Annotated in this window: 52 protein-coding genes and 2 tRNA genes (1 of these 54 running past the window's edge); 19 read left to right on the top strand and 35 right to left on the bottom strand. The window is 51.2% G+C overall.

All coding sequences use genetic code 11. The features are described 5' to 3' along the window. Both HRU10_04325 and HRU10_04320 read left to right on the top strand, forming a co-directional pair. Window positions 1–748: the 3' portion of an alanine:cation symporter family protein gene (locus tag HRU10_04325; protein NRA26458.1), read on the top strand. Its footprint begins 677 nt before the window's first position; 748 of the gene's 1,425 nt are visible here — the last part of the coding sequence; its start codon lies off the left edge, out of view; its stop codon occupies window positions 746–748. Window positions 749–800: 52 nt separating this feature from the next. Continuing rightward, a complete protein-coding gene (locus HRU10_04320) occupies window positions 801–1,670 on the top strand; it encodes an MYG1 family protein (GenBank protein ID NRA26457.1) in 870 nt (289 codons plus the stop codon). Between the two features lie 530 nt (window positions 1,671–2,200). Here HRU10_04320 and menB read toward each other — a convergent pair. The 4 genes from menB to HRU10_04300 all read right to left on the bottom strand — a co-directional run bounded on the left by menB (window position 2,201) and on the right by HRU10_04300 (window position 7,516). Continuing rightward, on the bottom strand, window positions 2,201–3,043 hold the full coding sequence (gene menB / locus HRU10_04315) for a 1,4-dihydroxy-2-naphthoyl-CoA synthase (protein NRA26456.1): 843 nt from the start codon (window positions 3,041–3,043) through the stop codon (window positions 2,201–2,203). A gap of 15 nt (window positions 3,044–3,058) precedes the next feature. Continuing rightward, window positions 3,059–4,816 carry a 2-succinyl-5-enolpyruvyl-6-hydroxy-3-cyclohexene-1-carboxylic-acid synthase gene (menD, locus tag HRU10_04310; GenBank protein NRA26455.1) on the bottom strand — a complete coding sequence of 586 codons (1,758 nt, stop codon included), beginning with the start codon at window positions 4,814–4,816 and terminating at the stop codon, window positions 3,059–3,061. Window positions 4,817–4,870: 54 nt separating this feature from the next. Then, window positions 4,871–6,145, bottom strand: a complete 1,275-nt coding sequence (locus HRU10_04305; protein ID NRA26454.1) for an efflux transporter outer membrane subunit — start codon at window positions 6,143–6,145, stop codon at window positions 4,871–4,873. A 447-nt stretch (window positions 6,146–6,592) separates the two neighbouring features. After that, window positions 6,593–7,516 carry an SRPBCC family protein gene (locus tag HRU10_04300; GenBank protein ID NRA26453.1) on the bottom strand — a complete coding sequence of 308 codons (924 nt, stop codon included), beginning with the start codon at window positions 7,514–7,516 and terminating at the stop codon, window positions 6,593–6,595. A gap of 115 nt (window positions 7,517–7,631) precedes the next feature. Between HRU10_04300 and HRU10_04295 the strand changes: the two genes are divergently transcribed. After that, window positions 7,632–9,503 (top strand): type IIA DNA topoisomerase subunit B, encoded by a 1,872-nt coding sequence (locus HRU10_04295; GenBank protein NRA26452.1) that lies wholly within the window; start codon window positions 7,632–7,634, stop codon window positions 9,501–9,503. Window positions 9,504–9,505: 2 nt separating this feature from the next. On the opposite strand, the gene HRU10_04290 is transcribed toward HRU10_04295, so the two are convergent. The 4 genes from HRU10_04290 to HRU10_04275 all read right to left on the bottom strand — a co-directional run bounded on the left by HRU10_04290 (window position 9,506) and on the right by HRU10_04275 (window position 12,483). Next, window positions 9,506–10,882, bottom strand: a complete 1,377-nt coding sequence (locus HRU10_04290) for an OFA family MFS transporter (GenBank protein ID NRA26451.1) — start codon at window positions 10,880–10,882, stop codon at window positions 9,506–9,508. A 67-nt stretch (window positions 10,883–10,949) separates the two neighbouring features. Next, window positions 10,950–11,399, bottom strand: coding sequence for a cupin domain-containing protein (locus HRU10_04285; GenBank protein ID NRA26450.1), 450 nt, complete (start codon window positions 11,397–11,399; stop codon window positions 10,950–10,952). An 11-nt stretch (window positions 11,400–11,410) separates the two neighbouring features. Continuing rightward, on the bottom strand, window positions 11,411–12,079 hold the full coding sequence (locus tag HRU10_04280; GenBank protein ID NRA26449.1) for a thiamine diphosphokinase: 669 nt from the start codon (window positions 12,077–12,079) through the stop codon (window positions 11,411–11,413). Beyond that, entirely contained in the window at window positions 12,076–12,483 is a 408-nt protein-coding gene (locus HRU10_04275) for a hypothetical protein (GenBank protein NRA26448.1), read from the bottom strand. Before HRU10_04275 ends, HRU10_04280 begins: the two co-directional genes overlap by 4 nt. Window positions 12,484–12,654: 171 nt before the next feature. Between HRU10_04275 and HRU10_04270 the strand changes: the two genes are divergently transcribed. After that, a complete protein-coding gene (locus HRU10_04270; GenBank protein ID NRA26447.1) occupies window positions 12,655–13,818 on the top strand; it encodes a methionine adenosyltransferase in 1,164 nt (387 codons plus the stop codon). A 42-nt stretch (window positions 13,819–13,860) separates the two neighbouring features. Further along, window positions 13,861–15,288, top strand: coding sequence for an adenosylhomocysteinase (locus HRU10_04265; GenBank protein ID NRA26446.1), 1,428 nt, complete (start codon window positions 13,861–13,863; stop codon window positions 15,286–15,288). Window positions 15,289–15,465: 177 nt separating this feature from the next. Here the strand turns inward: HRU10_04265 and rlmB are convergent, their stop codons facing one another. Together rlmB and HRU10_04255 are read right to left on the bottom strand one after the other, a co-directional pair. Next, complete coding sequence (gene rlmB / locus HRU10_04260) at window positions 15,466–16,038, bottom strand: 23S rRNA (guanosine(2251)-2'-O)-methyltransferase RlmB (GenBank protein ID NRA26445.1); 573 nt, start codon at window positions 16,036–16,038, stop codon at window positions 15,466–15,468. Between the two features lie 15 nt (window positions 16,039–16,053). After that, window positions 16,054–17,097 (bottom strand): tRNA-dihydrouridine synthase family protein, encoded by a 1,044-nt coding sequence (locus HRU10_04255; protein NRA26444.1) that lies wholly within the window; start codon window positions 17,095–17,097, stop codon window positions 16,054–16,056. A 216-nt stretch (window positions 17,098–17,313) separates the two neighbouring features. On the opposite strand from HRU10_04255, the gene HRU10_04250 reads away from it, so the two are divergent. From HRU10_04250 to HRU10_04240, 3 genes are all read left to right on the top strand, one after another. Further along, window positions 17,314–17,400 (top strand) — tRNA-Leu (locus HRU10_04250). A gap of 559 nt (window positions 17,401–17,959) precedes the next feature. Further along, window positions 17,960–19,153: a TIGR03790 family protein gene (locus tag HRU10_04245; protein NRA26443.1), complete on the top strand. Its 1,194-nt coding sequence runs from the start codon at window positions 17,960–17,962 to the stop codon at window positions 19,151–19,153. A gap of 85 nt (window positions 19,154–19,238) precedes the next feature. Beyond that, window positions 19,239–19,724: a hypothetical protein gene (locus HRU10_04240; GenBank protein ID NRA26442.1), complete on the top strand. Its 486-nt coding sequence runs from the start codon at window positions 19,239–19,241 to the stop codon at window positions 19,722–19,724. Window positions 19,725–19,738: 14 nt separating this feature from the next. Here the strand turns inward: HRU10_04240 and smc are convergent, their stop codons facing one another. Continuing rightward, the gene (smc, locus tag HRU10_04235; GenBank protein ID NRA26441.1) at window positions 19,739–23,479 is read right to left on the bottom strand and encodes a chromosome segregation protein SMC; all 3,741 of its coding nucleotides are present in this window, start codon (window positions 23,477–23,479) and stop codon (window positions 19,739–19,741) included. 161 nt (window positions 23,480–23,640) lie between these two features. Between smc and HRU10_04230 the strand changes: the two genes are divergently transcribed. The 3 genes from HRU10_04230 to aroQ all read left to right on the top strand — a co-directional run bounded on the left by HRU10_04230 (window position 23,641) and on the right by aroQ (window position 25,785). After that, window positions 23,641–24,081, top strand: coding sequence for a flavodoxin domain-containing protein (locus HRU10_04230; GenBank protein NRA26440.1), 441 nt, complete (start codon window positions 23,641–23,643; stop codon window positions 24,079–24,081). Between the two features lie 112 nt (window positions 24,082–24,193). Continuing rightward, window positions 24,194–25,201 carry a DUF481 domain-containing protein gene (locus HRU10_04225; protein ID NRA26439.1) on the top strand — a complete coding sequence of 336 codons (1,008 nt, stop codon included), beginning with the start codon at window positions 24,194–24,196 and terminating at the stop codon, window positions 25,199–25,201. 140 nt (window positions 25,202–25,341) lie between these two features. Continuing rightward, complete coding sequence (gene aroQ, locus HRU10_04220) at window positions 25,342–25,785, top strand: type II 3-dehydroquinate dehydratase (protein ID NRA26438.1); 444 nt, start codon at window positions 25,342–25,344, stop codon at window positions 25,783–25,785. Between the two features lie 46 nt (window positions 25,786–25,831). Here aroQ and HRU10_04215 read toward each other — a convergent pair whose 3' ends face one another. The 6 genes from HRU10_04215 to HRU10_04190 all read right to left on the bottom strand — a co-directional run bounded on the left by HRU10_04215 (window position 25,832) and on the right by HRU10_04190 (window position 31,124). Beyond that, window positions 25,832–26,704 carry an alpha/beta fold hydrolase gene (locus tag HRU10_04215; GenBank protein ID NRA26437.1) on the bottom strand — a complete coding sequence of 291 codons (873 nt, stop codon included), beginning with the start codon at window positions 26,702–26,704 and terminating at the stop codon, window positions 25,832–25,834. Continuing rightward, window positions 26,701–27,738, bottom strand: coding sequence for a 3-oxoacyl-ACP synthase III (locus HRU10_04210; protein NRA26436.1), 1,038 nt, complete (start codon window positions 27,736–27,738; stop codon window positions 26,701–26,703). The genes HRU10_04215 and HRU10_04210 overlap by 4 nt, the downstream gene beginning before the upstream one ends. Window positions 27,739–27,754: 16 nt before the next feature. Continuing rightward, a complete protein-coding gene (locus tag HRU10_04205) occupies window positions 27,755–28,519 on the bottom strand; it encodes an SDR family oxidoreductase (GenBank protein ID NRA26435.1) in 765 nt (254 codons plus the stop codon). 35 nt (window positions 28,520–28,554) lie between these two features. Then, on the bottom strand, window positions 28,555–29,001 hold the full coding sequence (locus tag HRU10_04200) for a beta-hydroxyacyl-ACP dehydratase (protein ID NRA26434.1): 447 nt from the start codon (window positions 28,999–29,001) through the stop codon (window positions 28,555–28,557). Between the two features lie 8 nt (window positions 29,002–29,009). Beyond that, window positions 29,010–30,497 carry an NAD(P)/FAD-dependent oxidoreductase gene (locus HRU10_04195; protein ID NRA26433.1) on the bottom strand — a complete coding sequence of 496 codons (1,488 nt, stop codon included), beginning with the start codon at window positions 30,495–30,497 and terminating at the stop codon, window positions 29,010–29,012. A 150-nt stretch (window positions 30,498–30,647) separates the two neighbouring features. Beyond that, window positions 30,648–31,124, bottom strand: coding sequence for a hypothetical protein (locus HRU10_04190; protein NRA26432.1), 477 nt, complete (start codon window positions 31,122–31,124; stop codon window positions 30,648–30,650). A gap of 196 nt (window positions 31,125–31,320) precedes the next feature. On the opposite strand from HRU10_04190, the gene HRU10_04185 reads away from it, so the two are divergent. The 3 genes from HRU10_04185 to HRU10_04175 all read left to right on the top strand — a co-directional run bounded on the left by HRU10_04185 (window position 31,321) and on the right by HRU10_04175 (window position 35,003). Next, a complete protein-coding gene (locus HRU10_04185; GenBank protein NRA26431.1) occupies window positions 31,321–32,904 on the top strand; it encodes a deoxyribodipyrimidine photo-lyase/cryptochrome family protein in 1,584 nt (527 codons plus the stop codon). A gap of 356 nt (window positions 32,905–33,260) precedes the next feature. After that, window positions 33,261–34,622: an ammonium transporter gene (gene amt / locus HRU10_04180; GenBank protein ID NRA26430.1), complete on the top strand. Its 1,362-nt coding sequence runs from the start codon at window positions 33,261–33,263 to the stop codon at window positions 34,620–34,622. Between the two features lie 42 nt (window positions 34,623–34,664). Next, window positions 34,665–35,003 carry a P-II family nitrogen regulator gene (locus tag HRU10_04175; GenBank protein NRA26429.1) on the top strand — a complete coding sequence of 113 codons (339 nt, stop codon included), beginning with the start codon at window positions 34,665–34,667 and terminating at the stop codon, window positions 35,001–35,003. 218 nt (window positions 35,004–35,221) lie between these two features. Here the strand turns inward: HRU10_04175 and HRU10_04170 are convergent, their stop codons facing one another. The 11 genes from HRU10_04170 to HRU10_04120 form a co-directional block, all read right to left on the bottom strand. Then, on the bottom strand, window positions 35,222–35,794 hold the full coding sequence (locus HRU10_04170) for a hypothetical protein (protein ID NRA26428.1): 573 nt from the start codon (window positions 35,792–35,794) through the stop codon (window positions 35,222–35,224). A gap of 14 nt (window positions 35,795–35,808) precedes the next feature. Continuing rightward, window positions 35,809–36,909, bottom strand: a complete 1,101-nt coding sequence (gene aroB / locus HRU10_04165) for a 3-dehydroquinate synthase (protein NRA26427.1) — start codon at window positions 36,907–36,909, stop codon at window positions 35,809–35,811. A gap of 33 nt (window positions 36,910–36,942) precedes the next feature. Further along, window positions 36,943–37,872, bottom strand: a complete 930-nt coding sequence (ftsY, locus tag HRU10_04160; protein NRA26426.1) for a signal recognition particle-docking protein FtsY — start codon at window positions 37,870–37,872, stop codon at window positions 36,943–36,945. Between the two features lie 72 nt (window positions 37,873–37,944). Continuing rightward, entirely contained in the window at window positions 37,945–38,412 is a 468-nt protein-coding gene (gene nusB / locus HRU10_04155; GenBank protein NRA26425.1) for a transcription antitermination factor NusB, read from the bottom strand. After that, complete coding sequence (gene ribH / locus HRU10_04150; protein NRA26424.1) at window positions 38,391–38,861, bottom strand: 6,7-dimethyl-8-ribityllumazine synthase; 471 nt, start codon at window positions 38,859–38,861, stop codon at window positions 38,391–38,393. Before ribH ends, nusB begins: the two co-directional genes overlap by 22 nt. Next, the gene (ribB, locus tag HRU10_04145; protein ID NRA26423.1) at window positions 38,858–39,943 is read right to left on the bottom strand and encodes a 3,4-dihydroxy-2-butanone-4-phosphate synthase; all 1,086 of its coding nucleotides are present in this window, start codon (window positions 39,941–39,943) and stop codon (window positions 38,858–38,860) included. Before ribB ends, ribH begins: the two co-directional genes overlap by 4 nt. Window positions 39,944–40,037: 94 nt before the next feature. After that, entirely contained in the window at window positions 40,038–40,331 is a 294-nt protein-coding gene (locus HRU10_04140) for an HPr family phosphocarrier protein (GenBank protein NRA26422.1), read from the bottom strand. A gap of 101 nt (window positions 40,332–40,432) precedes the next feature. Beyond that, window positions 40,433–41,065: a 1-acyl-sn-glycerol-3-phosphate acyltransferase gene (locus HRU10_04135; GenBank protein ID NRA26421.1), complete on the bottom strand. Its 633-nt coding sequence runs from the start codon at window positions 41,063–41,065 to the stop codon at window positions 40,433–40,435. Next, entirely contained in the window at window positions 41,062–41,715 is a 654-nt protein-coding gene (locus HRU10_04130; GenBank protein ID NRA26420.1) for a (d)CMP kinase, read from the bottom strand. The genes HRU10_04135 and HRU10_04130 overlap by 4 nt, the downstream gene beginning before the upstream one ends. Next, window positions 41,712–43,076, bottom strand: coding sequence for a 3-phosphoshikimate 1-carboxyvinyltransferase (aroA, locus tag HRU10_04125; GenBank protein NRA26419.1), 1,365 nt, complete (start codon window positions 43,074–43,076; stop codon window positions 41,712–41,714). Before aroA ends, HRU10_04130 begins: the two co-directional genes overlap by 4 nt. Then, window positions 43,063–43,983 carry a prephenate dehydrogenase/arogenate dehydrogenase family protein gene (locus tag HRU10_04120; protein ID NRA26418.1) on the bottom strand — a complete coding sequence of 307 codons (921 nt, stop codon included), beginning with the start codon at window positions 43,981–43,983 and terminating at the stop codon, window positions 43,063–43,065. The genes aroA and HRU10_04120 overlap by 14 nt, the downstream gene beginning before the upstream one ends. A 159-nt stretch (window positions 43,984–44,142) precedes the next feature. Between HRU10_04120 and dnaB the strand changes: the two genes are divergently transcribed. The 3 genes from dnaB to HRU10_04105 are packed head-to-tail and all read left to right on the top strand — an operon-like array spanning window position 44,143 to window position 48,629. Then, window positions 44,143–45,579 carry a replicative DNA helicase gene (gene dnaB, locus HRU10_04115; protein NRA26417.1) on the top strand — a complete coding sequence of 479 codons (1,437 nt, stop codon included), beginning with the start codon at window positions 44,143–44,145 and terminating at the stop codon, window positions 45,577–45,579. A 26-nt stretch (window positions 45,580–45,605) separates the two neighbouring features. Further along, window positions 45,606–47,972 (top strand): outer membrane protein assembly factor BamA, encoded by a 2,367-nt coding sequence (bamA, locus tag HRU10_04110; GenBank protein ID NRA26416.1) that lies wholly within the window; start codon window positions 45,606–45,608, stop codon window positions 47,970–47,972. Between the two features lie 60 nt (window positions 47,973–48,032). Beyond that, window positions 48,033–48,629 (top strand): OmpH family outer membrane protein, encoded by a 597-nt coding sequence (locus HRU10_04105; GenBank protein NRA26415.1) that lies wholly within the window; start codon window positions 48,033–48,035, stop codon window positions 48,627–48,629. Window positions 48,630–49,521: 892 nt separating this feature from the next. On the opposite strand, the gene HRU10_04100 is transcribed toward HRU10_04105, so the two are convergent. From HRU10_04100 to msrP, 3 genes are all read right to left on the bottom strand, one after another. After that, window positions 49,522–49,608: transfer RNA gene (locus tag HRU10_04100), tRNA-Leu, on the bottom strand. An 84-nt stretch (window positions 49,609–49,692) separates the two neighbouring features. Next, window positions 49,693–50,289, bottom strand: coding sequence for a ferric reductase-like transmembrane domain-containing protein (locus HRU10_04095; protein ID NRA26414.1), 597 nt, complete (start codon window positions 50,287–50,289; stop codon window positions 49,693–49,695). A gap of 155 nt (window positions 50,290–50,444) precedes the next feature. Continuing rightward, window positions 50,445–51,407 carry a protein-methionine-sulfoxide reductase catalytic subunit MsrP gene (gene msrP, locus HRU10_04090; GenBank protein ID NRA26413.1) on the bottom strand — a complete coding sequence of 321 codons (963 nt, stop codon included), beginning with the start codon at window positions 51,405–51,407 and terminating at the stop codon, window positions 50,445–50,447. A gap of 170 nt (window positions 51,408–51,577) precedes the next feature. Between msrP and HRU10_04085 the strand changes: the two genes are divergently transcribed. Beyond that, window positions 51,578–52,789, top strand: coding sequence for a glycosyltransferase family 1 protein (locus HRU10_04085; protein NRA26412.1), 1,212 nt, complete (start codon window positions 51,578–51,580; stop codon window positions 52,787–52,789). A 170-nt stretch (window positions 52,790–52,959) separates the two neighbouring features. Here HRU10_04085 and HRU10_04080 read toward each other — a convergent pair whose 3' ends face one another. Continuing rightward, window positions 52,960–53,424 (bottom strand): SET domain-containing protein-lysine N-methyltransferase, encoded by a 465-nt coding sequence (locus HRU10_04080; GenBank protein NRA26411.1) that lies wholly within the window; start codon window positions 53,422–53,424, stop codon window positions 52,960–52,962. A 39-nt stretch (window positions 53,425–53,463) separates the two neighbouring features. Between HRU10_04080 and HRU10_04075 the strand changes: the two genes are divergently transcribed. Next, on the top strand, window positions 53,464–54,951 hold the full coding sequence (locus HRU10_04075) for a carboxypeptidase M32 (protein NRA26410.1): 1,488 nt from the start codon (window positions 53,464–53,466) through the stop codon (window positions 54,949–54,951). Window positions 54,952–55,028: 77 nt separating this feature from the next. On the opposite strand, the gene HRU10_04070 is transcribed toward HRU10_04075, so the two are convergent. Genes HRU10_04070 through HRU10_04060 form a run of 3 tightly spaced genes read right to left on the bottom strand, consistent with a single transcriptional unit; the run spans window position 55,029 to window position 57,499 of the window. Further along, window positions 55,029–56,210 (bottom strand): hypothetical protein, encoded by a 1,182-nt coding sequence (locus HRU10_04070; GenBank protein ID NRA26409.1) that lies wholly within the window; start codon window positions 56,208–56,210, stop codon window positions 55,029–55,031. After that, window positions 56,207–56,872, bottom strand: coding sequence for a hypothetical protein (locus HRU10_04065; protein NRA26408.1), 666 nt, complete (start codon window positions 56,870–56,872; stop codon window positions 56,207–56,209). The genes HRU10_04070 and HRU10_04065 overlap by 4 nt, the downstream gene beginning before the upstream one ends. A gap of 21 nt (window positions 56,873–56,893) precedes the next feature. Further along, on the bottom strand, window positions 56,894–57,499 hold the full coding sequence (locus HRU10_04060) for a hypothetical protein (GenBank protein ID NRA26407.1): 606 nt from the start codon (window positions 57,497–57,499) through the stop codon (window positions 56,894–56,896). Window positions 57,500–57,671: the final 172 nt, after the last annotated feature.

Below are 57,671 nucleotides of genomic sequence, written 5' to 3'. Positions count from 1 at the left end.
TTTTACGGAAATCCCGGCAGCGTTTGGGCTTATTATCTCAAGTGCTTTTGGCATGGATGCCACCTTTGGCGGCATTCTGGGCAGTGCCATTGCTTGGGGCGTCAAACGCGGCATCTACTCCAACGAGGCTGGGCAGGGCACGGCCCCGATGGCTGCGGCCGCTGCTGAGGTCAAACACCCAGCTTCACAGGGACTGGTTCAGTCCTTTTCCATCTACTTTGACACCTGGCTCGTATGCACTGCCACCGCGCTGATGATCCTCGTCACTGGCTCCTACAACGTCCAGCCCGAGGGCGCTGAAACCGCGATCGTAGAAAATATCCCCGGAGTCGACTACGGGCCAGAGTTCACCCAAGCTGCGGTGGATACCTTGGTGCCCGGAGTGGGTAGTGCCTTTGTCGCCATCTCATTGTTATTCTTCGCCTTCACCACGACCCTCGCCTATTATTATTACACCGAGAATAACGTGGCCTACCTCCTTCCGAAAGGATCGTCCGCGCGCACGCTAGTCTTTCGAATCGTCCAGATCGTCTTTCTGGGCGTCGTGTTCTTTGGAGGTGTTAACGAGGCCGAACTAGCTTGGGGACTCGGCGACCTCGGCGTAGGCTTGATGGCTTGGGTTAACATCATTGCGATCCTCATTTTGACCAAACCTGCCATTCGCTGCCTCAAAGACTACGAGGCTCAGAAAAAGGCGGGTAAAGAGCCTGTTTATTCCGGCGAAGGTGTCTGGAGCAGGGAAGATTGATAAAGCCAAGAGAGGGTTGTCGATCGTGACGCCTTCCTCTAACAATGTCTCGATGCGCGATATAACTGCTATCCTGACCCATCCAGGCGGAGCCCACAAAGACGATTTCCTAGCCTGCTCGATTTTGATCGCACAGTCACCAGTCGAAATTCTGCGGCGCGAGCCCACTCCTGACGCGTTGGACGATCCAAAAATCGCGGTCGTAGACATCGGCCATCGGCATGATCCAGAAACCTTGTGTTTTGATCATCATCAACTAGACCCCAAAGAACACCTCACTTGCGCCCTATCCCTCGTACTCGATTACCTGGGTATCTATAGCTCAGCGCGGCGCTATTGTGATTGGTTAGAGACGGCAGAGTGGTTCGACTGCCGGGGACCCAACAAAACCGCAGACTGGCTCGGCACCGACCGTGACATTCTAGCCAGGCTTAGCTCGCCCATAGACGTTACCCTGCTCCGTCGTTTTGCAGCATCCGAAATCCATCACCGCGGTGAACCCGTTTGGGAGATCATGCGCATGATAGGGACCGACCTCTTGGATTATATTGAAACTATGGATCAAAAGGTCGCTGCCTTGGCGCCGATTATCGAAGCCTGGCCCATGGAGCATCCAGAATATCCAGACCATCAGGTCGTCTTTATCCCCCGCCAACAACCTTCCGTAGATGATCCAGCCCAGGGCATTTCCTTTGTCCTCCAAGATCTCGGCATAGAGAAAAAAGTCGCCGTCATCATCTCCCCAGACAGCCGCGGTGCAGGCTATGGCCTCAAACGTTTTGATGATCACCCCGCCTGCGATTTTCGCCAAATCGAAGATCAAGATGATGTCACCTTCGCGCACAAAGGCGGATTCATAGCCAAGACGACGGCGACTGATGTAGAGCGCCTCAAAAAACTGATAAAAATCGCGAGGACGTAGAGTCCTCAGAACTAGCTGCCTGCCTTGTGGTCGCTTGCGTGGCCAGTTAGATCTCGATCACGAACAAGACAACGAATCAAAACTGACAACCAGAGATCGGGACTTTGCAGAGCAGCTCCTGGGAACGCCGAGCCCCAGCTCGGCATCGATCGCCCTAAAAAACCCGATTCTGGATATCCCTCAGTTACCCTCAAATACCAGTATAAGAAACATTGCAGCCTTACCGATAGAAACCGCAGCTTCCCGGTTCCAGAAATTAGCGTCTATTCCCGTCTATTAGCGGATCAAAACGAACCCCTCGGATTAAACCGAACCGCGGATCGACAACGACCACGATAGCGACAACGAATCAAAAGTGACGACCAAAGATCAGGACTGTACAACCATGAGCCACTACCACCGCCCTAGCGGCGACGGAGCGCCGCTCCGCTGCTATTCGTCTTTACTAGCGTTCATTCGCGGATGCCCCTCACTATTCCACACGAGCCTGTCTGTCCCTGATTGTTCAGCCACGCAAACAACGATCCAAATCAAGGCAGCCAGGGATACTTATTGAACTCGGGCTTTCGCTTCTGGACATAGGCGTTTTTACCCTCATTACCTTCCTCCGTGAGATAGTAGAGCAAGGTGGCATTTCCCGATAGCTCTTGAAGGCCTGCCTGGCCATCGACGTCGGCATTAAAGGCACTCTTGAGACAGCGGATAGCCAAGGGACTTTTCTCGAGGATCTCTCGTGCCCATTGCACCCCCTCTGCTTCAAGCTGCTCGACGGGAACAACGGTATTAACGAGTCCCATATCGAGCGCTTGTTGCGCATCGTATTGGCGACAGAGATACCAGATCTCTCGCGCTTTTTTCTGCCCCACGATACGCGCCAAATAACTCGACCCAAAGCCACCGTCGAACGAGCCTACACGCGGTCCAGTTTGGCCAAAAACCGCGTTATCGGCCGCAATAGTAAGGTCGCAGATTACATGCAGCACATGTCCGCCACCAATGGCATATCCTGCCACGAGAGCGATCACTACTTTCGGCATACTCCGGATGAGGCGCTGCAGATCGAGAACATTGAGTCGCGGCACGCCGTCCTTGCCGATGTAGCCGCCCTTCTTGTCACCACGAATCTTCTGATCGCCGCCCGAGCAGAAGGCGTATTTCCCATCGGTATGTGGGCCAGCACCTGTCAATAAAACAACACCGACCGACGTATCTTCACGGGCATCGGTAAACGCCTGATACATCTCCATGACCGTATCGGGGGTAAAGGCATTGCGCCGGTGGGGACGGTTGATCGTCACCTTGGCAATGCCCTCGGCCTTCTCATAAATAATGTCTTCAAAATCGCCAACGCGCTCCCAAGTGATTGTACTCATCACACATTGATGAACTCAATTACCTGGTTCCGTCAATGCGCGCCGTGCGGCCTGATCACTTTCGGAATCGACCAAAATCTCAACTAAGCACTTCTGCTCCGATGATTCGGCGATGCGCTTGATATCACTCACGTTTTTAACCTGCTTGTAGCCTAGACCCACTCCCTCAGCCAGACCGGCGAAATTCAACTGTGGAGGCGTGTGATAGAAGCGCTCAAAATCAAAAGACACACCAGAGATCGGTAAGAAATCGAAAATCCGGCCTCCGCCATTGTTGATCAGCCAAATCGTGACAGTCCCAGGCAGGGCTGCCAAAGTCGCTAATCCGCCTAAATCATGCTGAGTGGCGACGTCCCCGATAATCAACCAAACGGGCCTCTCCGGGTCTTCCAAGGCCATACCTGCAGCGGTCGAAATCAGCCCATCGATCCCATTCGCACCGCGATTGGAGAATACATCTATGGAAAATTCACCTGATGGAGCAAATGCCTCCCAATCGCGCACCGGCATGCTGCTGGCGATTAAGAAGCGTGTTCCCTCAGGCGCACGCGGCACCAATAGGCGGGGCAATTGCCATTCTCGCAAGCAATCCAAATTCACGCACTCAGCTACAGCATTCTGAATAGCGCCTTGCTGGAACTGCTCTGCTTCCATCCATCGCGATTTAAATTCAGTGTCGCTTACATCTATCCCTTCTATTGCATGCTCCAGGCTCTTGATAGGAGCAACCGTCCATGGCAGATCAATTCCCGCGTGACGCTGATCATCATCCGCCTGAAAACTGACTACTGGAGCATTCCAGTGGGCCACTGCAGCGCGCAAGGGTTTTGAGGTCGGCAGATCACCAATCAACCAGATTCGCTCGGGCCGCAGCGCATCCAGCATATCCTTCTGCCTGAGTACTAAATCGTAGGCGGCTACTGAGGGGATTCCAGAAAATCGAACTGAAGACACACCATCGGATGCAATAACCACACCATCCATTTTCGCCAAACGTTTGAGCGCAGACTGAGCCCGTGAAAAATGGGTCCAGGATAGCTCCTGAGGCCCGATAATTATCAGCAATGATGCGTGATGAGAATCACTCAGTTCCGACACCTGAACTTCAGATGCGACAGTCGGCACTTCACACAGAAATGAGCGTAAATCTAACAAATCCTTGAGTAAAAACGTATCACTTCCATCCGGAACACCCGGAGTCAACGGATCGCGGAAGGGTTGGTTAATATGGACTGAAGCCAATGCCCTATCCCCACTCCAAAACTGAGCCGCTGAATCGAGAAGGGTTTGCATCGCATCCCAATTCGAAAAATCCGGCAACGGCGCAGCATAAAACCCTCCGACATAGTGTCCAAAAATCTCCGCTTGGTCTACGGTCTGTCCGGCATGACACTCCTGTAGCTCGGGAGGACGGTCAGCTGAAATGACTACTAGCGGTGTATGCGAATAACGGGCTTCGATCAAAGCAGGCAAATAGTGGCCCAAAGCTGAGCCCGAAGTGCACACGAGCGCCACCGGTGCCTTTCCCGATGCCTTCGACCAACCTAGAGCAACGAACCCCGCAGAACGCTCATCCACCACCACTTGGACCGCATGACCTGGCAACTCGGCCAGCGCAAAAACAAGCGGTGTGTTCCGCGAGCCAGGAGATACCACAAAACGCGTCACGCCCAGACGTTGCAATCGCAACACGAAGGCCGCCCCCCACAGAGAATTGGTATTTGCAAGGAACTCGGCACGATCGAGAAGCTGGGAAATGTCTTTGTCGTTCACGAAAAGTCGGGTAGCGCACCTAGTCAGACGAGCTAACCTAACATTGAAAGCACACTATTCGAAATCTCCACCCAAAGCGGTGTGTAGATCGATCCGGTTTTGCAGTTTTTGGGCGCGTAGCGAGATCACATCGCGACGCGCGTTGTCTGCGCGACGCTGAGAATCGAGGACAGTCACGATATCTACCAACCCACTCCGGTAGCGCTCCCAAGAAATGCGCTCGGCCTCCACCGCTGCCTGCTCAGCCGCAATCGCTGCAGTGAGACGCTCATCAAGATAGACCTCACCTGCCAAAAAGCCCTCTACTTCATTGAAAGCGCGCAAGGCTGTACTCACATAACCCAAAGCAGCTTGGCGGTATTGAGCCTGACCACGAATCTGTTCCGCCTCGAGATGACCAAAATTAAAAATCGGTGCAGCTAGCCCACCAAAAATACTCCAAACCCCGAAATCGGGATCACCTAAATTATCGATATCACTCCCACTCCGCCCAATCGATCCGGACAGCGACAACGTGGGCAAACGGTTCTTATTAGCTGCAAGCGCACGCTGCCCTTGGGCATCCATGCGCGCCTCCGCTGCCAACAAATCTGGGCGACGTTCTAACAACGCAGCAGGCAGTCCTACGGGAATCTGCTCTACGACATCAGGGAACATAGCATCAATCGCCAGCTCACCTGAAGGATAACGCCCTAGACTCAGTTCCAGGCTCCTTCGCGCTGACGCGAACTGTTCTTTTCGAACCGAAACGGTGCCGCGTGCTCCCTCAGTCGTTGTCCGTATGAGCTGTAAATCCAACGCATTGCTCAGTCCCCGTTCGAAACGCCCCTCGATGACAGCCTCATTCTCCTCAAATGCTTCCAGCGTGCGCTCAGCCAAAGCCAGCTGCTCGCGGGCTGCGACATTCTCGACCCAGAGCCGCGCAACTGTAGCCACTAATGAAAGGCGTGCCCCTATAAAATCTGCTTCCGAGGCCTGGTAATCATATGTGCTTGCGTCGCGATTGTTTTTTACGCGCCCCCACAAATCAATTTCCCAACTCACTCCTGCTGACAGTCCAGTATTAGTTGAGTAAATGTTACTTCCTGCCGAGGTGTTATTCAGGCTACGGCGGCCATTAAAATCAGCAGAAATCGCAGGAAAGAGTCGAGCGCCTGCAATTTTGGCGGATGCTAAAGCAGCATCTAAACTGGCTGCGGTAGCGCCCAGTGATGGACTGTTTTCTAGGGCTTCAGTCACCAAAGCATCCAAGCCCTCAGCTCCTAAACTCACTAACCAGCCATCGGCCACCTCCAACTCATTGAATTCCCCTGGAGCAGCAAAGTTCACAGCTGGAGCCAATTCCGGCTCTGGCAGATCAGAGGCAGTCCAAGTTTGACACCCTGAAAAAAAAGCGAAGACCCCCGTGGAGATAACAATTCCAAAGGAGCGCACATGAGGTAGTCTGTTCAGCATATGACGAAAATAATTCACTACAGGGTCGCAATTGTTCCAAATTAGCAAGTCCCATGCTTAGCAAAAGTGCGTTATTCTTTCGTCTGTGCGATCCCAAAAAAGTGTTCAGCCTGGCGATAGCCTAGAAGCTCAGTCTCCGCAGCTCACTGATATGATCGAAATGTGTGTCATTTGAAAAAACAGGGATATCCCTTTCGATCGCAACCGCAGAGATCCAAACGTCATTCCCGGGAATAGGCGTTCCTTGTCGCTTCAAACGTGTCCGCAACGCAGCCTGGGCTTCTCTCTGTCGCCGTCATCCGACGTAGATCCGCTCACGCCCTACTTCAAAGGAAAATGCACGACTGTCTCCACCCGCTCCTCAGGTGTATTCACGGGATCGTTCGTGTAGATTTCAAAGGGCGGGAAGCTCTTGTCTTTTTTGAAGACTTTGTTGCGGTCGCGGAGCATTCCAGCTGACCACGCATTGCCCAAGTGACGATAAGGTCCAGTGTGACGTATTTGAAAAGTGCTCAATGCCGGAATCTCACCTGAAACCATGCCCTCCACCAGTGGCACATCTCCGTCCGGTGCGGGGATGCCCGTGGTGAATGTCGTCTCTCCACGCTTCATGTCGAATGCGTGATAAATTGAAAATGCCTGTTCTGCGGTTGGGATTCCTGAAGATGTGACCCATGCATCGATAGCCTTCATTTCCTCTGCCATCGCAGCAGCTATGTCGGCCATTTTACATGTGGTTTTCCGTCCAACAAAGGGAGTCCCTGAAAAGGATTTCTCTCCGACTATTTCCAGCACCGAGGGCACGGCGCCCAGCTCAATCCGATCCTTCAGCATCCCCAGACCACGGTTATAGTCCATTGAGATAAACGTGGTCATCATCCCTTTCATCCAAAACAGAAACCACGGCAACTGACTCTCCATTGTCCAACGAACCCGCGTCTGATCGCCCTCTTCTTCAAAATAAAACGCTATGTCAGCCCGCGACTTCCAAGGCTTGATAAACTCCAAACCAAAATGAATCGAGCTGAAGGGCTTCTCCTTCTGAAGTGTCATCCCGCCCTCGCCCACAAGCTTTCCGGCCCAAGTATAGCTGTCTCCATCGGGTGCCACGCTCATCTCGGCAGCCTCCTCCATAATCAACCACGGCGACCAACCACGCCACTCCTTGAAGTCCCTTACAATCGGGTAAGCTTGCTCCGGCGAGCCGGACACGAGGATAGAACAATCGACAGAAAATTTAGGCATAGGTCCTTGCGAAGCATAAGCCATACAAGCTTTTTGAAGTCTGTTCTGAAAATTCATTGCGATTCTCCGGCCTCCCTGCACCTCTATTTACTGAACACACGATCACACGAGATTTATGGCCGACGCAGTCACTTACACCGAAGATAATATCCGTTCCCTCAAGTGGAATGAACACATCCAGCTCCGCCCCGGCATGTATATCGGAAAGCTGGGCAACGGATCTCAGCCTGACGATGGTGTATATGTGCTGCTCAAGGAGATCATCGATAACTCAATCGATGAGCACATGATGGGACACGGTAAACGGATCGATGTGGACGTCGCGTCAGATGGAACCGTGACGGTGCGCGACTATGGCCGCGGCATTCCTCTCGGAAAGGTCGTCGACTGCGTCAGTCAGATCAACACCGGGGGTAAATACGACTCTAAAGCCTTTAAAAAGTCAGTCGGCATGAATGGCGTAGGCACCAAAGCCGTCAATGCCCTCTCCTCGTGGTTCAAGGTCGAGTCTTTCCGCGATGGCAAATCGCGCTCTGCGGCCTTCGCCGGGGGTGAGATCACCGAAGAGGATAAACAAGACCAACAATCTGCGGAGAAAAATGGTACGCGCTTCAGCTACCGTGCCTCGGATGACATTTTTAGGGACTACAAATACGAGCTCAGCTTCATTGAGGAACGTCTGCGGCACTACGCCTGCCTCAATACAGGTCTAAAGCTGTTCCTTAACGGTAAGGAGTTCTCGTCGAAAAATGGCCTGCTCGATTTGCTCTCAGAAAAGCTGGGGTCGGAAGAACCTGCCATTTACGCCCCAATCCACCTTAAAGGAGAAGATATCGAACTCGCCATCACCCATGCGGGGCATTACGGCGAGGATTACTACTCTTTCGTCAACGGACAATACACCTCGCAAGGCGGTACCCATGAAGCCGCATTTCGCCAGGCCTATGTGAAGACCATCCGTGAATTTTTCAAAAAAGACTTCGACGCCAAGGATATCCGCACATCTATCACTGCCGCTATCGCGATAAAAGTCTCCGAGCCTGTCTTCGAATCTCAGACAAAGACCAAGCTAGGCAGTACCGAAATGGAGCCAGACGGCCAAAGCTTGAATGCATTCATCTCCGGATTCATCTCCAAAGAGCTCGACAACTACCTCCACCGTAACCCTGCGGTCGCCGAGGAGCTTCAGAAGAAAATCGTCCAAAACGAAAAAGAGCGTACCGCACTTAAAGGAATCCAAAAGCTCGCCCGTGAACGCGCGAAAAAGGCAAAAATCAACAACCGCAAGCTTCGCGATTGCACCATTCACTACACCGACACCAAGGACGCGCGTGCTGAAGACACGACTCTCTTTATTACTGAGGGGGATTCAGCTTCGGGATCCATCACCGCGTCGCGCGATGTCCACACCCAGGCTGTTTTTGGACTCAAGGGAAAACCACTCAACGCCTTCGGACTAACCAAAAAGGTGGTCTATGAAAACGAAGAGTTCAACCTCCTTCAACACGCCCTAGATATCGAAGACTCACTCGACAGCTTGCGTTACAACCGGGTCGTCATCGCCACAGATGCCGACGTCGATGGTTTCCACATCCGCATGTTATTAATCACATTTTTCCTGCAGTTTTTTCCAGACCTGGTCCGCCGTGGGCATCTGTATATTTTGCAAACGCCTCTGTTTCGGGTCCGCAACAAAAAGGAAACCATCTACTGCTATTCGGATGCCGAGCGCAAAGTCGCTGTCGACAAACTGGGAGCAAACCCCGAGATCACACGATTTAAGGGCCTCGGTGAAATTGACCCCAGTGAATTCAAAAACTTTATCGGCTGGGACATGCGGCTCGACCTCGTCCACATTGGCCACGATTCCAAAATCAAGGAAACCGTAGCATTCTTCATGGGTAAGAATACAGAAGACCGCAAGCGCTACACTATGGATCACCTGCGTATCGAAAAGAACGGCGTGGACGACGAAGCCGTTGCGTGAGGCTAGCGATTGGTTGTTTGAATGCGTGTAGACTCTCGCTTCAGGAGAACAGCAATCCCCAAGGCCACCAAAAACGTAGCGCCAAAGAGATAGAGACTCATCTGATAACTTTGGGTGCGCTCGTAGATATAGGCACCGAACATCGGACCTACGATACCGGCCAACGACCAAGCGGTCAGTATCAAACCATAGACAACAGGCATGCGTTTCACACCAAAGAGATCACTCACATAGGCTGGCATAGTCGCGAATCCACCACCGTAGCAAGTCAAGATGAGGAACGTGACCCCCATGAAAGCGAGCGGCGATGTCGTGAGGTTTGCCAGTAGCGGGAACGCGACGAACTGAATCATAAAAAAGAGTATAAACGTGTTAGGACGGCCCATTTTATCAGACACGGCTGCCCAAAAGATACGTCCCAATCCGTTGAAAACTGAGATGCCCATAACGAGGAGACTCGCTTGGTCTAAAGACAACCCTACCATTTCGTAACCCATCTTCTTTGCCGTCGCGATCACTGTGATCCCGCAGGTCACATTGATAAACAGCATAGACCAGAGCCCATAAAACGCGGGTGAACGTAGTAAATCCGATAGAGATATACCCCCTTCCGTCGCAGAAGACTCTACTGAGTATTGCTCCGGTGGCGTAATATAGAGCGCGCTGAGAGCCATGACGACGGCATAGACTAATCCAAGGCAAAGAAAAGCTGCAGAGACGTCTCGTTTACGATAGATCACTTCAATGCGGTATGGCTCAGCACCCTGATCTACCTGAACCATTCCTGACTCCCAAGCGTTGCCCGTGTATACCATCGCGGCCAATGCGACCTCATCCTCAGCTTCCAGAGCGACCGCATATTCCCTAGGAGACACCTCCTTATGAAGCGCAACTTCGCCCTGAACGGGCACCCACCAATCGATGAATTGAGCGCAAACCAGCCCTCCAAACCCGAAGCCCATTATCGCCATACCTGTGGCAACTCCCCGACGCTCAGGAAACCACCTCACCAAAGTAGCAAGAGGCGCAATATATCCGATACCGAGACCAATTCCGCTTAATACTCCAAAACATACATAGAACAACCACAACCATTCCATCCACACAGCCAGGCCCGATCCTAACAAACCCAAGGAGAAAAAAACTGCTGATAGCAGCCCACTCAATCGCGCACCGAGTAACTCGACATGCCGCGCCATAAAGGCCGCGGTCAGACCAAGAAAAAAGATCGCTACACTAAAGCCCAGAGACGTCTCAGCCGTAGACCATCCCAGCGTATTTTCCAAAGGCATCTGCCACGCACTGTATGCATAGATCGAACCTATCGACAGATGAATGCCGACAGCCGAAGCTGCGATAAGCCAACGGTTCTTTTTCATGGATCAATCAGGGCATACCGTCTCTCAACTTCGCGCCAAGAGAATCACCATCATCTTCACTTTGGGCTCAACCCTTTGGTTGTTCTGGATCAGGTTGAGGACCCACTTCAGCGGGCGCATTGGGTTCGGCTTTTCGAGTAGCACGATCATTGGGGTTCTCCACGCCGACCATCAAGATATCACAGTCAATATCGCCGAAATTGCGGAATGTATGCCACTCCCCCGGCCATGTTGCGATGGAATCACCAGTCTGAATCTCCTGCCAGGCTCCATTGATATGGGCATGGCAACAACCTGCGGTGACATAGAACCATTCTTCACAATGACTGTGGGTATGAAACCATGTGTTGGACTCCCCTGGCGGAATACGGGTGAGGCGTGCTTCAAGCTGACTCAGGCCATGGTGCGAGGAAAGCTTCTTATAAAGACCACGCCGATCAGCAGTCGCTGCCGGAATAAATTTCTCCGTCCATTCATGATCATCTGGACGCACAATATGGGATCTTTTTTCTGACATAATAAAAAGCTTTAGCCGATCTGTGGCTCGGCGTTCCCAGGCATATTCAGAATCACAAATAACAATCCGCTGGATATAGACACCGAAATCGACTCTGAATCCGCCATATTGCTTTGACCCAGCAAGCCCCCTATTCGAAGCGTCGCATCGTTCAATGGCCAATGTAAACCCGTGGCAGAGACACCTGTCGCAGTATCAAACGGCACCAGACTAATGGTTTGACCGGACTCAACGCGTTCCTCGTGCAACGCCCATTCGGCATTTACTCGGATGACACGCTGTTGGTCGTCGATGATTTCAAAGCGTGATTCGGGAAAAGCACGCCCCGCAATAAGCAGATTTGTTAGCGAATGATCAAGACGCCCCCCAGTCGCTCCCAAAATGACGAAGTGATGGAAAGGTATATTCTCAGGCACAGCCCCTAAAGCTTTCTCGAAGTCGGTAGAATCTTGTTGTTCTTTGACGTCTACCCGGCAAGTCAACGTATTCAAGTCTCCTTGAAATGAGTCGAAGTCTCCGATCGCCACATTGGGCATGACTCCTGCCTGAAGAAAGGCATCGACGCCCCCGTCAGCGCCAATCGCAAAGGTTGCCCGGCCATACCAATATTCAAGTAATGCAGGCGCCGGAGGCTCTCCGCCCAGGACGATCAGACACAGAGACGGACCTGATGGGGTCATCGCGGAAAACGTTTCCGAGCTCCCTTAGTATCGAAGACCTTCCTGAACTCATCTGAACCCGCCACCTCTATAGCCCCCTCGATAGATTCCCAATTCCAGGTCTTACCCGCTAAATAAAGCTGAAAGGGTTTGCCGTCCTGCATGACTGGAACGCAATCACCGACCACGGAGATGATTTGAGGATACATCGCGTTGGGATCCTTCACCTTCACCTCAGCATAGACGTAAAACTCTCCCTTTTTCTCCCAAACTTCCTGGATCGCTAGAACCCAGCCCGGATGCGGGGCATCAAACGAGACACAGAGCCGGTTTTTATTATCCTCGACCCATTGATCGTTCGTGTTGCAACCGGTGAATGCAATTGATGCTAAAATCGACAAGAAGGCTAAGATCTTTGATTTCATCCCCAACTTCCAAAAGCAATTAAGCTCACAAGTCGAGCGTCTCTGTATATTCTATCCACCCGATGTCCGTAGACTCCTTTAAATGCTCAATCGACGCCTCAGAGGAACATATCATTAAATCAAGATATGTTAATACTTGCCGAACTTGGCTTTCCTCACAGTATCCTAGCCATGGCCAATTTTATCTTCTCATCTGAATCCGTCGGTGAAGGGCATCCCGACAAAGTTGCCGACTTCGTTTCTGACAGCATCCTCGATGCTTGCTTTGAACAGGACACCGCCAGTCGAGTGGCCTGCGAAACCCTAGTAAAGAGCAACTGTGCATTTCTCGCCGGCGAGCTGACTACCGCAGCAAAGATCGATTTTGAGGCCGTTGTCCGAGAGGCCATTCGGGAGATTGGCTATACAAACGACGACGATGTTTTCCAAGCCGATAGCGTATTCATTACCAATGCACTTACGACCCAATCTCCCGACATCGCTCAAGGGGTGGATGCTGCAGGAGCCGAAGGTAAAGCGACTGCAGAACAAGGGGCCGGCGACCAGGGAATCATGTTTGGGTTTGCCACAAACGAAACACCCGAACTGATGCCCGCACCCGTCATCTTCGCTCACACTGTAATGAAAGAGCTCAGCCGGGTGCGCAAGGAGACAAATCTCGCACCGTGGTTACGCCCCGACGCTAAGTCTCAAGTGGCTGTAAAATATGAAGATGGAAAAATCACCGGCATCCAAAATGTCGTTGTTTCCACGCAGCACACCGCAGATGTGACTCATGCCGAGATTGAAGCATTTATCACCGAAGAGATCGTTAAGCAGGTCTTACCGACCGAATTATTCACCGATGAAACCGAGTTTCTGATTAACCCGACTGGTAAGTTCATTATCGGCGGCCCTCAAGGCGATGCTGGCCTAACGGGGCGGAAAATCATTGTGGATACCTATGGCGGCTGGGGTCGTCACGGAGGGGGTGCATTCTCGGGCAAAGACCCCTCTAAGGTAGATCGCTCGGCGGCTTACATGTGTCGTTGGGTTGCCAAAAATATCGTGGCTGCAGGACTTGCAGACTCAGTAGAAGTCCAGGTGGCCTACGCCATCGGCTACCCCCATCCCACCAGTATTTGCGTCAACACCTTTGGCACGGGCAAGGCACCCGATGAAGCCATCGCCGCCGCCCTACCGAAGGTCTTCAGTTTCAAACCAGCGGACATTGTCTCACAACTCGACCTGCTGCGTCCGATCTACCGCGGCACCACTTTTTACGGCCACTTCGGCAAGACTAATCTGCCTTGGGAACAAACCGACAAAACCAGCGAGCTCCAAGCTGCCCTCTAATTCAAATCATCCTTCATCCTTTAACTTCCATCCATTCAAAACATGGCTACCGAAACCCTCACCACTACCGACTACAAGGTTGCAGACATCTCCCTAGCCGACTGGGGACGCAAAGAGATCGACATCGCCGAAAAGGAAATGCCCGGCTTGATGGCCGTTCGTGAAAAATACGGCCCGGAGAAACCACTCTCTGGAGTTCGCATCATGGGATCGCTCCACATGACCATCCAAACAGCGGTGCTCATCGAGTCCCTCGTTGCTCTGGGCGCAGACGTCCGCTGGTGCTCGTGTAATATTTTCTCTACACAAGATCACGCAGCCGCAGCCATCGCTGTCACCGGCGTTCCAGTCTTCGCCTGGAAAGGCGAGTCACTTGAGGAGTATTGGGACTGCACATACAAGGCACTGACGTGGCCAGATGGCAAAGGCCCACAGCTGATCGTCGACGATGGCGGTGATGCTACGCTACTCATCCACAAAGGCTATGAGCTCGAAACTGAAAACAGCGATTGGGTCGATTCAGAATCTGAAAGCGAGGAAGAGCAGATCATCAAGAACCTCCTCAAACAGATAAACAGCGAAGACCCCATTCGCTGGTCCAACACAGTCAAAGAGTGGAAGGGTGTATCCGAAGAGACTACCACCGGAGTTCATCGCCTCTACAAGATGCAAGAAGAAGGCAAACTCCTCGTCCCAGCGATTAATGTAAACGACTCCGTAACCAAGTCGAAATTTGACAACCTTTACGGCTGCCGTGAGTCCCTCATCGACGGAATCAAGCGCGCCACAGACGTCATGATCGCCGGGAAAGTCGCAGTAATTTGCGGATACGGCGATGTAGGCAAAGGCTGTGCCCAAGCTCTCAAAGGCATGGGCGCGCAGATTATTGTCACCGAAGTCGACCCCATCTGCGCCCTTCAGGCCGCTATGGAAGGCTTCAAGGTCACCACAATCGAGGACGCACTGCCAGTCGGAGACATCTACGTCACGACCACTGGCAATAAGGACATCATCACTTTCGAGCACATGCGCCAGATGCGCGATCAGGCCATAATCTGTAACATCGGCCACTTCGACAATGAGATCCAGGTCGTGAAATTAAACGAAGCTCCCGGCGTTCAGCGCATCAACATCAAGCCTCAGGTCGACCAATACAACTTCCCAGAAGGACACTCTATTTTCCTTCTCGCAGAAGGCCGTTTGGTCAACCTCGGTTGCGCCACCGGGCACCCGTCGTTTGTGATGTCGAACTCGTTCACAAACCAAGTATTAGCACAGATGGATCTCTGGAAGCAGGTCGAGAAATACACACCCGGCGTCTATATCCTCCCAAAATACTTGGACGAGGAAGTCGCCCGTCTCCACCTCGACCGCATCGGCGCCAAGCTCACAGTCCTTTCAGACAATCAAGCCGACTACATTGGCGTGAAGTCAAAGGGGCCGTTCAAACAAGAGCACTACCGCTATTAAGCGGCGGTTAATCTTAACCCATTTCAAAGCCCGGCTTTCTCCTAAGATGCCGGGCTTTTTTGCAGGTGCTAAGCAAGATAGATAGTCTAGAACCCCTTCACACCGCGCATACTACACGGGTATTGAAAAAAAATCCCCAGGTCGACACAGCTCAAATAACATCTCGTCAGCAAATTCTTAACGATGCCGCTGCCTAACCGCCTCAAAGAGCGTCACCCCTGTTGCAACCGACACATTGAGGCAATCCACCTCTCCCGACATCGGGATCTTTACCAAGTCGTCTGATAATTCTGCAGTCAGGCGGCGTACACCTGCGGCCTCGGCACCCATAACCACCGCAACTGGACCAGCGAAATCACAATCAAATAGACTGATCGAACCCTTGTGGTCCGAAGTAGCAACGATACGAATCTCCAGCTCTCGAAATTTGCGCAAAGCATTCGCAAGGTTACTGACTTGAACATAAGGCACATGTTCTGCCCCCCCACATGCAATATGGCGCACCGTTTCAGTGATGGGGGGCGCGCCCTTCTTTGGGGCAACCACCACGTCGACTCCCGAGGCATCCGCCGAACGCATAATCGCACCTAGATTGTGCGGGTCTTGCACCTGATCCAAAGCCAGGATGAACGGGCAATTGTGTTCAGCGAGCAGTTGATACATCTCTTCCTCGCTCAATACAGGAATCTGCGTGCTAAATCCACGATGACGATTCTGACGGGTTTGCTTTTTCTTAGAATAGGTAGCCATGTGCTGGGTAAATATTTAAGCGACAATAGCCTGGGCTCCGGCATGCTTGTCTCGAGAAAGTATGGCTTTGTCCGCATCTGCGTAGCGAGCAATATGGTCCGCGGCCAATACCCTAAGCTCTTCGATTGAATTCACCTGAGCCAAGCCACCCCGTGCTTTTTTGCACGCTGTCATGTCCTTGGTCAGTTTAGAAAGTTTAGGACGCATCCAGCGGAGTTGCCCGCCGAATTTCTGTCTAGCAGGTCTGCTTGAAAGCATCTCAGCGAAACGAATGATCGTTTCCCAGCGCTTCTCAAGAGTGAGCCTCGGTGGCCTCTCTCCTGTTGCCAACATGTGTTTGATCTCACCAAATATCCACGGATAACCCAATGCGGCTCGGCCAATCATAGCACCCGCTACACGTGACTCAGACCGAACACGCTCAATGTCAGCGGCGGATTCAATGTTTCCATTCCCAATCACAGGGATGTTCACCGCTTCTGCTGCCTCGTATATCAGATGCCAGCGGGCTTGCCCCGTGTAACCCTGTTCTTTGGTTCGCCCGTGAATGGCCACTGCCTCCACACCCGCGTCCTCCAAACGTCGCGCTACATCGGTGGCGACAATGCTACTATCGTCCCAGCCGACTCGGATCTTTCCCGTCACCGGCAAACCTGGTAAGGCGCGCACAACCGCGGCAGCAATCGATTGCAGCTTTGCGGGATTTCGTAAAAGCGAGGAGCCGGCATCGCGGCAGGTCACCTTGTCGGATGGACAACCAAAATTAAGGTCGATAAAATCCGGCTGATGCCGGTCTACTAAACGCTGAGCCGCTTCGGCCATAACTCCAGACGAAGATCCAAAAATCTGAATACCCATTGGGCGCTGGTCTTCTGAAAAATCCACAGTTTCCCAGGTTGCTGAGTCGCCATGAATCAATGCATCAGCCAAAACAAACTCCGATACGACTACATCAGCCCCCTCCGAACGACACAGTTGACGAAACACCGTGTCCGTAAAACCAGCCATCGGAGCTAAGTAGAGGGGGAATTTTCCGTCCTGAAACCAAGAAAGCGCCATACGTTCATCCTATGTCGAAAGCCGCCATTCAATACTTCCCGACACTTTTATCTTAAAAATACATTGCATCACCAAGATCAACGGGTTTCTTTCGAATGCTTATCTAGATGCTCAAGTGGTGGTTCCGAGCCGATGGCGACAAATACATTGGCTTGCCAATTTCATCACCTTGAGCATTCATAAAACTTATCCTTCGGGTTTTCCCGAAAACCAAATGCTCAGGTGGTGGAATTGGTAGACACGCTATCTTGAGGGGGTAGTGCCTGTATGGGCGTGCGGGTTCAAGTCCCGCCCTGAGCACCAGTTCCTAATTTAGGCCTTCGATTACGCGATGGCTTTTTTTGTCTCGAAGGCATTGTGAGACTTTCACCCGGCGGGTGGTCCGGATCTGCTGCGCAGACCGGTCTTGTCGCGAAGATTCTCTTCGCTCGGTACAAGTCCCGCCCTGAGCACCAGTTTCAAATTTGGGCCGTCGATTACACAATGGTTTTTTATTCCGGTGGTATAGTAGGGTGTGACCAGAGGTGCGGTGCATACTAATGTTCAGTAGGGTGATCGTGAGAGCGATTGCCGTCGTGCAGATCAAAGCTCAAGCCAAGCAATGGCTGTCGCCATTACTCTACCCTTCTAATCTGAGCCAGAAACTTGAGTGTTACGAATTTTTAATAATATAACGTTTTTAACAATAGGTTTAGACAAAGAAAATGTTTAAATCTATTCTTTGTCATAAACCATTAAACCGCCTAGATTTTTAATTTTAATATTTTCTAAAAATTAAAGAGAAACAACGATTTAAACTTGAGATATATGAACGTTTTCCATCTATTAATTTTTCTTAGAATCCCCCCCATTCATATAGTCCATGAACCACTTAAAGAACGCATCTTTATACATATTATTGATTGCAAGTCTTTCTACAGCCAGCTTCGGTGCAGTAGACACAAAGAATGTTTATATCGTACAGAACATAAATTCTGAGGATTCGATATTTATATCAGAATACTATGCACAAGTAAGGGGTATACCTAGCAATAACATATTGAGGCTATCACTACCCACTCGTGAAGAGATTGCTTCTAATAAGTTTTATGAATCCGTCTACAACCCTGTGATCGAAGCCCTATTTGACCAAGGTGCAATGACCGGTGAGGTTCATAAAGAAAAGAACAGAAATGGAAGGCTGCTCTATAGAGTCGATTCTACTTCGATCGACTTCTTGGTGACGACGATTGGGACCCCTCTTAAGATGAAGCACTCTCGCAAGATGAAGGGTGAACGAATGGGAATTGATTATTCTCTCAGGACATCAAAGGGATCCATAGATTCACACCTCGCTCAAATTTTATCCATAGAGAAGGATATCGTCGGGCCAGTCCAAAATCCCCTTTTTGACATCGACCTCAGTATAGAAGAATCTAGAAATATGGTGCTCAAGGTATCACGCTTGGACGGACCAAACGTGTCTGCGGTAAAAGAACTTATAGACAATGCAATCTATGCAGAAAAAAACGCATTTTATGGATCAGCCGTCGTCGAAAAAGATGGGCCACATGCCGCGGGTAAATATTGGCTAAAAACGGCGCAGTCTTATTTGGAAACATCAGGAATTACGATAGAACGCGACTGCCTAGTAAACACATCGCGCACAGTCGGCAATGACGCTGTCTCATTCTATTTTGGTTGGTATCAAAGCAAGCCCCCACGGGCATTGAGAAATAAGGACTTCAAGTTCAAAAAGGGAGCAATAGGTTTTCACATTCACAGTTATTCAGGAAAGTCCTTGGTAGATGAGAACTCCTGGGTCGCGTTTCTAATTAGCCGCGGCGTATCATGCACCGTCGGTAACACTTACGAACCTTATCTTAGGCACACGCATCGTCCACAGATCATGTTTCACGCTCTGAGACAGGGAAAGACTTGGGGTGAAGCTGCTTATCAATCCATAAACTGCATCGGCTGGCAGGGGGTGGTCATTGGTGACCCCCTCTACCGACCCTTCACACCTCAGCCAGCTTTTCATTTGCTTGCATCGAATGATCGACAGATAGGTTATTGACCAAATTTCTGTGGGTCACAGATTATCGGAAATGCAATTCATGACTGTTTCATCTAAAACAGCCCCGGCGAGAATCCCAATTCTGATGAACATTTTTAAACTACTCCCTTTTCTGTGTCTAGGCTGCATGAGTCTAGTCGGAGCACCTCACCAAGATGAGATGGACGGCACAACACTCAGGATGATTATCCAGGAATTGACAGATGATAAAATTCTCGCTGATGGGAATGTTATCGAATTTGAATTCAGGGATTTGGAGCTGCTGTGTATCTACGACGAAACTCACAATCGAATGAGAATTATCTCACCGATTAAGGAATATTCTGCTGTGACGGAGTTTGAAAAGGATATGATGATGCAGTCGAATTTCCACAGCGCCCTTGATGCTCGCTACGCAGTAAGTAACGGCCTTTTATACTCAGCGTTTATTCACCCTTTACGTTCCCTCAGTAAACTAGAGGTTCTCTCGGCAATTTATCAGGTATGCAGCTTGCATATCAGCTATGGCCGTGAATACAGCAGCGGCCTTTTGTCCTTCGGTGATGCTCTAAAAGACGACGGAGCCATCTAAACCGGCAACGTCTGCTACGACGAGGCCCTTAAGCTTAAGTCATCGCCAATCGCTTGAGCTGGTTCCAGTGATTCAGTTTGATCAGGGTTAAAACGCATTGAAATAACACGGGAAACCCCCTTCTCCGGCATGGTGACTCCATAAACAACGTTAGACGCCGCGATCGTGCGTTTATTGTGTGTAATGATCACGAACTGGGAGTATTTGGTGAATGTCTTCAGCATACTGGTAAATCGCCCGATATTAGCATCATCCAAAGGTGCATCTAGCTCATCCAGAACGCAAAATGGGCTCGGCTTGACCATATAGATCGCAAAAAGCAACGCGACGGCAGTCATCGTCTTCTGTCCACCTGAAAGCAGCGATAAATTCTTCAGGCGTGTTCCTGGGGGGCGCGCCACAATATCAATTCCCGAGTCGAGAATATCCTCATTGTCAACCAGCTGCAAATCGGCAAAGCCACCCCCAGTCAGCTGATCGTAGGTATACTTAAAGTTCTGGATCACCTGCTCAAAGGTTTCCCTGAAGAGCTGAGTCGATATGGTGTTTATCTCGTCGATCGCCTCAATGAGGCTGTTTTTGGAATTCCACAGGTCGTCGCTTTGTTCTTTAAGAAACTGAAATCGCTGAGCTAGGTCAGCATATTCTTTGATGGCGACTAGATTGACTGGACCCATTGCATTAACTCGGCTTCGTAACTCCCGGACCTCAGTTTCTACAGCACTCCAATCAGTCTGATCCATCGCAGAGAGGTCATCTGGCGTCGGGTCTGTACGCATTGGGCGGCCCAATTCTTCTATTGAGTCAACGGCATCCAGTGATTCGAGATCAATTTGGCGTTCAAACTCGGCATCAGCGGCCCACAGCTGCGCCTTCCATCCCACTTTCGTCAGATCTGCTTCATACTCATTGATAGCTTTTTCGACTAGCACTTGGATTTTCGAAAGAGTCTCCACACAACGGATCTCCATACGTCCATGCTGCGTAGCAAATTCTCGCTCACTACGTCGTAATGACTCCAGAGTCGTCTCTCGCGAGCTGACTTCTTTATCAATGGCCACAGCCGCATCGCGTTGCCTTGCTGCCTGCTCCTCCGTCACACGCACTGATTCTTCAAGATGGGTATTCCGGGCGGCAGCATGAGTGGCATCTTCTTTCAACTTTGCTACCTGCTCATGTATCGTGTCACGCTCCAACTCGCGCTGGCGGACTAGAGAGTTCACGTCATCAAGTCGGCGTTTCATCTGGCTGACCTCACGATCAAGAGATTCAAGCCTCTGACGTTTTTCAGCCAGTTGGAGTCGGAGATCTGCAAGGCTGTCGCGGCGCGAATCGCGTTCATCGCGGAAACGATCAATATCTGCCTCGTTCTGTTCGACCTGTTCACGAGCATGAACGTGCTCTGCTTCACCCTCTTTCAGCGCTGTCTGGGCCTGTTCGAGGCGATGTAATTTCTGTTTATGTGAAGCTTCAAACTCACTCAGATTTTGCTGCGCACGGCGTACCGCACGATTGGCTTTTTCAAGATTGGATTGAACACTTTTTTGTTGAGCTTCGATCGTGCTCGCCTCCTGTCGGATCTCTGAGAGCTGTGCGCGCTGCTCATCTAATTGCTGCTCCGCCCCCTGAATCTCCTGCTGTAGAGCTTCATGCTCCCCACACAAGATATCCATCTCCGCTTGAAGCACCTCGCGCTCTTTTTTGCGTTTTCTGATCTCTGATTGTCGTTGGATAATCGAAGATTTTTCGCCCTTACCTCTCCCCCCAACCATACAACCGTCCGCACGCAGCACCCGGCCCTCAGAGTCTGAAATACGCGCGAATCGCAACTCCGGGCTCTGACGCCAATAAGCCCGAAACTCGACGATGCTATCCACGATATAACACCCCGCCAGTAGCGCCCTCAAATGACTCTCAGCACGCACAGTTTGAGCTTTTACGCGCTCGAAGGCTGGTCGCACTCTCTCGGGCAAATCGCGTGGGATTGAAAAGGTCATAGAAGCATCTCCATCTCCACGAACTACTGCCGTTCCAAGTTTTTGATTTACGAGGCCATTGATCGCACGGCTAGTTTCATCACCATCTGCCAATAAAACCGCGTCAACGGCATCCCCGAGGAGTGCCTCAACGGCCAGACGATCAGCCTCCGGAACTTCTATAAGCCGAGAAAGCGTTTCGGCCTCTTCACAGGAAAGTTCATCTACCTTGTTTTGTAGGATTGCTTTTGCACCAGCTCCCAAACCCTCAAGCCCCTGATTAAGTTTCTCCAGCACCCCGAGGTGCGCTGCAACGGCGGCGATCTGTTTGTCTTTCTCCCGCAGACCTTGCTGCTTTTCACGATGGCGCTCGCGTAGCCCCGTGCGTTTGGCTTGCAGGGCATCTAATCGAGCCTTTTGTTCATCCAGGTCCTTTAATCGGCAGGTCCGCGCGCGCTCGAGATTTTGCGATTCAGCCTGCAGTTGTTCAATCTCTTGACTGAGCATATGGACTTGCTCCGAGAGTTGAGCATGCCGCCCCTGATAAGCTTTAGCCTCAACCTCAAGTGTAGTGACTTGGGATCGCAAACGCGTTAACTTGTTGTCCACCATAAGGACATCTTGGCGTGCCTGCTTTAAGGCCTTCTCTGCTTGTGTCAGTTTATCCTGAGCTATGAGCACTTCGCGATTTCGCTCTTGAAATAAAGCATCAGAATCTCCGACCAGGCCAAGTTGCATCTGTCTAGAAGTACTTTCACTCTGCAATTGCTTTTCAATATCCTCGCGACGCTCCAACTGGATACCGAGCTCTGCCGAAATCTGCTCACCGCGCTTGCCTAGATCTTCCTGACGCGCTTGGGACAGCTGGATTTTATTCTGATTCTTCTCAAGTTCCGCTTTTAAGTTATAGAGCGCTTGTTGAGCAGACTGCAGACGCTCCTGAGATGAACTACGTTCAGCCCGAGCATGATTCAACCCGGCCTCTTTTTTCTGAAGCTCGGAACGACATGTATCGAGTTTTTGGCCCAGGGCTGACTCTTGTTGCTTAAGTTCTAGATTTTCACGAGACCGCAGATCGAAATGGTAGGCTAGCCAAGCCAAGTCCAGATGACTGAGGCGATGTTGGACGCGTTGGTAGCGCAATGCCTTGCTCGCCTGACGTTTTAGAGAGCCAATCTGCCGGCCCACCTCATCAATGACATCGGTAACACGTGCCAAATTTGCCTCAACAAGGTTTAGCTTATTAAGCGTCTCACGACGTTGGGCTTTGTACTTCGTGATGCCCGCGGCCTCTTCGAAAATAACTCGACGCTCCGAAGGGTTAGAGGAAAGAATTTGGTCAATCTGACCTTGCAAAAGGAAGGAGTAAGAAACCCGTCCGACTCCCGTATCCATAAATAAACGCTGGATATCCTTAAGGCGACAGACCTTTCCGTTGATGAAATAGTCACTGCTCCCCTCTCGCGCTACGCGTCTCCCCACCTCCACTTCATTGAAGGCCGTCCCCAGATGCTCTTCACAGTCGGTAAATTTGAGAAACACTTCACACAGATTCAGGGGCTTTCGTTTTTCAGAGCCGGCAAAGATGATGTCCTGCATTTTGTCCCCCCGCATGGCTTTGGCCGACTGCTCGCCCAAAACCCAACGCAATGCATCAGCAATATTGCTTTTACCACAGCCATTGGGGCCCACGATTGCTATGACACCAGGTTCTAGATCCAGCTTTGTCTTATCAGCAAAGCTTTTGAATCCATTAATGATGACTTCTTTCAGATGCATTTCCGTTGAGGGGTTTGAATCATTTAGAGAACACATCTTGCTTGTGGATCAAACTAATTGCGTCACGGACGGCTCACCTTTCTGTTTCAAAGCTCACAGCATATTCTTTACTTGAAACTAGGTATCCATCCGGTCTTAAAATAAAAATTACTTTAAACATCATGTCTAAACCACTCACGATACTCTACGGTACAGAAACCGGAAATGCTGAAGATCTCGCCGAGCGCACGTTCAAGCGGGCTCAAGAAGCGGGCATTGAAGCGACTCTGAGCAACGTTTTCGATTTCGAGGCCTCAAAGCTCAAAGAAACCGAGCGCGCAATCATCATCATCTCAACCTGGGGCGAAGGCGATCCACCCGATGAGGCAACAGACTTCTGTGATGCACTAAATGACGACGAAGTCACAGAATTGGAAAATCTCGAATACGCGGTTTTATCTCTCGGCGATTCGGGCTATGATGATTTCTGCGGCTGTGGGCGTAAGCTCGATGAGAGCCTGAAGCGCAACGGCGCGAAGCAGCTCCTCGACCGTGTCGATTGTGATGTCGACTTTGAAGACGCTTATGAGGCTTGGGAAGACAAGCTGTTTGCTTCACTTTAATTCGCCACAGCATTAATTATCATAAAAACTGCTTCACGGATGGAGCAGTTTTTTTTGTTTAAGAACCTATGACTCACCCCCTCTTCCTACTCGATTTATGAAACAGTATGTCATGCTAACAGCCCTAATCATGGGCTCACTTATCTACGGTGATCAGATTAAGACTTTGGATGGCTCGATTATAAATGGCCTCGTAACCGGTATTTCTGATGAAGAGATGACGATCGCGACTACTTTTGGTGGAGACATCACGATCCCGATGAGCGAAGTTGCTTCGATTCAAACTGAAGACCCTTTGACAGTTCGCCTCGAATCTGGAGACACAAGTACTGGTTCAGTGAATACTTCCGAATCAGGGGAAATCAGTGTCCAGGGTTCATCTAGCACGCTCAATGCAACCAAGGACGATATCCGATTAGCATGGCTGCCTGGCGAGGAAGATCCCGACATTGTCGCCATGAGGCGCAACTGGTCTTATCGTGCAAGTTTTGATGTCGTCGGCCGTTCTGGGAACACCGACGAGTTCACCGCTCGTATCGGAGCGGAGGCGGTATTAGAGGGTCCCCATGACACTCTACGCTTCAATGTGCGGCACGAAACAAGCGAGGATGACGGGGAAACAACGGCCAGAGAGACAAAAATCGGAGCACGCTATACCAATTTCTTCTCGGAGAAGTTCGGTTGGTATACACGGCTGGAGCTCGAGAATGATGAGTTCGAGGACCTCGACTTACGAGCGCTCTATTCTGCGGGTATATCCTATAAGATTTTCGACCGAGAAAAACACTATCTTCACAGTACTGCGGGTCTTGCATATGTCTACTCCGACTTCTCAACGGGAGAAAACGAACAGGGCGCGGGTATAGATCTGGGGCTTACCCACCATTACGAATTTGATGAACTAATCATTCTTGAGAACTCACTCGAATATATTGGTTCAGTTGACGATTTAGGCTCTTTCCGGATCGAACATGATTCGTGGATACAGATACCCATCTCGGGCGGCGGTCGATGGAATGTGCGTTCAGGAATTACAAACACCTATGTTTCCGACCCGGAACCTGACAATGAGGAGCTGGACACTTTGTTTTATTCAAGCGTCGTGTTAACGTGGGATTGATCGGTTGTGATCAGATTTTAGGTAAACTGATTTAAGCTCAGATCGCACCGCACTTCTGTTCACGCCTAATGATTAACCCCAGCCAAGATACTGGGGTTCTTTGTTGATATCATGCTCAGGCAACGACAGTAATACTTTCTATGGACAGCGCCCCGAAATCTCGTATTGCGATCATAAATGGCCCAAATCTCAATCATCTCGGTAAGCGGGAGCCTGAGATTTATGGCTCAATGACCCTATCCGAACTTGAGACTGAATGTGTGGCTCTGGGTAAGGAGCTCGGCAGTGAAGTCGTATGTTTCCAATCCAATCACGAAGGTGCCCTGATCGATTTCATCTACAAGTTCGCCTCTGAAGGAGGCAACGCCTTGGTTATCAATGCAGGGGCATTTACTCACACGAGTATTGCACTCCGTGATTGCGTGAGCGGCGTCAAACTCCCGTGTATCGAGGTGCATATTTCTAATGTCCACAGCCGAGAGAAATTCCGTCATACCAGCCATCTATCAGACATTTCCAAAGGCGTGATTTGCGGGCTAGGAATCGAAGGCTACCGAGCTGCCATTAGATATTTATCTGAGTAGCAAACTCCCAAAATATGGGCGATTTTTTTGCGGCTCAAAACTCGACTCAGCGGGCTAAAAACTCTGCCACTTTTCCAACCGTCTGCTCTGTAGCATCTTCGTAAAGATAGTGACCAGCATCCGAAATTCGCTGGACCTTCGCGTCTGGAAAGCGCCTTTCCCATTCCTCAAGAAATCCAGGATGGAAACAAAAGTCTTTCATTCCCCAAAGCAGAAGCATCGGATGGTTTTTGAAACTCTCTAGACCCTTCTCGATGTCGACAAGTGTGTCCCAGCTCGGATGTACCGCGCGCATTGGAATATCCTGAACGAACGCCCAATTGGCTATGCGGTCGTTCCAATTTTGGTAGGGATAGAGAAAACCTCGCTTAACGACCTCCGGGAGCCGTTCAGAAACGGCCATCTTGGTAGCTGGTCCGGCAAAGCCATTCAGTCCGCGAATGATCCAGCTTCCGAGAAACGGTGTGCGACAGATATTGATCTGCCACGGTATCGACTTGCTGCGAAAAGCTGCGGTGTTGGTCACAACCAGCCGATCTACCTTTTCTTTCAGCTCGCGGGCTACCCCCATACCAATCGCGCCGCCCCAGTCATGAAGGACCAAGTCAAAACGCTCCAAATCAAGACTTTCGATCAGTTCGACTGCATTGGATACGTGTTGCTCAAGACGATAAGAATAATCCTGCGGCTTATCTGAAAAACCACAGCCAATATGGTCCGGAACGATACAACGCATCGTTGAACTCAGGGCTTTAACCAAGTGACGGTAGAAATAGGACCATGTCGGGTTGCCATGCAGCATGACCACCGCAGAGCCTTCGCCCTCATCTAAGTAGCTCATACGCGACCCTGAAGTGAGCCCAAGATACTGGGGCTCAAAGGGATACTCGGCACGCATCCAATCAGGCACTGGGTTCATGCGCGCTCCAATCCCATCATCAGGCTACTCAAACCGCTACCAATGCCAAGCAGCGCACAATTATCACCTGAGCTAATCACTCCTTGCTCCTCTGCCATGGCAAGCGTAATCGGGCACGACACCGAGCCGACATTACCCAGCGTTTCATAGGTCGAAAAGTCTTTGTCTAATGGTAAGCCGAGGGCTTCATACAAACTGCGTTGGTGCGCGCGCCCCACTTGATGAGTCATCACATGTTGCACCTGTTCTGCCCCCCATCCCATCACCGACTGGAATCGGCTCCACGTCCGTTTGGCCAAATTGACTCCAGCGTGCAACAAAGCTTCGGAATCGGTCTCCATGGACAATTCACTACCTGCCGCCGAATCTCCTTCGCAAAGGTCATTGGCTTGGGAGTCTGATCCAACCACGGAACCAGCCATACGATAAAGGTATTGAGTGACCGAATCTTTGCGCGAAAGAACATAGGAAACTGCGCCTGCACCAATGGTAAGGTTGGCAAAAAGCTTCTTCACCGACTTACGCGTCTGCTCCGGACTGAGAAAAGAGCGCAATGTATTCTCCATGAGTGGACGTCCATTTTCCCCAGATACAATCAGTGCAGTGCGGATGAGACCACTCTCTATCAAACCGCCAGCGATCACCATGGCGTTCAAAAAGCCTAAACAAGCATTGGAGACATCCATGAATTGTGTCTTTTCAGAAAGCTGCAAAAGGCGGTGAACGTAAGATGCTGTCGATGGCTCCAAGCGATCTCGGCACACACCCGAGTGAATGAGCAGATCTATGTCATCGCGGTCAATTGACGAAGCAGCCAGCGCCCGCTCACCTGCCTCAGCGCTGGCCTCAGAGGGGCGTTTTCCAACAGGCCAAAACCGCCTCTCACGGATACCTGTCATCAGCTCAAGGCGTCCTGCGGGCAAGCGCAGACGCTCGTAGGCCGGAGCGAGCAGAGACTCCACCTTATCCGAGGTCCATACATCCTCAGGTAATGCATAGCCCATGGCCTCGACGACTGTGTTCTTAAACAGCATAAATCAATAGAAGCGTCTAAGACTCAGGCCGCATGGCTAAATCGATCAACTCCTTATCGAAGTAATTCCAATCCATACCGGCGTTAACGGTGATACCCTGAGCGTTGATACCGCTCGAACGCGGACTGAGTAAATAGACCGCGGCGTCTGCCACTTCTTGGGTTTGCAAGGCACGCTTGCGAAGCGTCATCTTCTCTGCAAACAGGTAGCTTTCCAAATATCCGGGAATCCCCGCTGAAGCGCTCGTTTTGAGTGGGCCCGCATTGACCGTATTAAAACGAACCTCGGAATCAGCGGAGAAAGATTTGGCAAGAAAACGCGTGCAGCTCTCTAATGCAACTTTGATGGGTGACATGTAGCCATAATTTTCGGCCGTCACCTGTGAGGAAATTCCCATAGAAACAAAGGAGGCATCGCTCGCTAAGAGCGGCTTAAACGCTCGAGCTATTTCAACGATTGAAAACGCGGAAATGCCAGTCGCCTGCAAAAACTGACTACGCTGTGTCTCGTGGAAGGGTCGAAAACCATCCGAGTAATCTGCGAAGGCGATGGAGTGCACGATTCCGTGAATCACATCGTGTCTTTCAGCAACTTGTTCCGCGAGCGTTTCAATCTGGTCAGGAAACTCCACATCACAAACATAGGTTTCTCGATCACCCAAGAGTTTTTTGAGGCTATCGAGCCGCTCTTGAGACCGCACGCTAAAGACAACCTGGGCACCGGCTTCCTCCAGAGTTTTGGCAGTGAACCAAGCGACACTCTTGCGATTCGCCACCCCCATCACAAGGATCGTCTTACCTTCGAGCTTAAGGAAACTCACGCGCTCTCCTCCACCATGGCCAAGGCAAACTCAATAGATAAGGCCACCTTGCCATCTGCGCGTCGTGCCGTTCCTTTGAGGAAGAAAAATTTGGAGACAATCTCATTCAGCGCCACTTCTAGAGTAAGTTTCTCACCCGGCTTCACCATATTCTTAAAGCGAGCATCTTTGATGCGCGAAAGCACCGGTGTGACATCTCCGAGAGACTTCCCCTCAGCTTCTATGCGCTTACCCAAAAGTATGGCTCCCGTCTGGAATAAAGCTTCGCTGATGAGGACTCCGGGCATGATGGGGTTTCCCGGGTAATGACCCGCAAAATAGAATTCATCTCCATCTATGGTGCGTTCACACACCGCTTTGTCTGCATCGACTGAGACAATCGTATCTACAAACAAAAAGGGCGGACGGTGGGGAATGGTCCGGGTGACTTCTTCGAGACTCATAAAAAGTTTTAAGAAATTGCTGGTTCAGCTGATGCTTCCGCAACATTTTGTTCTAGCTTAGCTTGTTCGTAGAGCCACTTGTCCATTTTATTGGCAGTGATGACACCGTAGTTCATAGTACCCAACCACCCGGACATGATAATCCCAACGCTGCCGGCGTGATAGAGACCGGCTACTTGCTCCGACAAGCCCATAGATACTTTGAGACCTTCAAATTTAGTGCCGAAAGAAGTGCCGCCAAAGTGCGTGGTGTAGTAGTTGATTGTGCGTGGTGTGGCAGCTTCAAGGTGATCCACTTTTTCACGGATGTTCGGGATAAAGTGCTCTAGGCCATCAAGGGCTTCTTCACATAGCCGAGCTTTCTCTTTCTGATAGGTATCTTCATCCAGTTCAGCCCAATCGCTGTAGGTGGCATTGAGCGACGCGACAATGGAGTAGCGCGGAGTTTTTGTGTGCGGACGTGTATCTGGGTAATAGACAGAAAAGGTCCGACTCTTGGTATCGCGAGCGACCAGTTCCTTACTGCAAAATTTTTCTGCATCGGAAGTGAACACCAGATCGCCGATGTAAGGAATACTCTCTCCCTCTTTGATTCCTATGTAAACCTGGCATGAAGAGGAATTGACGCGCACAGATTCAGCGTCTCTAACAAATTCTTGAGTAAACGCATCTTCCCCGGCCAGTTTGAAAATCGTATTCTTAATGTTGGCATTCGAGAGCACCGCTTTACATGCAATCTGCCTGCCATTGACGACAATACCCGTAACGCGGCGTTGGCCGTCGATCTCTTCAGAGAGGATTTTTTCAACTAAGCAATAGCGTCTTAGGTCCACACCATTCTGCTTGAGCTCATCAGCCATCTTTTTGATGAGCGTGTCAGTACCACCCTTAAAGATGAATACCCCTTTGTTCATGAAGTTTGAAAAGACGATGCCATAAGAAATGGCAGGATCGTCCATCGTGGAACCATTGGCATAGGCGATGGGCTCCATGAGCAACCGGTGCACGTCTGAACGTCCTGGGAAGAACTCTTCGAACAATTCGCGCGTGGTGCGCTGATCATCGTCATAAAAGTTCATTTGACGCAGGTGCTCGTAAAAGGCCTCAACGCGCTCCTCAGAGATACCGAATTCTTCAATGAGAATCCGCGAGAAGTCTGCTCGGTCAAAAGTCGTGGTGACATCGAACTCTGGATTGATGAAACGCACGTCCTTGATTTGCTCGATGGAGTCCGCGATTTCGCGTGTCCAGTATTTGCGACAAGATTTCACCATCCCGTAGGGAAACCCATGCAGAGAAATATCGAATGTATGCCCATGCGAGCCACCTCGTTTAAACCACGTTGCCAAGCCGCCCAACTGATAATGATGCTCAAGTAACAGGACTGAGTGTCCCTGCTTCGCTAAATAGTTAGCTCCAGTCAATCCACCCAACCCGCTGCCGATCACGACAACATCATAAGCGTCTTTGGCTCCCTTTAAATAGTCACGTGCCATATTAAACCCACCACCGTGAATGGAGGCCTGACCTTTTCAACTTCTTTCTGTGAAAGCCGTCTTCGCTGGATATGATTGAGAGGATGGGGATGCTTTCGAGTTATTGTTCATTTTCATGACCCCTATCCCCCTCTGGGGTAACATATCCTCCTAAGCAACCTCAAGGACCCGCTTGAGGAGCCCCAAGGGTAAAGAACCTACGACGTGCCCCTGCCATTCCGGAAGGTCAGCCTCTTGCGGAAGACTATTTGACCAATAACCAATCCAACGCGCTCCCATCTTTAGGCGGGTTGTTTCCTCAAGATCTATAACCTCACTCATGTAAGCTTCATCGGATGGCCGCATCATCACGATCACACGATAGGGATACGGCGAACGCAAAAATATCTCGCGTGCGAATAAGAGCGAGCCCACTGATTGAACCTCGGCCAACGGGCCCATACCTTTTAATGTCCCGATGATAACTGAGCGCGCTAGGCTATCTGTCCCGATGACCAAAATCCGCATCTTAAGATCATCAACGACAGTTCCATGGTGAGCCATGCCCTCATCATCAAACAAGCGTTCTTCAGCACTTGGAAAAGGCGCCTTCGTATCCTTAAGGGCTCTGAAGAAATCCTCGCTCATACTAAATAAATTCCCAGCGTTTTCGGGAAAAAATTAATCGTCGAATCCAGGAATTTCTTAACGTGAACTAATTGCTAAACGGGCGCCTTCTGCTGGACCGAAACTCTCGAGTAAAAGGGAGACCTCCGCCATTCATCAAATCCGCCTCAGAGTTGAGAATCCAGAACGCTCAGTAAGCTAAAGCGTGAGCTCCCCCATCGAATTGGATCTAGTTTGGTACAAAAGAGACCTACGCGTCCACGACCACGCCCCATTGCAACGGGCGAGCCGGGAAAATCCCGGACACCGCAAAAGACTACTCTTCTTATTTATCATAGAACCAGAGATCTACGGTGCCGAAGATTTTGACCCATTGCATGCTCGATTCGTAGCCCAATGCCTCCGTTCCCTAAACACCGAGCTGACGGATAGAAATCAGCACCTCGTGATCACACAGGGAAACTGTGTAGAAATCTTCGAACACCTCAGGAAGCAATGCGCGCACCTACGTATTCTATCGCACATGGAAACGGGCAATGCCCTAACCTACGCCAGGGATAAGGCGCTAAAATCATGGGTCGATAGCCATAGCAATGTCACCTGGGAAGAGTTCCCCTGCAACGGGGTCCAACGCCGACTAAGAGATCGCAATGGCTGGGCCAAAACATGGGAGAAGCGCATGGGAGAGACCGTTCTAGTTGCTGACACAGCCTTAGCTCCTCCGCCCTCGGAAAATCAACTCAGCCTGAAGACATTTCACCCAGAACAGCTTTTGAAAGTATGTCCTGACGCTCAAGTTCGAGAGCCCACACAATCCGGAGGCATTGCAGAGGCCGACTCAACGCTTGAGAGCTTTCTCAACCAGCGCCATATCGGCTACAGCCGCGGTATATCTTCTCCGCTTACAGCCGCACAGTCTTGTTCACGTTTGTCGCCTTATTTGGCGTGGGGCTGCCTATCCATGCGTCAAGTCGTCAAAGCGACCCGCAGCAGGAAAAATCAACCGGTTAAGCAGACGAAGAAGTCCGACCTCCGTTCTTTCCTAAGCCGCTGTCATTGGCGTTGCCATTTTATCCAGAAACTGGAGTCCGAGCCAGAGATCGAGTTTAGGAGCTTTAACCCGGCTTATGACTCGATACGTCCGCAAACGTCAGATCCAGATCGACTCCTAGCCTGGCAAACAGGTCAGACCGGATATCCGTTCGTTGATGCCTGCATGCGTTTCTTGCGCCTACAAGGCTGGATCAACTTTCGCATGCGCGCCATGCTGGTTAGTTTTGCAGCTTATGATCTCTGGATCGACTGGAGACAATTCGCGCACTTCCTTGCTCGGCAGTTCATCGACTACGAACCTGGGATCCACTACCCTCAAATACAGATGCAAAGCGGCACCACTGGGATTAATACATTGCGCATGTATAATCCTATCAAACAGGGCCAAGAACAGGACCCCGAGGGCGCCTTCATTCGGAAGCACGTCCCCGAACTCAAGGCTGTCCCCCAACCTTTTATACATGAACCTTGGAAATTGAGTCCGATCGAAGCTCAATCCATCGGCTTCAAACCTGGCATTCACTACCCTAACCCCATCGTCGACCACAAGCTCGCGGTCAGGTATGCCAGGCAACAATTTGCCGAGATTCGTAAACGACCCGAAACGCGTGAAGCCAATCGAGCAGTGTATGAGCGCCACGGATCTAGATCAGGCTCACCCCAACGTCGCATTCAGGGCCAAGATGCTGCTGAATTTTCTCGTGGGACTCCACGAAACGATCCACGCCAAGGGCTGCTTGAACTGTAAATGTGACCAATAGTTAACAGCAGTTACACTACAAAGTAACAATTAGCTAAAATTGACGAGTTAGCATAGAAACTGGGCCAACAAACGAAGTGGCACCCCTAGTTCGCGCGCGAGAATCAAAGGATCGTGATCTTGGCATAAGCGCTGCTGATTGGTCGTGAAGGAGTTTCGCCTCCGTCGAGTTTAGTGTCTGAAAACCATTTTGGGCGCTTAGCAAACAACAAACCTCTACAATGAAATACACAGAAATCTTAAGATTACTTAAATCCAAGCTGGCATTAGGCTCTCTCGCCTTCGCTATGCTGTCTTCTTTCGCGGCACCTGCCAGTGCTCAGGAAGAAGCCCTTGCACCGGCCATGGCTGCAATAGCTGCTGAAGAAGCCGCTGGCGTTGAAGATGGCCCTGCTGGAGATTATCTCGGGTTACTCGAAGCTCAGGGTGAATACGCCTATGCATTCGACTTCTTCACTACGAGTATGCTTTGGACTATCATAGCGGCAGCTCTGGTATTTGTCATGCACCTCGGATTCGCCACACTCGAAGCCGGTCTGACTCAGCAGAAGAACACCGTTAATATCCTGTTCAAAAATTGCTTCATCATCGCAATTGGCCTCATCTCATACGCATTTGTGGGCTTCAACACGCATTACCCAGGAAGCTGGATTATCGAAGGATGGCTCTCATGGGGAGGACCGATCGGTGATCTTAATGCAGACGGAGGAGGCACATTCGGCTACGGAGGTGTAGGACTCGCAATGACTGGTTATGGCGATTTCATCTTCCAAGGCATGTTTGCTGCCACAGCCGCTACGATTGTTTCTGGAGCCGTTGCTGAGCGTATCAAACTCGGCACTTTCATGATTTTCGCCACCATTTTGGTAGGTGTATTCTATCCCATCATTGGTGCATGGCACTGGGGTGGCGGCTGGCTCGGCGGCCTCAACGATGGTAATGGATTCAAAGACTTCGCGGGATCAGCCGTTGTTCATGCCTTCGGCGGTTTTGCAGCTCTCGCATGCGTTATGCTGCTTGGACCTCGCAAGGGCAAATACCAAGAGAATGGCAAAATTAGGCCAATTCCTGGCCACAGCATGCCTCTCGCAACTATTGGTGTATTCCTTCTCATCCTGGGTTGGTTCGGATTCAATGGTGGATCAGTACTCTCAGCAGACCCAGGACCTCTTGGTCTTGTAATTACAACCACAGCACTCGCCGCGATGGCGGGAGCTTTGGGCTCAATCCTTCTCTCATGGATCGTCCTGAAGAAACCTGATCTTTCAATGGCACTCAACGGCTTCCTCGCAGGACTCGTTGGTATCACCGCTTGTGCCGACATCGTCACAGCAATGGGTGCGATGATCCTTGGTTTCATCGCTGGTCTCATCGTCGTTGTATCTATTCTCTTCTTTGACAAGGTTAAGATCGACGATCCGGTCGGAGCTATCTCCGTTCACGGCGTGTGTGGCGTTTGGGGCATCCTATCCGCAGCAATCTTCGAGTATGTGCCAGAAGGCAGCGAAAAGCAGTTCGGTTTCTTCGACCAACTCCTTGGAGTATTTGTCGTCGGCATCGCCGCTTTTGCTCTCTCTTTCATCGTCTTCCTGATCCTCAAAGTCACCATCGGTGTCCGCGTATCAGAGGAAGAAGAAGTGGGTGGCCTCGACATTGGCGAGCACGGTCAGGAAGCATATCCAGACTTCTCACCACGCACTCACTAATACTCTGCTAATCAACCACCTATCCAAATTACTGGAACAACCATGAAGCTTATCAAAGCCATCATTAAACCCTTCAAACTCGAGGAAGTGAAAGAAGCTCTTTCAGACATCGGGATCGAAGGAATGACCGTAACAGAAGTTAAAGGCTTCGGTCGTCAAAAGGGACACACCGAAATCTATCGAGGTAGCGAATACACCGTGGATTTCCTTCCTAAGGTCATGCTGGACGTAGCTGTCGCTGACGAGATGACCACCAAAACAGTGGAAACCATCGTCAAGGCTGCCAAAACCGGCAAGATCGGCGACGGAAAAGTCTTCGTAGTCCCTGTCGAGGAAGCGATTCGCATCCGCACCGACGAGGCTGGCGAGGGCGCAATCTAGTCCGCTCGACAGACTGTTACATAATACTTACTGCACAACCAAGGCGGCTCCTGCGAAAAGCGGGGGCCGCTTTTTTGTTTCTGAAGCGCCGCCCTCCAACTTTCTTTGCGATTAGAATAAACAGCCTGCGACACAACCCACCACCCACAGAACTACGACCATTTGCAGGGCCATGCTTCGCTATGCCCTTGCCCACATTAACCTCAACCCCCTATCCTTCACAACTCCCAAAAATCTCTCTGTGGGCCGTTGAGCAGTCCGAAGGCGCGTAGCATCCGTAGAGTTAGTAACAGACTATTCCCGCCCGGAAAGGCGCTTTCCTGGGTTTCAACAAGTTTGCTGAGCATACTTCGAAAGGTCACAACACCCAAAAGTCCAAAGGACTTTAGCTCGTCCTCAAGGCTGGCTCGATCTTTGTCGCCTGTGGGCCATGCGGGCACCGGAAGCAAGACATCGGGATCGGGTGCATTCTCGATAGACTCCGCGGTCATCCCTTTCATCTGACGCTTGATCACCGAGCTCAGTTTTCTGCTATTCTTGATCAGACTAGAGTCCCAAACCTGCTCTTCCCAAGGAAGTATGAGCAAGCTTACACGATGGATGCGGGCAATATCCGCTGAGAAGAATTGAAAGCTCAACTCCGAGAGCGCTTCTTGACGTCCACCTTCGCGAACAACGCGAATGAATCGCAATCTACCAACAGGACTGGCGCTCAGCGTTTCCTCTGAACGCACAAAGAAGCCCAAGGACTCAAAGTAACTTGCGATGATCCATTCAGCCGGCGAACGCATAAATAGGGATGTTACTAATCAATAAGATCCGTCGCCGTCCTCAGAACATCATCAACCACGGCTTCGTCGACATCCGAGCGCGTCACCACACGCCCCAGTGCTTCCATCACGATGAACTTGAGCTTGCCGCGCATCACCTTCTTGTCGCTCAACATAGCATGTTTGAGACTTTCCAGAGAAAGTGGCTCTTCAAGAGAGGTCGGCAATTGGTTGACTTCGATCAGCCCAGCCACCCGATCTTCAATTTTCTCAGGAATCAACCCCAGCCTGATCGAAAGGCGCGTTGCTAAAATCAGCCCGATGGCAACGGCCTCGCCATGCAGATAGACTCCGTAACCTGCGACCTTCTCAATGGCGTGGCCAAATGTGTGGCCTAAATTGAGCAAGGCGCGCCCACCTGAAGATCCAGTCTCGCGCTCATCTGCCTCGACGACGGCGGCCTTATTCCGGCAGCAGATTTCGACGACAATCCCCAATTCAGGATGATCGGGAGTAAGTCGACCCAATGACTCCAAACGCTCAAAAAGAGACAAGTCACCCAACATGCCGTATTTTATAACCTCAGCCATGCCTGCGGCAAATTCGCGACCGGGCAGCGATTTGAGTAAGTCAAGGGAAACATACACAGCTTGGGGCTGATAAAACGCGCCCACCAAATTTTTCCCTTGTGGAATATTTATCCCCGTTTTGCCTCCGACACTACTGTCGGTCATAGCCAACAAGGTCGTCGGTATCTGGATAAATTTCACGCCGCGCAAGTAAGTCGCCGCAGCGAAACCAACGAGGTCCCCAATCACGCCACCGCCTAATGCGATCACCCAACCTGAGCGATCCATCTTCATCTCGGCTAAGAAAGTAAAAATACGCTCTAGATAGACGAGGTCTTTCGTAGTCTCCCCTGCTGGTAGAGTCAGGACCGGAATATCTCCAAAAGCTGCCTTCATGAAGGGCGCCTGAAGCTCGGCGAGCTGATCATCTGCTATCAAGGCGACTGGCACATTCTCAGACACGAGAGTATCAACCTGTTGGCGTATCTGGCCCGTTAGATCATCGCCAATGATGATGGGATAACTTCGCTTACCCAGGGGCACGTCAAATACAGTTGGAGCATTCATAACTGACTTCACCACGCAAATGCCTAGCCGAGATTATTCCACAAGGGAAGCATCGAAGATCGCTTCGCTATAGGCTTCCGGCTCAAACACCATCAGGTCCTCAGGCTTCTCTCCCAACCCGACATAGAAAATAGGGAGCTGCAGCTCGCGATAGATCCCGACGATCGCTCCGCCACGACTGGTGCCGTCGAGCTTGGTAATAATCAATCCCGTCAGGCCAAATTCCTGGTGAAAGACACGGGCCTGCTCAATGGAGTTCGATCCAATGGAGCCGTCGACAACGAGCCAACTCTCATGCGGTAAGGCCGCATCTTGCTTCTGAAGCACACGCTTCAATTTCTTGAGCTCGTCCATTAAGTTGCTCTTGGTATGGAGACGCCCAGCCGTATCGAGTAAAAGCACATCAGCTTCACGCTTCTTTGCGGCTGCCAGGGCATCAAACGCCACTGCCGCGGCATCTGCTCCATGATGGCTCGACACCATTTCGATATCTAGCCGATCACTCCATGCCTGCAACTGCTCGTTAGCCGCAGCGCGGAATGTATCGCATGCGCCGAGGATCACCTTAGCACCGGCCTCAGTATAGTGTTGAGCCAGTTTGGCCGTGGTGGTCGTCTTTCCCGAACCATTGATGCCGACCAAGCACACAACACGCGGGCCATCGACATTCGCCTTGGCTTCAAAACGACCCGCTGCACCCGACAGCGCTTCGACAAGCACACTCCGACCAATTTCCAGAGCCTCCTGCCCTTTCAGTTCTTTATTCTTCTTATACGCGGACTGTATCTCTTCCAAGATTTCTTCAGTTGTCTCCACCCCAAAATCGGCGCCATACAACGCCTCCTCCAACATCTCCAAATCGTCCTCCGTCAACCGCCGTCCGCCGAATAGGCTGACCGCTGCTTTGTGGAATGTCGGTGTATGCTTGCGAAATCCCGCGCGAAATTTTTCAAGAAAGGCCATTTGAGCGATCGTATGCCTGAGAAAAGCTATCTATGCCGATTTCCGATGATAAATTCCTATCCAGTCTCTGATCTAGAAATCATCTTGAACCGCAGTCCTCAGCGGACGGTTCAACTTCGCCTTCAACTGGTCCAGGATACCGTTAATAAAGCGTTTTGAGTCTGTGTTCGAAAGGATCTTAGATAGCTCAATGGCTTCATTGATCGAGACAATCGGTGGGATGTCGAGTCGATGATTCAGCTCAAAAATTGCCAACCGTAGGATAGATAGATCCACTTTAGCGATACGGTTAAAGTCCCAATTGGCCGTGCGCTCTTTGATAATCTCATCGATCGAATCAAGATGATCCAGAGCACCATGGACCAATTCTTCGGCAAATAGATAATAGGGGCGACTCTCATCTAGATTCTCAAAAAATAAGCGTAGTCCATCAGAGAGTATTTCTGGACGATTGAGCTCCCAGCTGTAGAGAAACTGAACCGCTGCGATGCGATTGGCTCGTCGCTGAGGCGGCTTTTTTACTGGTGGTTCTTCATCCATGTCTTACGAAAATGTGCCATTTCAACAGCTGCCCTACCAAACTCAAGCCCACGATTGATAGAACCGAGTGTGCGTGCGTCGGCTTCCTCCTCGTTGTTAACGACAATTATCCCGTTGATCACGGGAATTCCAGAATCGATCGCTACTTGCTGTAGCGCTGCTCCGGTGGCGTGAGCCAAATGATTATGGTGATCGGTCTCTCCCTTCAAAACCAGACCCAGGGCGATGAGAGCATCAAATTCACCGCGGGCAAAAGCCGATGCGGCGAAGGGTAATTCTCCAGATCCAGGCACGCGATCTACAGTTACAGTGCCACCGGCCTCTTCAATATAAACGCGGCAACGATCAACCAACGCATCGACATAAGTTTCGTTAAATCGGGCGGCCACAATGCCAAAATTCATACCCGTGGCCCGAATTCCCAAGTCAGAATGAGTTGCTTCGCTCATGAGAAAGATACGTGTTCAACGATTTCTAGATTATAGCCTTCCAGCGCGACCACATTGCGTGGCGTGGCTGTCAGCAGACGGATTTTCTTAAGGCCAAGGAAAGACAATATTTGGGCACCCAGACCATACTCACGGAGATCCATAGCCCCAGCTTTAATACTGATCTCTCCTTCTTCGACTCGGAGTCCTCCCTGCGAATGCGCAATGTAAACCACGACACCCCCACCTGCATTGGCCACATGCTGCATACCATCGCGAAAGCTTGCAGCGCCGTTACCATGAACGCCGAAAACATCGCTCAGCAAATTTTGGCGCTGAACCCGAACGAGGGTGGGCTCCTCACCGAGCACTCCCTGACTGAGGGCGTAATGATAGCGCTCATCCAGGGCACTCTTGAATACATGCAAAGTAAAATTCCCCCACTCCGACTCTATATCTTGGCGTGCGACCAATGAAACCAACTGCTCGCGACGACGACGATACTCGATCAAGTCTGCAATCGAAACGAGTTTTAGGCCAAACTGCTTTTTGTATTCGATCAACCGCGGCAAACGTGCCACCGTGCCATCATCGTTCATTAGTTCGCACAACACCCCGCTTGGATGCAAGCCGGCTAATTGCGCTAAATCAACCGATGCTTCCGTATGTCCTGCACGTTGAAGGACCCCGCCAGCCTGAGCCCTCAGCGGAAAAACGTGCCCCGGCTGAACAAGTTGGTCGGGCGTTGATTTAGGATCAGCAAGCAACCGGATCGTTTCGGCGCGATCAAAGGCGCTGATGCCTGTGGTAATCCCCTCAGCCGCGTCGACAGATACGGTGAAATCAGTCCGATGCACCTCTCGGTTCTCAGCGACCATCCGTTGAATCCCGAGGCGTTTCAGCTGAGGGGTCAGCATGGGCACACAAATAATACCACTGCAGTAGCGGATCATTGTATTTATGGCCTCAGGAGTCACTTTCGAGGCCGCCATGATCAGGTCGCCTTCATTTTCGCGATCCTCATCGTCGGTGACGATAACCATCTTACCCGCAGCAATATCGCGGATGGCATCTTCGATCGGATCAAAGGGAGTATCTTCCATAAACGGCACCATGCTCTGGCAGCCAGTCTTCTCAAACAAAAAAGTGGAAAGACCTAAATGGGCACATAACCAGCCCAATTAAAAACCTTCAGACCTAAGATTCGTCAAATTTACGCAGAAACAGCTCGTCCAACTCTCCGAGCAATTTCTCTGAAGTCTCGCTATCACCACTTGCCACAAACTTGAGGCTCGAACCCTGCCCAGCAGCCAGCATCATCAGGCCCATGATGCTCTTGCCGTTTACCTGCTCTCCATCCTTTTCGACCCACAGTTCCGCATCATACTTATTGGCGATTCTTACGATCATGGCCGCAGGTCGTGCATGAATTCCCATTTTGTTTTTAACTTCGATGGTTCGGGAATACTCGTTTTCAGATGAGGTAGTCATAGTAGGTAGGCACCGATTCTGGAATGGGAAACAAAGTGAGCGATTTTCAACACGGCAAGGAATTTTCTGCTGTCCTTAGCCATGTTTTTACTGAAAAGGATTTAGTTAAACGACGCGGCACGTGGATTCTCAAGCGCAGTAATGGCCTCCATGATCCGCTCAGATGCAATCTGGTAGCGCTCCTTGCCTGCTTCCTTACCCGGGTCATAGATCTCTGAATCCAATGGTGATCCATATACGACTGTGATCTTCTTGCCAAAATTGGGGCGTTTATCGAAGCGGCTCAGCGCTTCAAAAGAACCGTAAATCCTCACCGGCACCACCGGAACTTGCGTACGGCAAGCGATCATACCCACGCCGCGTTTTGCGGGCTGGAGATTACCATCTTCTGTCCGGGTACCCTCTGGAAAGAGAATCAATGCCTCGCCGTTATTCAGTTCTTTAAACACGCGTTTAAGAGCAGATACGTCAGAATCTCCATCGCGGTCCACGGGGATCGTTTTCAAACGCGGGAGCACCCAGGCAAAAAAACCTTTGAACAGTGTCTTTCTAGCGAAATAGCAAATATGCCTGGGAAGTGGGCAGCCAATAGCGGGAGGATCGAAATGGCTTGCATGGTTGGCTGCGAGTAAGAAGGCACCCTCTCGGGGAATGTGCTCAAGGCCGTACACTTTCTGCCCAAACCCGATACGGAAAAACATTTTCGAAAGGAACTGAACGATGGCGTAAATCATTCCGAGACCGCCTCCACAATCTGGGCCACCACAGCGTCGACGGAAAAGACGCCGGTATCGATTTGCAGCGCACCTTGCGGGCATACGAGCGGAGCTGTTTTTCGCGACGAGTCTTTCCGATCACGTTCTTCGATGGAGTCGGTTTGGCCCTCGGCAGCGCGGCGCTGTGCTCGCGTTTCGGGATCTGCCTCCAGGAAAAAACGATGCTGTGCATCGGGAAAGATGACCGACCCGATATCGCGCCCCTCCATGACCAAGCCCCGAAAACCTCGATCCACAGCATCGCCCAGCTGAGCACGTTGGTAGGCCTTGAGTTTCTCTCTCACAGAGGGAATGCCAGAATATGCGGAGACCGAAGCATTCACCGCCTCGCTGCGTATTTCTGAATCTTGTGGGGCTTGTCCATCCACGGCGAGGTAGGCTGACCTGCCAACCAAAACCGTATTCAACGGAAATTCAGCGAGCGCTGACTCGATTTCCGCCCCAGCTTCGGCCGCAACACCCGCACGGAGAAGCAGCAAGCTCAAGGTCCTGTAATGTGAGCCCGTGTCGACATGCATCAGTTCCAGCCGTTCGGCGACAGCGCGAGATGTAGTGCTCTTTCCTGTCGCCGCACCCCCATCAATAGTGATCAAAATGCCCATGCTCATGCGGTGACGCTTTCCTCTCTCAGCGATTCAAGGACATGAAAAAAGTCAGGAAAAGTCTTACTACAACACTTCGGATCCTTGATAGAAATCCATGGTCGTCCATCGCCAAAAAGGTCATAAGAACCCAGAACCCCGAAGCTCATGGCTACCCGGTGATCCTCGTAAGTATCAATGGCAATCGGCCCATCCGCAGCCACTTCTCGCATTTTAGCTCGATCAGGATAAATCGTCATCTCCCCCTCACCTTCTTCCACGCGAACACCCAATTTACCCAGCTCTGTCGCCATGGCTGCGATTCGATCGGTTTCTTGGTGTCGTGTATGCCCGATTCCTGTAATTCGGGTCGGCGTCTCCATCAAAGCAGCAACGGCAGCTTGAGTAAGGAAGGTATCGCTAATCTGATAAAAATCCGTGGTCGCCCCCACCAGCCCCGACTCAGCTTCGCGGACGATCCAGCGGTCCAAATCGCGCTCAATTTTTAAACCCGCATGTTCCAACACCTGTGCATATTCCAAATCACCTTGTAGTCGAGCGGCCCCCAACCCGTGAATTGTCAATTCACCACCTGTAGCTGCTGGCAATGCCAGAAAATAGCTCGCTGCCGAAGCATCCGGCTCAACCACATAATTTGCTGGTGCATCGGGGTAAGGACAACCCGCTGAGATATGGAAGGTAAGCGTGGTAAAGTCGCATGAGCCCGCCTGTCCAAACTGCTCCATCATATCGAGAGTCATCACCACATAGGGGGTGCGCATCTTTACTCCGAGCACGTGAACAGTGGTGTCTTTCTTGGCAAAAGGAAGCGCCATCATCAGAGCAGATAAGATCTGGCTGCTCTCCGAGGCATCAGCTTTCATCGTCCCTCCGGCATAACCGTGCGTCTTCAGTGTAAATGGGAAAAAGCCAGGTTCCGCATGATACTCAATCGTCGCCGCACCCGAACTCTCTAATGCGGTCAACAAGCCGCGCATCGGCCTTTTGCGCATCGGCTCATCGCCGTCTAAGTGATACACTCCCCCATTACGGATAGCTAAAAAGGCTGTCAGCAACCGCGCCGAGGTGCCGGAGTTCCCCACATCGATGTCAGCTTCTGCGACCGGTATAGACCCTCCTAATCCTTCGACCTCAATGCGGCGTGTAACCGGATCGGACTCGACCGTAAATCCAAGCGTCTGGAGCGCCTGCATCATAATTTCAGTGTCTCTGCTGAATAGACAGTCATGCAATACCACGCGCCGCTGGCTCATCGCCGCCAGCAGCAGGGAGCGGTTCGAAATACTCTTCGAGCCCGGGAGGGAGACGGAGCCATTAATAGGCTGGGTAAAGGGTTGAATGACGTGAGGGTCGCTAAGCGGAGTCATAGTCGGAAGGTCTGGGTTGAAGGCGTTGGCGATAAGCCTGTCCGCGTTCGAGTATGCTTTGAATCGAAAAGCCCTGTCCATTGCGAATCGCAGATGCCAAGGCCTGTAATTCTTGTTCGAAGCCTTCGATGGCCCGGAGGATTTCCTCCGCGTTTTGCTCGGTAATCTCTTTCCACATCTGAGGGTCTCCCGCTGCCACGCGTGTGGTGTCACGCAGTCCGCCCCCGGCAAAATCGCGCCACGGGTGGGGCCGAGTGTCCAGGTAAGCTGCCAACGTTGAGGCGAGTAAATGAGGTAAATGGGAAATATTAGCGACGATCTCGTCGTGCCTTTCTGGGTCGATGCTTTCGACGGTCATCTCCATGCGACGCCAGAACTTAACAACCTGGGCGGCTGCTTCAGAATCCGTATCAGGAAGCGGTGTCACGAAACAGGCACGCCCCTGAAATAAGTCCATTTGGGCTGCTGCGAAACCGCTCTTTTCCGAGCCCGCCATGGGATGCGACCCCACGAAGTGCACTCCAGCCGGGACTAGCCCACGCGCACCGCGCACAATCAAACCCTTGGTACTGCCCACATCAGTAACGATGCAACCGGGCTTCAAATTCCTACCAACTGCTTCCAAAAGAGGAAGGATCGTGTGAACCGGGGTACAAATTATGACGAAGTCGGCATCAACCACCGCGTCAGACGCGTCTGCATAAGCCGCATCGCACCAAGCAGCCTGCTCACAAGCCAGACGCGTCTCCACTCTGCGCGTAGAGCATACGACTCGTTTGGCGAGACCATTGGCGTGCATTGCCATGCCGGCAGATGCCCCCAATAATCCTGGGCCGATTATGGTTACCGTCTGAAACACAGACCACTGAAAAGCTCTAAGCGCCGAGACTGTCGAGTCCTTATGCATTTTGACGCACTCCCCAGAGAAGGATTCGGGCTATTTCGCCACCGAGTCTATGCGGGTTGTTCACAAAACAATCGTGGCAACTTTTAATGGCCAAAACAGCAATCGGCCAGCAATGTGCCTCACCCAGAATTTTTTGATCTAAGCCGCTTTTATACAAATATGGAATCCACTGACTTTGCCTCGCGCGCTCCGGCAGGAAAACGACCCCCGAGGCCACCCAGCGACACGCCCGATATGTCGGGCCGCACCCCACCGCATGATCTTGTCGCAGAGGCTGCCTTGCTGGGTGCCTGCATTAATGACGGTGGTCGCGATACAATGACTACGTGTATCGATGCACGCATCCGTCCAGAGGCCTTTTACAAGCCAGCTCACCAATTGATTTATCAGGCAATGAGCGAGCTCTACAATGAAGGTAAACCCTTCGACGAGATCATCCTGTCTGAACACATCCGTAAAAAGGGTAATTTGGAAGAAGTCGGGGGCATCCATGCAATTAACCAATTAACTGAGAACATCGACGGAACGCTCTACGCCTCTTATTATCTGGAGATCATCAAAGAAAAATGGATCGTGCGGCGATTGATCCGCACGACATCGAAAACGCTTGAGCGCTGTTTTGAGGCTCAGGATAGCGTCGACGCCTTCCTCGAGGAGGTAGAACAGGACGTCTTTAAAATAAGTCAGGAACGCGTCACTGAAGCCGCTAAACACATCCGCGAACCGATTGAAGAAGTGGGGGCGCAGATCGCAGCACTCATCGAAGGTAAGTCGTCCAATTTCGGTGTGCGCAGTGGATTTAAAGATGTCGATGGCATGACGTTTGGCTTCCATCCGACCCAAATGATTGTGCTAGCAGCGCGGCCTTCGGTCGGAAAAACATCGCTGGCAATGAATTTTGCGGAGCATTGCGTATTACCCGATTCATCCAGTAGCAGTGAACCGGGCGCGTGCATGGTGTTTTCACTAGAAATGGGAGCGGACCAACTGGCGATGCGTCTTCTCTGCTGTCGAGCGCGGGTCAATGCCAAGCGAATTCGTGACGGATTTTTAAACTCTGAGGAGCAACGAAAATTGGGGCAGGCTGCTAAAGAGCTCAAGACCGCGCCTCTCTACATCGACGACTCTGGAGGCCTCACCATCATGGAGATGCGGGCGAAAGCACGACGCCTAGCAGCACGCGTCCCACTGAAGCTCATCGTCATGGACTACCTTCAACTTGCCAGTGGATCCGATGCCCGAGCCCCGCGCGAGCAACAGATTTCAGAAATATCACGGGGCCTGAAGAGCATGGCTAAGGAACTCAACGTTCCCGTAATTGTTTTGTCGCAGCTAAATCGTGAATCCGAAAAAGAAAAACGCGACCCACGCCTCTCCGATTTGCGTGAGTCTGGATCTATCGAACAAGACGCTGATGTCGTGTTCCTTCTCTCCCGACCGCGCGGCGAGGGAGAGGGTGAAAACGGTGACACCGGCCTCCCGGGCGATGTTGAGAAGATCAATTTAATCATTGCCAAGCAACGGAATGGACCAGTAGGAGAAGTGCCTTTAACTTTTGTCAGACAGTATACACGCTACGAAAATTTTACTGCCTGATCGTGCGATAAACCCACGCAGATCCCATGCTCCTTACGCGAGTTTCTCTCTTCCTCACAGCCTTATTAATTGGGGCAACATTCTCTCAGGCTCAACCGCTTAACCCTCAGGCTTCTGAGGCACCGGTCATTGTCGAACGACTCGATGTTCGGTTCGACGGAGTGAAATCCGTCAGCGAAGCCTACATTCGGGGCAACATCCAGATGGTCGCTGGCGACGAGTATAACCAGGGCAAAATTGATCAGTCGATCCGCGTTCTTTATGGGACCCGGCTCTTTGAGTTTATTGAAGTCGACCTGGAACGATTAAGCGACACACGCGTCATTGTGACCTTTGTGGTCCGTCCCAAATATAAAATAGAGTCCATCGAATTTGTCGGGAACGATCGGATATCCAACCGGCGCCTTCTCCGTGAGACTGAGCTCCGACGCGGCACCTTTCTCGACGAATTCCAGGTAGCCTCAGGCTTGGAAAAGTTGCGCGAGTATTACCTAAAAAAGCGTTTTTCGAACATCAATATCGATTACAATGTGGTGCGCGACCGAGTCCGCGGAACGGCCCAGGTCACTTACACCATAGACGAAGGGGTCAAAATCAAAGTTGATGACATCCGCTTTTATGGAAACGATTCTGTAGGTGAACGCCGCCTGCGTGGAGAGATGGAAACCCGTGAGTGGTGGTTCTTTTCTTGGCTTACCGGTGGAGGAAAATTCAATGCGGATGAATTCGACGAAGACCTTACCCTTCTAGAAACTTTCTACAAAAATGAAGGGTATCTCGACATCAATATTCCTGAGGAAGAAGTCCGCCTTGATTTCCCTGACGACGAGAATGAGTTGATCATCCACATCACCGTGGAAGAAGGACCGCGCTACTACGTGGGCAATATAGATTTCAGTGGCAGCACCATCTACACAGCCGAGGAACTTCGTCGCTCGATGCGCCTACAACCCGGGGCCGTCTTTTCTCCAGAAAAAATCGACGAAGCAGTCCAAGCGATCCGAGACTATTATGGCTCCCAAGGATACCTCGAAACATTCGTGCGTGCCGAACGACGCCCCAACTTAACCACTCGGGATATCGACCTAGTTTTCCTGATCGATGAAAGTGATAAATTTTTTGTCGAATCCATCAATATCGATGGCAATACCAAGACGAAGAGCCGCGTTATCCTCCGTGAATTGGCCCTGGCTCCAGGCGATGTGTTCGACACGGTCCGCATGCGAAATTCCGAGGAACGTCTCAAAGCAACGCGCTTTTTTGAAGATCCAGCTGGCGTGCAGCTCTCCCCAGAAGACACCAACATTCCGGGGCGCAAAGATCTGCGTATCGCGGTCCGCGAAGGCCGAACGGGCAACTTCACCTTTGGTGCGGGCTTCAGCTCCCTAGAGAACCTGGTCTTCTTTGCAGAAGTCACTCAAGGGAATTTTGATATCTTTAATTGGAGGTCGGGTTTTCAAGGAGATGGCCAGAAACTCCGCCTACGCTTTCAAATCGGTTCTCGGAGTAACGAAATCGTTTTGGCCTTCGAAGAACCCTGGCTCTTTGAACAACGGCTTGGCTTTGGTTTTGAGGTCTATCGGCGCCAATCTGAGTTCAACTCATCACTTTACGATGAACTCCGAACCGGATTTGAAATATACCTCAGGAAACGGCTCTTCGAGGTGGTGGATGGTCGCATCGCCTACGGATTGGAAAATGTTCAGATCGACGACATTTCCAGTTTTGCTCCTCCGTTCTTACGCGAGTTAGCAGGCCCTGACGGTGAGATTGAAGAAGTCGTCTCTAAGGTCAGCCTCTTACTTCTCCGTGACACACGGAATCGCTTGGTCTTCCCAACTCGCGGCTCGCGCTATTCGGTTCAGCAAAATTTTGCCGGAGGTATATTTGGAGGCGACGTAGATTACTACAAAGTAGAGTTCCGCGGGGCTCGCTACTTCCAGACATTCCGGTTCCCCATCGAACAAACCCTTTCGGTATTGTTGCGCGGTGGTGCCATCCAACCCTACAGCGGCAACGACGAAGACGTTCCTTTCTACGATCGCTTTTTCTTGGGTGGGCCACAGTCATTGCGCGGCTTCGATTTCCGAGAGGTTGGCCCGTATGAAGGGGGAGAACCTGCCGGAGGTAACAGCTATGCCATGGCCAGCTTGGAATACACCTTCACGATCGCTGATCCAATTCGCGTTGCCGTCTTTTACGATGCTGGTTTTGTCGAGCCCACTTCTTGGGATTTCAGTCCAGAGCGTTACAACGACAACTTTGGTTTCGGCCTTCGCATCATGGTCATGGGTAGCCCCTTGCGCCTCGACTATGGAATTCCGATCACCACTTCTGAGGATAATGAAGACGTAGGAAACCAATTCCACTTCTCATTTGGATCTCGCTTTTGAACCTTTCCCTGTGATTGCCTGTCACCCTTATTTTCCACCTAAAGAACTATTAAAACACCAATGATCAAAAACGCTATCGCCCTCCTTGCTTTGGTAAGCCTAGCCCAACTCTCACACGCCCAACAGGCTCCAAAGATAATCTCTGTGGACATGGAGACGCTTTTCCGTGAGTTCTACGAAGTCAAAGCGGCCGAAGCTAAATTAGAATCTGCTGTCAGCGAAGTTCGCACAGAAATCGAAGAGATGGAAGCGACGATGCTACCGACGCGTGAAGCCTACGACGAACAAGTCGCGCGCTTCCGCAACGAGGCTCTCACTGAAGATGCCCGACGTGAAGCCGGTGAGCGTGCACGTGGACTCGAAGCGCAACTGCGCCAAGCATCACAGGAACTAGGTCAGTTTCAGGCTCAACAAAGCCAGACGCTCAACCAACGACGTGCCTCAATCAGCAACCAAAACCTAACTAAGATCCGCGAGGTCGTTAGCCAATACGCGCAATCGCAAGGCGCCGATATGGTCGTAAATAGCACTAACGTAGCGAGCTTCGTGTATGTCGATGGACTCTACGATCGCACAGAAGCCGTGCTCGCCATCCTCAATGCAGATGCACCAGCTGAAACGCCAACACCAGATCCCGCGCCCGAGGCGACTGAATAGGCTCCACGACAACTTATAATATTTAGACAAAAAAGCCTCACCATCGACTGGTGAGGCTTTTTGTTTGCTTGGGAATCCGTTGACGCTTTGGAAAAGCGACTCGTTTTGATCTCAGTAAACACGGGTTTTGTAGGGTGATCGCGAGAGCGATTGTCACGGGGTGGATCAAAACGAAGGTTAAGCAATCGCTATCGCCATCACTCTACGCGTGCAGTCTCAGCTTGAATGCGTTCCCCCAAACGACACTCGGGCATAAAAATGATTCGTTTACCTCAATAAAACAAATTACCGATTTCTTGGACAAACAGCCGCGATCCCAAAGCAAAACATTCGCGTTTATTCGCGTCCATTAGCGGATCACAAAAAGACTAAAACGCAGCCCAGGGACAAGTGCACACTCCTAAAGCCCGTTTTTATGCCGCAGAAAACGCGGAATTCCGCGGAAGCCTTTTCTGGGAGAAGCTACACGCCCCTATTTTCAAATTCCGCGCGTTTCTGCGTATTCCGCGGCTATTTCGAAGCGTGCTGCATATACATATGCCATATCTTCGGCAGCCACGTTGCCCCACCCTCCAGTGTCTTCTATAGTTGGAGAGGATATGCTTTATAATGACCGGGCGTCCGGACGAAACCGGAGATTCTGAGTGACTGAATTCGTATAGTATGTGTCAGGTACCACCGGCAGGGGCAGATCGCCATAACGCCCAATGATTAGGTCGCAGCTAACCCACAGCTCCCAGTCGCAAGAGAAGCCCGCTACGAACTCAAAGCAAAATATTAGCGTCCATTAGCGGATCACAAAAAGACCAAAACCTAACCACGCACACGTCCCGGCGCGAAACTAACCTCATCCGCCAATAACAACAGTCTTACCAAAACCGTCTAATCGTAATGGTACCCAGAGCGGGACTTGAACCCGCACGCCCTTACGGGCAAGAGATTTTAAGTCTCCAGCGTCTACCGATTCCGCCATCTGGGCCCGGAATGTTTATTATGGTAGTTCAATGATACCCCCAGCAAGCCTCGAATAAGCTCAAAGATCACATTCTCGCGTATCTATGGATCAACCGCGATCTGTATACGTTCTTTGACAATGACTCTTCAACTTTTCAGCGGCGCGCAGTCCTAAAACAATCAATAGATAAACGAGTGCCTGATCCCGGTGCCCTTTCCCCGCCATTCCATAGTGAATCATCGCTAAGATACCGACCACGTAAGCCATACGATGGAGACGTTTCCAGGCTTTGCCACCAAGCCTCCGTTTGATGCGGTCCCAACTTGTAACAGCCAACACCAACAAGATTCCCCACCCCGCCATACCGAAATAGATGAAGGGTTTGTCGATCGTCTCTGGCAGCCATCCGAGCCCACCTTCATAAAGGATTTGCAGGCACAAGTGTGCGCTCACATACCAAAACACCGCTAAACCAATTGCTCGAGACTTGCCTTTGAAGATCTTCGCAATCCGCCAATGGGTCAGGCGCGAAAATGGAGTCAACGATAGAGAGATTGTCAGAATGACTAAGGCAGTGGTGCCCGTAGCATCGAGCATTGTCTTCACCGGATCGACGCCAAGTCGGTTACCGAACGCCAATGCGATCAGGACAAGAATCGGGGTCACAAGCGCGACATGTATAGCCCAACCGATGATTTTTTTCATCCGCCAATGCACGCGAATGAACGCGAATTTCTAATTGAATCTGTATTCAAGTCTATCAACCAACCAATGAGGACTTCAACTTGGTCAGAAGTTCACATCCTCTAAAGTTATTAGCGTGCATTCGCATGAATTCGCGGATTCTGAAAATACTGGACTCAATAGAACCGGCGTAGATCCATACCCTGATAAAGCCCAGCAACTTCCTCCTCATATCCGTTAAACATGAGTGTCGGCACCTTTCCGTCGAAAAAGCCCGATCCAAGAACACGCTCACGCGCTTGAGACCAACGTGGGTGGCTCACCTCGGGATTCACATTGGCGTAAAAGCCGTATTCTCGAGGCGCTAATTCGTTCCAAAGCGTACCGGGCTGGCTGCTGACCGCCTCGATTCTCTGGATTGTTTTTATGGATTTGAAACCGTATTTCCAGGGCACCATCAAGCGAATCGGCGCACCGTTTTGATTGGGTAGCGGTTTTCCGAACATACCGGTTACCATAAGCGTCAAATCATGCATGGCTTCATCCATCCTCAACCCTTCGCGGTAGGGCCATGGGTAACGCGGCGCTTCTCGAACACCTACCATGTGTTCGCGTTCGATACCTGTGACAAAACGGACATACGTTGCATCATTCTCGGGCTCTACCTTACTCAACAGCTTGCTCAGCGGAAATCCGTCCCACGGCACAATCATCGACCAAGCTTCCACACAGCGAAATCGATATACGCGCTGCTCGATCCCAAATTCTTTAACGAGGTCGTTCACATCAAATTTCCCAGGTTTTTTCACCTTACCCCCGACCTCGATGGTCCATGGCTCGGGATCCCATCCCTTATTCGCGTTTTTCACAGGATCACCCTTCCCAAACCCAAACTCATAAAAGTTGTTACACTCTGTCGCGTGCTCCCAGGTATTTAACTCCAGTCCATCACCGTTATACTTTGGATTGCGTTCTGTAGGGAAACCAGCACTCGCTCCTTGACTGTGACTCAGTCCGAGTGACAGCGAAGCGATCCCGAGACCAGCTTTTGCTAACATGTCTCGCCTGCTTATTACCCAGTGCTCGGGAGTTACTTCATTCTCGGAAATATGCCAGGAAGGTTTTTTTGGGAGATGCATGTCATTAGGGTGCTGAGGGCTAAAAGTAAAATACAAGTGGTCGCTCATGCTTCCACGTAAGAAACCGAAGTTTATAAACATTGATTTATTCCCGGAGTTCAGTCCATTGCCCTGTCTTCCCAAAAAAATAACCACGATTTACTTTTCTCAAAGCCCACCCGACCCTCACGATGAATATTTGTATCGTCACTGAAACATTTCCACCCGAGGTCAACGGGGTTGCCATGACCAATCGGCGCCTTGTGGATGGTCTAGGTGCTCGCGGACACCAGGTAACCGTGGTACGCCCAGCACAAAGGGCGGACAGGCAAAAGAACCCGATCGGTGTAGATCCACTTGATTCAGCTAAGGAAGTGACCGTTCCAGGTATTCCGCTCATCGGATACCCGGGTATTCAGATGGGGCTGCCTGTTTACTTCCGCCTAAAAACGCTGATGAGAGCAGAGTCGTTTGATGTCGTGCATATCGCGACCGAAGGCCCTCTCGGTATCGCCGCCCTATTGGCGGCTCGACGCCTCCGCATACCGGTGACCTCTACTTTCCACACCAACTTCCAGCTGTATTGCGAGGATTACGGGGCTAAATGGCTGACATCGACCATGCTTAGTTTTTTGCGCTGGTTTCACAACCGCTGTGCCTACACGTTCGCACCCTCGCACGACCTAATCGAGTCACTCGAAAAAGAGTCTTTTGAACGTCTCATCTATCTGGGCCGTGGCGTGGATAGGGAGCTTTTCAATCGCAAACGGCGTGATGCGTCACTGAGGAAAAGTTGGGGCGCTAACAGTGATGACACCCCGGTGGCCATTTACGTGGGTCGCGCTGCAGCCGAAAAAAATATTCCTCTCGCCATTGAAGCTTTCTACAAAATACGCCAGCGACTGACCGATGCACGCATGGTCGTAGTTGGCGACGGCCCAGTGAGGGCCAAGCTAGAGAAGACATACCCTGACATACATTTTGCTGGTATGCGCTACGGCACAGACCTTGCCACCCACTACGCCTCAGCTGACCTATTTCTTTTCGGCAGCACTTCGGAAACATTTGGAAATGTGGTGACCGAGGCTATGACTTCGGGACTTATTTCGATAGTATACGACTACGCCGCGGGACAACGTTTCATCAACGACGGTATCAATGGCTTTCTGGCGCGCTTTGATGATCCCAAACATTTTATCGAAAAAGCCTTAGAAGCCTCTCATGCCGACGACCATTGGGCTGAGATGCGTGACGCAGCCGAACAGGCAACTGCGGGCATCCCTTGGTCATCGATCATTTCCGATTTCGAGCACTATCTTGCCAAAGCGACTCACACCGGTGCGCAACCTGAGAGAATGGATAGAGATGGCTTGATCAAGAATCCAGTCCCCGAGTCAAAATAGCACCGGAATTGCGCTTCGCTCAGTTTTTTGGGTAATGTGTTTCGTCAAAGCACACCGCTCCAACAATAGAAAGCGCTGGACGACAACAAAGGAGGCAGTTGGGGAAATATCTCCATTGTTTCAATTAAGCCCTGTTTTCTAACCTGGGAGACATCATCCTCAACAGCATGTTACAAACGTCCACGCTGCATCTGCCGCAGGATTTTTCTAGCAAGCGGGCGGTAGGGCTCACCAACAATGTAGCCGACGCACGATGGTGCGCCACAGCGACATCCATGCTGAAATAAGCCGTCCAGACCCCATCCATAATCGAAGGTCAACTCTTCCCCTTCCTCTACCTTACGGATGCTTCTAATCCAAATAGCACCATCGAGTCGGATTGCCTCACAGTTGGGATCACAAGAGTGGTTAAAGAACCGCGCCGGGTTATCTTCTCCAGAACCATCAATAGCCCAATCATCATCCCACGCCATCCAGTAGACCGGGCCATCACTTTCTTCGACCTCTGCCATTGGAATTCGAGGACCCCGGTAGGGCAAAATTGATTCACCAGCTCGAATACTTCGGACGGCGAAGATCCCTTGACCATCCAACTCGGATTCGCGTTTCTCCCAGGATGTTTGTGTGAAATCCATCTTGTGCGTATCCCCATGAGCATTCAGGTTTTGTGGATGATGCAAAGCTCATTTGACGCTACAGTTCAGCACCTTCAACGCACTTCAAGTCTTCAGGAGGTCCAGGGTCTCTTGGGCTGGGACGAACAGGTATTTCTTCCAGAAAACGCAACTGAGGCTCGGGCAGAACAGATGGCAGCGATTGCCGACGCCGTTCATGGATTGGAAACGAGTCCGAAACTGGGCAAATTTTTGGACGAGTTGAATGCTGAATTCGACTCTCTAGACCCTAGCCAGCGCTGCATTGTTATCGAAGCACGGAAGCAATTTGAAGAAGCACGGCGGCTGACTCCCGAGTTTGTGGCTCGGCGCGCTTCAGCCACCAGCCGCGCCTACCATGCTTGGGCGGATGCTCGCGAAAAGGATGACTTCGCAGCCTTCGCGCCCTTCCTTCAGGAACAGATCGATCTAGCCTGCGAATATGCCGAGCTCGTCGGAGCCACGGATGCTTACGACTTCTGCATTGATAAACATGATCCAGGCATGACTGCTACTGCGATAGCCGCCCTATTCGAGCCGCTACGTGATGCCCTCATACCGTTGGTTAAAAAGATCGCCGATTCTGGCAAACAACCTGACGTCTCTTTTTTAAAAGGCTTTGGAGTCGAGTCTCAGGAGGGTTTCCTCAAGGAGATCGTCTCAAAGATGGGCTTCGACTTCACCCGTGGCCGCATCGACAAATCGCTGCACCCATTCTGCGCTGGTTCAGGCTCAGATATTCGCATGACCACGCGGTTCTTCGAAGACACCCCACTCGACTCACTTTTCTCTTCGATCCATGAGACCGGCCATGGCCTCTATGAACAGGGGCTACCTTACGCTTGGCGCGGCACAGCGCTAGGAGTAAATGCGGGTATGGGAGTGCATGAATCTCAGAGTCGACTCTGGGAAAATCAAATCGCGCGCAGTCGGCCTTTTTGGGAATACTGGGAGCCCAAATACCGCACAGCGTTCCCGGAGCAGCTCGCTGGTGTCGATTCAGAGCAACTCTATCGTGCGATCAATGCAGTGCGTGTCATTCCCATACGCGTGGACTCGGATGAGGTGACCTACAACTTACACATCATGCTCCGTTTCAACCTGGAGCAGCGCCTTTTCTCAGGTGATCTTAAAGTAGCTAACCTCCCGGAAGCATGGAATGCGCTGGCAGAAGAATACCTGGGGCTCAAAATTGAGAACGATCAGGAGGGCGTGCTGCAAGACGTACACTGGTCGGGCGGAGCATTTGGTTATTTCCCTAGTTACACGCTGGGCAACATGCTTGCAGCTCAAATTTGGTATACCCTCAGAGCCGACATTCCAGACATTGATCAACAAATCGCTGAGGCGGATATGTCACAAATTCTCGAATGGCTGCGGACAAACGTACATGCCCATGGGCGCCGCTACCCTCTCATGGACCTAAGCCGCCGCGCGACCGGAAACGCGCTGTCGCACATGGCATTGGTGAGATATCTAGAAGAACGCTATTTGCCTTTGTATGCCTAGTATTCGGCCGTTTTGGCAAAACGGCCCCACCTTTCCGAGCGCGACCAGATTTATGGGAAAATGATTTTAACCTCAGACTACTGCCCTCCCAGAACCCGATCAGCCACTGCCCCGATTTCGCGGGCGAAGGCCCAATCTTGAGAAAACTGTGTCCAGGCCAGCTCTGCCGACTCGATCTCACCGACCAAGAGCGACTCGTAATAGCGTCCGAGTGAAATTAGGGTATTAGCATACACGGGGTTGATCTCTGGGAGTTTGAGCTTTATTGCGAGTATGCGCGCTTCGAGGGCGTTGATTAAATTCAGATCCGTGGCCGTTTCTTCCCGGGCGTCCAAAAAGCCTTCTGCCGGATACCAGACGGGAAGTCCACTCGCCTCATCTTCTGACCACCAAGACGCAAGACGCTCCACTTCAAATCGTGAACGGAAAATCGATAGCGCGCTGCGTTCCGGCGACCAAATCGTATTTTCCAGGGTTACTTGCCACCAGGCTTCAATGACGCGTCGACCGAGTGATAGATCCCCCAACAAACGCTCAGAAACAAATGCTTCGACCCCCAAGCCACGCAATAAAACATCCAGTATCTCGCGGCGCTCCTCCAGGTTCTCTGTGCCACGCATGATACTGCGCAACAATAACCAAGACTGAAAACGCAGTGACTCGTTACCTCGTGTCGCCAATACGTCCACCCGCTCGAGTTCTTCAAGGCCAAGGCACTGGATGCCGTTCATGTTTTCGCCCCACACCGTGGGTAGCGCCGGATGTTGGGCTGCAAGGAACTCCATCGCCAGGCCAACTATGAACCAATGCGGGATAGACGGGATTTGTGACTCTCCGTGCACCACCCACGTCCATCGAGCAATCCAAGCTTTAGTCAATCTGAAGTGAAATTCTACCTCATCCTCGAAGACCGACGCATCAATCGCACACAACAGTTGCCGCTTCGCTCCATCCCAAGTGACCTCCGGAAGGGACAAGTCGACCGAGTCTTCGATGGTAATCCGCACGGGGAGTGGCCCTACTCCTGATTCTGAATCGATTTCTGCAGGTCCAAGATATTGAACGAATCGCTCACCTAATACCTCGGCCCGTACTAAAATACGCCGCGCATCTAAAAGTGTATTCGCCACCACTTCGAAATGCTCGCCCTCTGCTAACACTTGTGCGTTTGAGAAGTTCGGCACTATACCCAGGCAGTATAGCAACAGCCCAGTGATCCAACTGCCGCAAGAAGAAGCCTTGCCCTCCCCGTATTTCACAACTGGATCCAAAGCTCGCCCTCGTGCACCTCGATCGAGCTAATTTCATCCCACACCTCACTCAAGGCTTCACCCTCTGGAGCCTTTTGGAAAACAGCTCCGAAGGCTTGCGCTATGACTCCGCCGATAAAGGGGATGCGGCCTTGGGAGACTGAAAGATGGTGGTAGGCGAACTTCCAATTATTTCCTTTTTGTACAAAAGTGCCCCGCCCCACGACAGCAAGACGCGCTCTACGATCCATCGCTTGAGAATCCAAATACATCACAACTTGAACTTCACCCTGAGTCAGTGCCACTTGAGGCACTTCCGGCTTCAAAGTAACGATCCCCCCCTCATCATCCTCTTGACTCTGAGGTGAAAAATTCGCCCGCAGCCAGGCATTGATTTCAGCTTCAGTGATCACCAATTCACTGAGCGTACCATTTATCAATGCATCCCGCTTTGGCAGATACTGGCCACCGCCACTGTCGCGCTTAGGTAAGATATACACTAATGTCGGCCCTCCAACCTCATCCTCGCCATCCTCTGCTGCGGCTGCCTTCATCTCGGCGACATCTTTGGGACTCAGGGTCTTGGGTACGTCATCGATCAAATAGGCAAATGCTATCATGCCTCCCATGCCAGCCGTGACTACCCCAAGCAAAACTGATTTCAAAATCATGACTTAAAAAACTTTTAGAACCTACATCGACCGACTGGCTCTTCTAGCAAGATCCGAGAGGAAAAAACACAGTGGAACTGCTCCAGCGAATACGCCCCCCAGCACGAGCGGACCCGAAACAAAAGCCAAGCCCAGGCAGACAATAATCGGAAGCAGTAAGGGCTTCGAGAGCTTCAAACTCATCACAAATCCTTGCTGCACATGGCGCAGAGCACGCCAATCTCCATGATCTAGATACAAAAGGAAAAAACCACTAAAAAGCCAGAGCCCAAAACCAATCCCAACGTTATTCAGAACGAGCTCAAACAGACTCAAATCGAGCATACTGAGAGCATCTATCATCCTTCCGATGACCGACAGTAAACTCGGAAACGCCCAGACCAGCAGAACAAAGACCCCTCCTACCACGAGACTATCCAAGAGCCAGTGCTTAAAGTTCTGAGGTCGCGCAGCCTCAGCTACTCCACTGTAGACATATGTGCGACAGTTTCCCACCAAGAAACCCATTGCTAACACGCAGAACACAGGAAAAAAGCTGAACAGAGCTAAAGTGAGCCATATCCACTTGAGCTCAGAACGTTCTGTTAGGCGCTGAATAATGCTCTCGTAGGAAGGAGGTGAATCCATATCTCCAGAGCATCCCTCTCATGCTCGACAGGTCAAGAGTGCGCTCGCCGGAAAAGGCCTGACGCGACATCAAAGCATCCCGTTTTCTGAAAAAGAATCACAGCCATCCCATAAGACCTGATGGCGGAGATCAAACCTGAGTATTGATGGGCTGTAGCGGTTGATCGTGTCT

The sequence above is a fragment of the Opitutales bacterium genome (genome assembly GCA_013215165.1).
In the GTDB taxonomy this organism is placed as follows: domain Bacteria; phylum Verrucomicrobiota; class Verrucomicrobiia; order Opitutales; family JABSRG01; genus JABSRG01.
Note: the sequence above shows the minus strand (reverse complement) of the source record. Positions and strands in the feature narration are given on the sequence as shown.

What these genes read in the sequence shown, in the direction of transcription:
- HRU10_04320 (NRA26457.1), top strand. Translation starts at nt 801, where the DNA reads ATGCGCGATATAACTGCTATCCTGACCCATCCAGGCGGAGCCCACAAA.
- menB (NRA26456.1), bottom strand. Translation starts at nt 3,043, where the DNA reads ATGAGTACAATCACTTGGGAGCGCGTTGGCGATTTTGAAGACATTATT.
- HRU10_04300 (NRA26453.1), bottom strand. Translation starts at nt 7,516, where the DNA reads ATGCCTAAATTTTCTGTCGATTGTTCTATCCTCGTGTCCGGCTCGCCG.
- HRU10_04295 (NRA26452.1), top strand. Translation starts at nt 7,632, where the DNA reads ATGGCCGACGCAGTCACTTACACCGAAGATAATATCCGTTCCCTCAAG.
- HRU10_04290 (NRA26451.1), bottom strand. Translation starts at nt 10,882, where the DNA reads ATGAAAAAGAACCGTTGGCTTATCGCAGCTTCGGCTGTCGGCATTCAT.
- HRU10_04285 (NRA26450.1), bottom strand. Translation starts at nt 11,399, where the DNA reads ATGTCAGAAAAAAGATCCCATATTGTGCGTCCAGATGATCATGAATGG.
- HRU10_04280 (NRA26449.1), bottom strand. Translation starts at nt 12,079, where the DNA reads ATGACCCCATCAGGTCCGTCTCTGTGTCTGATCGTCCTGGGCGGAGAG.
- HRU10_04275 (NRA26448.1), bottom strand. Translation starts at nt 12,483, where the DNA reads ATGAAATCAAAGATCTTAGCCTTCTTGTCGATTTTAGCATCAATTGCA.
- HRU10_04270 (NRA26447.1), top strand. Translation starts at nt 12,655, where the DNA reads ATGGCCAATTTTATCTTCTCATCTGAATCCGTCGGTGAAGGGCATCCC.
- HRU10_04265 (NRA26446.1), top strand. Translation starts at nt 13,861, where the DNA reads ATGGCTACCGAAACCCTCACCACTACCGACTACAAGGTTGCAGACATC.
- rlmB (NRA26445.1), bottom strand. Translation starts at nt 16,038, where the DNA reads ATGGCTACCTATTCTAAGAAAAAGCAAACCCGTCAGAATCGTCATCGT.
- HRU10_04255 (NRA26444.1), bottom strand. Translation starts at nt 17,097, where the DNA reads ATGGCGCTTTCTTGGTTTCAGGACGGAAAATTCCCCCTCTACTTAGCT.
- HRU10_04245 (NRA26443.1), top strand. Translation starts at nt 17,960, where the DNA reads ATGAACCACTTAAAGAACGCATCTTTATACATATTATTGATTGCAAGT.
- HRU10_04240 (NRA26442.1), top strand. Translation starts at nt 19,239, where the DNA reads ATGAACATTTTTAAACTACTCCCTTTTCTGTGTCTAGGCTGCATGAGT.
- smc (NRA26441.1), bottom strand. Translation starts at nt 23,479, where the DNA reads ATGCATCTGAAAGAAGTCATCATTAATGGATTCAAAAGCTTTGCTGAT.
- HRU10_04230 (NRA26440.1), top strand. Translation starts at nt 23,641, where the DNA reads ATGTCTAAACCACTCACGATACTCTACGGTACAGAAACCGGAAATGCT.
- HRU10_04225 (NRA26439.1), top strand. Translation starts at nt 24,194, where the DNA reads ATGCTAACAGCCCTAATCATGGGCTCACTTATCTACGGTGATCAGATT.
- aroQ (NRA26438.1), top strand. Translation starts at nt 25,342, where the DNA reads ATGGACAGCGCCCCGAAATCTCGTATTGCGATCATAAATGGCCCAAAT.
- HRU10_04215 (NRA26437.1), bottom strand. Translation starts at nt 26,704, where the DNA reads ATGAACCCAGTGCCTGATTGGATGCGTGCCGAGTATCCCTTTGAGCCC.
- HRU10_04210 (NRA26436.1), bottom strand. Translation starts at nt 27,738, where the DNA reads ATGCTGTTTAAGAACACAGTCGTCGAGGCCATGGGCTATGCATTACCT.
- HRU10_04205 (NRA26435.1), bottom strand. Translation starts at nt 28,519, where the DNA reads ATGGGGGTGGCGAATCGCAAGAGTGTCGCTTGGTTCACTGCCAAAACT.
- HRU10_04200 (NRA26434.1), bottom strand. Translation starts at nt 29,001, where the DNA reads ATGAGTCTCGAAGAAGTCACCCGGACCATTCCCCACCGTCCGCCCTTT.
- HRU10_04195 (NRA26433.1), bottom strand. Translation starts at nt 30,497, where the DNA reads ATGGCACGTGACTATTTAAAGGGAGCCAAAGACGCTTATGATGTTGTC.
- HRU10_04190 (NRA26432.1), bottom strand. Translation starts at nt 31,124, where the DNA reads ATGAGCGAGGATTTCTTCAGAGCCCTTAAGGATACGAAGGCGCCTTTT.
- amt (NRA26430.1), top strand. Translation starts at nt 33,261, where the DNA reads ATGGCTGCAATAGCTGCTGAAGAAGCCGCTGGCGTTGAAGATGGCCCT.
- HRU10_04175 (NRA26429.1), top strand. Translation starts at nt 34,665, where the DNA reads ATGAAGCTTATCAAAGCCATCATTAAACCCTTCAAACTCGAGGAAGTG.
- HRU10_04170 (NRA26428.1), bottom strand. Translation starts at nt 35,794, where the DNA reads ATGCGTTCGCCGGCTGAATGGATCATCGCAAGTTACTTTGAGTCCTTG.
- aroB (NRA26427.1), bottom strand. Translation starts at nt 36,909, where the DNA reads ATGAATGCTCCAACTGTATTTGACGTGCCCCTGGGTAAGCGAAGTTAT.
- ftsY (NRA26426.1), bottom strand. Translation starts at nt 37,872, where the DNA reads ATGGCCTTTCTTGAAAAATTTCGCGCGGGATTTCGCAAGCATACACCG.
- nusB (NRA26425.1), bottom strand. Translation starts at nt 38,412, where the DNA reads ATGGATGAAGAACCACCAGTAAAAAAGCCGCCTCAGCGACGAGCCAAT.
- ribH (NRA26424.1), bottom strand. Translation starts at nt 38,861, where the DNA reads ATGAGCGAAGCAACTCATTCTGACTTGGGAATTCGGGCCACGGGTATG.
- ribB (NRA26423.1), bottom strand. Translation starts at nt 39,943, where the DNA reads ATGGAAGATACTCCCTTTGATCCGATCGAAGATGCCATCCGCGATATT.
- HRU10_04140 (NRA26422.1), bottom strand. Translation starts at nt 40,331, where the DNA reads ATGACTACCTCATCTGAAAACGAGTATTCCCGAACCATCGAAGTTAAA.
- HRU10_04135 (NRA26421.1), bottom strand. Translation starts at nt 41,065, where the DNA reads ATGATTTACGCCATCGTTCAGTTCCTTTCGAAAATGTTTTTCCGTATC.
- HRU10_04130 (NRA26420.1), bottom strand. Translation starts at nt 41,715, where the DNA reads ATGAGCATGGGCATTTTGATCACTATTGATGGGGGTGCGGCGACAGGA.
- aroA (NRA26419.1), bottom strand. Translation starts at nt 43,076, where the DNA reads ATGACTCCGCTTAGCGACCCTCACGTCATTCAACCCTTTACCCAGCCT.
- HRU10_04120 (NRA26418.1), bottom strand. Translation starts at nt 43,983, where the DNA reads ATGCATAAGGACTCGACAGTCTCGGCGCTTAGAGCTTTTCAGTGGTCT.
- dnaB (NRA26417.1), top strand. Translation starts at nt 44,143, where the DNA reads ATGGAATCCACTGACTTTGCCTCGCGCGCTCCGGCAGGAAAACGACCC.
- bamA (NRA26416.1), top strand. Translation starts at nt 45,606, where the DNA reads ATGCTCCTTACGCGAGTTTCTCTCTTCCTCACAGCCTTATTAATTGGG.
- HRU10_04105 (NRA26415.1), top strand. Translation starts at nt 48,033, where the DNA reads ATGATCAAAAACGCTATCGCCCTCCTTGCTTTGGTAAGCCTAGCCCAA.
- HRU10_04095 (NRA26414.1), bottom strand. Translation starts at nt 50,289, where the DNA reads ATGAAAAAAATCATCGGTTGGGCTATACATGTCGCGCTTGTGACCCCG.
- msrP (NRA26413.1), bottom strand. Translation starts at nt 51,407, where the DNA reads ATGCATCTCCCAAAAAAACCTTCCTGGCATATTTCCGAGAATGAAGTA.
- HRU10_04085 (NRA26412.1), top strand. Translation starts at nt 51,578, where the DNA reads ATGAATATTTGTATCGTCACTGAAACATTTCCACCCGAGGTCAACGGG.
- HRU10_04080 (NRA26411.1), bottom strand. Translation starts at nt 53,424, where the DNA reads ATGGATTTCACACAAACATCCTGGGAGAAACGCGAATCCGAGTTGGAT.
- HRU10_04075 (NRA26410.1), top strand. Translation starts at nt 53,464, where the DNA reads ATGCAAAGCTCATTTGACGCTACAGTTCAGCACCTTCAACGCACTTCA.
- HRU10_04065 (NRA26408.1), bottom strand. Translation starts at nt 56,872, where the DNA reads ATGATTTTGAAATCAGTTTTGCTTGGGGTAGTCACGGCTGGCATGGGA.
- HRU10_04060 (NRA26407.1), bottom strand. Translation starts at nt 57,499, where the DNA reads ATGGATTCACCTCCTTCCTACGAGAGCATTATTCAGCGCCTAACAGAA.